The following is a 57,671-nucleotide window of genomic DNA, read 5'->3' on the forward strand; positions in this document are numbered from 1 at the left end:
CGGTTACATTCCGAACCCGGAAGTTAAGCTTCTCAGCGCCGATGGTACTGCACTCGGGAGGGTGTGGGAGAGTAGGTCATCGCCGCACAATTCTTATGCAAAGAGGGCCACCCTTCGGGGTGGCCCTCTTTTTGTTTGTCAGCTGCGATGCTTGTCAGAGGTGCTCGACGTTGGGGCCGCGGCAGCGATTCCGGGTGTCGAAGACGAACGGGCTCATCTGCTCGACGAGGTCGTAATCGAAGTGGTCGTGATCGGTGAGGATGGCCACGGCGTCGGCGGAGGCCAGTTCCTCGCGCGTGGCTTCGACGATTTCGACGCCCGGCGGGAGCTGGTAGTCGTCGATGTGCGGGTCGGCGGCGCGGACCTGGGCGCCCAGCTTGCAGAGCGATCGGGCTATGTGCATGGCGGGCGATTCGCGGCAATCTCCGACGTTCTTCTTGTAGGCGAGACCGAGGAGGAGGAGCCGGCTGCCCTTGATGGGCTTGGCGCGCTCGTTCAGCGCCACGGCGAGCCGGCGTACGACCTGGTCGGGCATGCTGTTGTTGATGTCGTTGGCCAGTTCGACGAACCGGAAGTTGTGTCCGAGGCCCCGTTTTACGGCCCATGACAGGTAGGAGGGGTCGATGGGCAGACAGTGTCCGCCGACGCCGGGGCCAGGTGTGAAGCGCATATAACCGAAGGGCTTGGTGGCGGCGGCGTCTATGGCTTCCCAGACGTCGATGCCAAGCTGGTGGGCGAAGATCGACAGCTCGTTGACGAGGGCGATGTTGACGTGCCTGAAGGTGTTCTCCAGCAGCTTGCACAGCTCCGCCGCTTGAGGCGTGGACACTGGGATGACCCGTTGCACGAGTCGCTGGTAGAAGTCCTGTACCCGTTTCAGCGAGAGCTCGTCGATGCCCGAGACGACCTTGGGTGTGTTCTCCAGCTGCCAACGGCCGTTGCCCGGATCGATGCGTTCGGGGCTGTAGCCCAGGTGGAAGTCCTGGGGGGCGCGTAGCCCAGAGCCTTCCTCCAGCAGTGGCAGGAGGTATTCCTGAGTGGTGCCGGGATAGGTGGTGGACTCCAGGATCACGGTGGCGCCCGGCTGTATCAGAGGTGCTATGCAACGGCCGGCCGACGCGATGTGGCGCAGGTCGGGAGCCCCATCGCAGAGCGGCGTCGGCACGGTGATCAGGCAGATGTCGAACGCCTCGGCGTCCGCGTAGTCGTCGCTGGCCAGGTAGCGGCCGGAACGCAGGGCCTCGGCCAGCTGCTCGTCACCGATGTCCTCGACGTAGGACTCGGCGGCGTTCAGGCGCTTCACCCGCCACGGGTCCACGTCGATGCCGACGACGTCGAATCCCGCCTCAACCGCTCGCATTGCCAGGGGCAGGCCAACGTACCCCTGGCCGATGACCACTAGCTTCTCTCCCATATTTGGACTCCCGTCACTTGGAGATGGAATGCGGCCGACTATTTGACGCCGCGGATCACGTAAAGCCCTCTATGCCGTTCGACAGAAGCTCCGCAGCCGCCGATCGGTCGTCCAGCGGTGCAGGCGCCGGCGTGCCCGGGGTCGCGCAGGTTCAGGTATCGGTGAATGACCATGGGCACCAGACGGGCCAGGCAGGGCCCCACGACGGGGGCGGCCGCGAGTGCCGTGGCGAGCGGGAGAAGCTTGCGCTCGACATCGGGCGCGTGCTGGATGACGCCGAAGCGGAAGAGGAAACCGAACAACGTCACGATTGCCCCGGTTTCGCAGGGACTTCGGTGGAACGCACAGCCCCACTGCAGGATTCGAGCACGCTTCCGCCGCGCAACGCGGAACTCCAGGGAATGTCCGGATCGATGCCGTGAGGCGCTTGTTTCGGAAGAGTCATGCAGCTGACCGTTCGATAGGCGAAATAGGATGACCGCGCCCGACAGCGGCCACATCCTCACAGTTGCTTCATGTTACGTTGCGTGATCGCCTGGCCACGCGAATGTGTGGCGGCGTGTCCCCATGGCCGAGAGGGAAAACGGCTGCCAAGCGGTGGCAAGGACATCGCGGCTTTCCAGGCGTTCGCGCTGTCCGCGAGTTCAGGCGTCGCCAGGCTTGCGCGCATGAGCGAAGTCGAGCTCTTGCCGCGTTCGGAAACGTCCCTCGCGCCTGGCGGCGGATCGCCGGTCAAGGACAGGCGCGCCACTCCATGGCTGCGATGGGCGCCGGCAGCCGTCCTGGTCGTGTGCGTGGGAGGGGTGTGCGGCCGCTATGGCGTCGCGCTCTCGGACCTGGCGCGGTTCGCCCTTTACGTGGTGGTGGGGCTGGCGCTGCCCGGCCTGCTGTGGATCCGCGCGCTCTACCACCGTGGGCGCACCTTTTCCGAGGAACTCGCCATGGGCGTGGCGCTCGGCTACGCACTGGAGGTGCTCACCTATATCCCCGCCCGGGCGATCGGCGTGCCCCTGCTGGTCATGGCCTGGCCGATCAGCACGTACGCGCTGTTCCTCGCGGTGCCGGGGCTGCGCGGCCACTGGAGAGGCAGGCCACGCACCGCCCGCCCGCCGCGCTGGTGGCCGTGGTCCCTCACGCTGACCGTGATCTGCCTGGTCCTCTGGACAGCCGCCGGGTTCTTCGACGCCCATGCCCTCACCTGGCCGGCGATGGCGTCGTCCCATGTCGACATGCCCTATCACCTGGCCCTGGTCGGGGAGGTGAAGCACCACGTGCCGCCCACTGTGCCAGGCGTCGCCGGCGAACCCCTGGCGTACCACTGGTTCCTCCACGCGCATGTGGCGGCGGCGAGCTGGGTGACGGGGGTGGAGCCGCTGGTGCTGCTCTTCCGCCTCGCCGTCCTGCCCATGCTGGCCGTGCTCGCCGTGCTGCTGGGGGTGGTCGGCCGCCGGGTCACAGGGTCGTGGGCCGGTGGGCTGGCCGCCGTGGCGAGCACGCTGTTCGTCGCGGCGCCCAGCCTGTACACGGGCAGCGTCGCCGGCGTGTTCAGCTGGGCGTCCATGCCGTCGTGGTCGAGCCCGAGCCAGGTCTTCTGCGCTCTGCTGTTCGCCCCGGTCGTGCTTCTGGTCATCGACCTTCTTCAGGGATCGGGACCGGCGCGGGGGCGCTGGGTGCTCCTGGTGGTCATGATGTCGGCGGTGATGGGGGCGAAGGCGACGTATCTGCCCGTGCTGGCCGCGGGGATGGTGGCGGTCGTGGCGGTGGAGGCGGTCCGGTGGCGCAGGCTGCCACGGCGTGCGCTCGCCGTACTGGGGCTGACCGTGGCGTGCCTGGCCGTCTCGCATGTGCTGCTGTACGGCCGTGCGGGGCAGGGGCTCGTGCTCGACCCGTTGTCGATCACGCGCGTGACCTGGCGGAACCTGACCGGCGTGGGAGCGTCGGCGGAGGTGCCCTGGGGCGCGGCGCTCGGAGTCGGCGGGCTCTGCGTGCTCTGCGGGGCGATCACGTGGTGCGGCGTGCTGGGGCTGGTCGTGCGGTCGCGGGAGTTGCTGCGGACCCCCATTGTGCTCGTCCTCGGCATGAGTCTGGCCGGGTTCGCGGCGTTTCTGCTGCTTGGGCACCCGGGTCTCTCCCAGGGGTACTTCCTGCAGGCCGCCTGTCCCTATCTCGCGATGGCGGCGGTGGCGGGAGCGGCTCGCGCCGTACGGGAGGCGGGTCTGACAGTCCGGGCCATCGCCGTCGCGGGCGGCGCCGGCGTGCTGATCGCGATGGCCATCCGGGTGCTGTTCGACGTCAGGAACCCGCTGCGGCCGGGCCAGAATGGGCTGGCCCTCTACCTGCCGTACCTCGCACTCGTCGGCGTGGTCGTGCTGGTCGCACTCCGCCGGCGCGGGCGCCGTACGCTCGCGTTGACGATCTGCCTGGTCACAGGGGCAGGGACGCCTGCCGCGTGGCTCGCACGTACGCCACCGGATCCGTACGGCGAAGCCGTGACGCAGGACGTTCCTCCAGGTCTCCTCGCAGCGAGCCGGTGGCTGCGCGGCCACTCGGCCCCCGACGACATCGTGGCCACCAACACGCACTGCCGTCTGGGCCACGAGAACCCGTGCGACAGCCGTGCCTACTGGACGGCGGCACTGACGGAACGGCGCGTGCTGGTCGAAGGATGGGCCTACGCGGCACGCAACACCAACGGCTGGCGCCCTGGCGAGGCGGTGACCAGCCGCCCGTTCTGGGATCGAGAGCGCATCCGGGCGAACGACGCGGTCTTCGAGCAGCCCTCGGCGGACGTGGTCCAGCGGCTGCGCGACCGCTACGGAGTGCGATGGCTGCTCGTGGACGAACGCCGGCTGGCGCCCGGCTCCGCCCTCGGGATCTTCGCGGGCCCGCGGTACCGCTCCGGCGACTTCGGCGTCTATCAGGTCGGCGGGCCGGTTCAGCGGTGACGCCAGGTCGTGGCATGCCCAAACTGTGGCAAGGAGATTGCCCCGTACCGATGTCCGGGCAAGTTTGGACGTGGCCGGTCGCCAGACTTGCGCGCATGATGAGGACCCTGCCTTCGTCCTGGCTGGCCGCAACAGCCGTCGGCGCCCTCCTGATGAGCACGCTCGGCGCAGCGGTCCCAGACACGCGCGTGCGCCAGGAGCCCCCCGTCGAACTCGGACAGGCTGACGACTGCGCGGCGATGGCCGGGGAAGAGATCACCAACAGGGATCTCACCACGATCATCGGCGATCTCGCCGTGAGCCCGGGCACCGAGTTGATCGGCTTCCCGCCCGGGGAGGTGCAGGGAGAGATCTACCTAGGCGACAGCGAGGCCACCGAGATGAAGGAGGACGCGGTCGCCGCCTACCGGGAGGCGGAAGAACGTCCCGCCAACAGCGTCATCCCGCCTGAGCTCGGTGGCCGTACCCTGTTGCCCGGCGTCTACGAGAGCACGGACGGCACCTTCCGCATCAACGGCACCCTCACGCTCGACGCCCGCGGCGAGCCGGACGCCGTCTTCATCTTCCAGGCCGAATCCCTGCTGACCACGGCGAGGGTGAGCAACATCGACCTGGTGAACGGCGCCCAGGCGAAGAACGTCTTCTGGCAGGTGGGCGACGACGCGAGCCTTGGCAAGTACTCCACCTTCCGCGGCAACCTCCTGGTGTGGAACTCGATCAGGGTGTCGTACGGCACGGCGGTCTACGGCCGCACCATGGCGCTCAACGATGAACTCCGATTCGAAGGCACCGACATCTTGCCCGCCACCCGGGTCACCTTGCCGGACAACCCGCCTACCTCGACGTCCCTGACCTCTTCCCCCAATCCGTCACGCAACGGGGAGCCCGTCACGTTCACCGCGACGGTCAGCGGAAACGTGCAGGGGCACCGCCCCACGGGGACGGTGCTCTTCATGGAGGGCACCACCATCATCGGCGAGGCCTACGCCGACACGACTGGTGTCGCGCGGTTCACTACATCCGAACTCACCAGGGGCGTGCACGAAATCCACGCGGTTTATGTGAACGGCGGGACCGCGGTCTTCGAGGCCTGGGTCTTCTTCGCGCCGAGCGAGTCGCCGGTCATAACGCAACAAGTGCTTGATCGGCGGTAAGTAATCTTATATGCGGACAGGTCGGACGCCTTTGTCGAAGGATGGCCGCTGTTTGCCGGCAACGTAGTCCATATCAGGCGTCGCCCATTTGGTGTCGGGGTATTTCGGGCACGTTAGAAAGGGGGCCATCGTGATTTCTCGCCGCAGTATGTCGGCCATCGCATTGATTCTGGCCTGTGAGACATGGGGCGTGGTGGACGCGGGAGCCGCGCGGGCCGGCTCGGTCGCCGGGACGGTGCCGGCGGCCGTTTCCGGCCTGCAGATGAAACAGGGGCACCTCGCGGCTCCCTGGCGGTGTCACGGGAGACGCTGCCGCGTGTGCCGGCATGGTTCATGCGTGCGGGTGTTCCGCGGACCGCGAGGACTGCGGGGGCCGATAGGGCCGATAGGGCCGATGGGACCGCGCGGACCCAGGGGCCCGGAAGGCGACACCGGTCCGCGGGGATTCGATGGGGAGCGAGGTCCCGCAGGTCCACAGGGCCCCGCAGGCGCGAAAGGCCTCCCAGGACGGGCAGGACCGGCGGGACCGGCAGGACCGGCAGGACCACAAGGCGCGGCAGGACCGGAAGGGCCCAGAGGGCCGCAGGGCCTGCCGGGGTCGAGCAGCGCGGTCGACTCGACGCTCGTCTCCCTGACGTTCCCGCCGTTCGACACGAACTTCACCGCGTACGTCTCGGATGGCATCGTCTGGATCCTGGACCCGCGCACGCCCCTGCCGGGGGCATGGCACAGTCTCGCGTCGGTGCCGGGGTATCCCGAGGGCGTGGTCGGCGTCTCGCTGACCGAGCTCGCCCAGCCCCTCAGCAGCCTGCTGATCACAGTGACGACCTCGGTCGGCGGTCTCGCTCAGACGAAGTGCATTCTGACCGCTCCACCACCGCCACCGGGGCCGGCCTGGGGGACCACGTACTGCGATGGGTTCACCGCCGTCCCCCCTCCGAAGAACTAGCGGTGACCCCATCGGCGATCATCAGGGCGAGACGAAAATGAGGTCGACCCAGTAGTTGCTGGCGTTGTGGGTGCTGGTGGGGAAGGAATTCGTCGCGCCGTAGGTGTAGACGCCGTTGCCGCCTTGGAAGCCGTCTTCAAGGGCGGTGAGGGGACCACGGGTGCGTTCCGACGTGAAGTAGGGCCGGGTGTAGGACCAGAATCCGGCTGTCGTGTGGTACGAGGCGATGTAGGTGGTGTTGGCGTTGATGGCGACCGGCGTGGAGAAGTAGGCCTGCTGCCAGCCGGTTGCGGTTTCGCCGGTGAAGGTCACGCTGGCCAGGAGCTGCCCGCCGGTGGTCCAGAGACTTCCGACATGGGTGCCGGTGTTGTCCGGGCCCTTGTGGAATTCGATGCCCTGGACGAGCCCGCTCGACTTGGATCTGAATTTCACGCCGAGGGTGACGGCCCTGTCGTCCGACGACTGGCCGGACGGGGTCGCGGAGTCGCTCCACAGGCTGTCCCCAGGCGTGAACATCACGTCGACCCAGTAGTTGCTCGCGTTGAACGTGCTCGTGGGGAAGGAATTCGTCGCGCCGTAGGTGTAGACGCCGTTACCGCCTTGCGAGCCGCTCTGAAGCGCGGTGAGCGGAGGGTTGGTGAACGCGGTCGTGAAGTACGGCCGGTTGTAGGACCACAATCCCGTCGGGGTGTGGTACGAGGCGATGTAGGTGGTGTTGGCGTTGATGGCGACCGGCGTGGAGAAGTAGGCCTGCTGCCAGCCGGTTGCGGTTTCGCCAGTGAAGGTCACGCTGGCCAGGAGCTGCCCGCCGGCGGTCCACAGGCTCCCGGTGTGGGTGCCGGTGTTCTGCGGGCCCTTGTAGAAGCGGATGCCGTGGAGGAGCCCGCTCTCATCCGACCTGAACTTGACGCCGAGGGTGACGGCGCGGTTGTCCGTCGACTGGTTGGCAGGTGTCGTGGAATCGCTCCAGAGCGAGGTCGTCACGTTCTGGACGACGACGTTCGACGTGCTCGGCGCGAAATTGATCGCCTCTTCGCCGTTGAAGGTGATGCCGCCCAGGAAGACGGCGGTGATGTGGTGCTGTCCCGCGGTGAAGTCCGGGACAGTCACCGCGGCGGGAGTCTCGCCGTCGAAACGGTCCTGGCCGATGACGGTCGAGCCGTCCTTGAAGACCACGTCGCCCTGAGGAGTCACCGGTTCGGAGCCGCCGTCGACCGTCGCGGAGAAGGTGACGGTGTCGTCGGTGGTGGAGGGGTTGCGCGACGAGGACAGGGCCGTGGTGGTGGGCGGGCGATCCGGCAGGCTGACCCGCGTGGCCGGGATGCCGCCCGTGCCCTGGAGCGTGACCGCGTTGTTGAGCGAGAAGACCCGGCCGAACACCGCCGCCCCGGAGTCGACCGAGGCCGAGCCCGACGCGAGCGCGTTCCCGCGGAAGGTGCAGAACGTGCCCAGGCTCACCGTGCCGCTGATCTGCCAGAATACGTTCTTCTCCTGGGCGCCGCCGACCAGGTTGATGTTGCTGACGTTGGCCGCCGCGAGGGAGGACGCCCGGAAAACGAAGACCGCGTCCGGGTCGGCCTCGGCGTCGAGCGTCAGTGTCCCGCTGATGCTGAAGGTCCCGTTGGTGGACGTGTACACGCCGGGGGTCCTGGTCGTGCCGCCGAGCGCGGGGGGGATGGTGCTGTCGACCGGACGGCCGGCGAGGTCGTTGTAGGCGATCAGCGCGTCGGCCTTGGCGGCGATCGCCGTGGAGTCGTTCGTGTGGATGGTGCCGCTCACCGTGCCGGGCGGGAACCCCGACACCGTGGTGCCCGGGCTCACGCCCAGATCACCGGTGATCGCGGTCTGACCCGAGTTCGTCACCGCCGATCCCGCCAGCACCGCGAAGGGCTCGGCGTCGCCGAGATTCACCGGACCCGTGGCGGCGCGCGTGGCGAGTGGTGTCACGACGACTGTTCCGGTCGCCAGGACGGTCGCGAGCAGCACTGCGAGGAGGGAGCGGAACCGGCGACGGTGAGGTGACTTCCCGTCGGGCGTGGTCTTGCGGATGGTGCCGGCGGACTGGCTGGTTGCCCCATGGATGGGCCGAGGATTGTGCATAGGACTCAACTTCTTGGTGGTACTCACGGAACGTCCGGCGCTGACTCTTCGAGCGGCCTATATATAAAGACCGATATCGCCATTCGTCCTTTTTGAGTGCTTGACGATGACATGCGGACCCCTATTAGGGTGCAGTTAAATGACTTTACTTCGACAGTTCCCCGCAGGCCAGTAGCGAAAGTAGAATTTCGCCTGGTGGATAGTTCTCCGGCCGCATCTCATGCTATTTCGCGCTATTTCCGCTTTCTTGGTGTCGGCCGTTTCGCGGCCTGCATGCTCAGCAAGCCGCTGGTAATGGCTCGGCAAGGAGTGGCCGCCGGTGCGCGCCGGACGCGGCTCGTGCCACCGGGAGCGGCGTTAGATGGGGTTCGGCTGTCTGGGCAGCCTCGACCGCCGCACGCAGGAAAGGCCCGACGATGCATCCTGTTGACGGAAATTCGCCGCCCCCCTCCACGGAGGGCCTCGGCGCGGGGCCAGGTGAGGCGGCGGACCGCGTCCTGATCAATGATCTCGTCCGGCACGCACGCTCGACGCAGGGCGCCGTACAGGCTGCCGTGGAGCGCGTACTCAAGAGCGGATGGTACGTGCTGGGGGAGGAGGGGGAGTCCTTCGAACGGGACTTCGCCGACTACTGCGGCACGGCCCACTGCGTGGGTGTCGCGAACGGGACCGACGCCATCGAGCTCGGGCTTCGCGCGCTCGGCGTCGGCGCGGGCAGCCGGGTCGCCACGGTGGCGAACGCGGGCTTCTACACGACCACCGCCCTGCTGGCCCTGGGTGCCCGGCCCGTGTTCGTGGACGTCCACAGGGACACGAAGCTGATGGATCTGGCCCAGCTCGAGCGGGTCGTGGCCGGCGAGCGCCTGGACGCGATCGTGGTCACCCACCTGTTCGGCCTCCTGCACGACATGGCGGCTGTCCTGGCGATCGCGGCCCGGGCCGGCGTGCCGGTGCTCGAGGACTGCGCGCAGGCCCACGGCGCCGTCCGGGGCGGGCGGCGGGCGGGTGGCTTCGGCGTGGCCGCGGCGTTCAGCTTCTACCCGACGAAGAACCTCGGCGCGCTGGGCGACGGCGGCGCCGTGGTCACCGGCGACGCGGGCGTGGCCACCCGGTTGAGGCGGCTGCGGCAGTACGGATGGGAGTCGAAGTACCGCGTCGGCCGGGGCGGGGGCCGCAACAGCCGCCTGGACGAGCTGCAAGCGGCCGTGCTGCGCGCCAAGTTGCCCTTCCTGGGCGGCTGGAACCGGCGGCGCCGGGACATCGCGACCCGCTACTCGCAGGAGATCGCCCACCCGCGGGTCCAGTGCCCGCCCGTCCACGGCGAGGAGTTCGTCGCCCATCTCTATACGGTCGTCTGCGACGATCGTGCGGAGCTCCGTGCCCGGCTCGCCGGCGCGGGTGTGGCGACCGACGTGCACTATCCCGTTCCCGACCACCGCCAGCTCCTGCTCTCCGGTCACGGGCTCCGCCCGGGTCTCCCGGTGACGGACGAGCTGGCGGACTCGATCGTGACGCTCCCCTGCTATCCCGAACTCTCCGACGCCGAGGTCACGCGCGTGATCTCGAGTATCAACACGTGGTGAGGCCATGCTCTCGGTGATCGTGCCCGTGTACCGCAACGCGGAGTTCGTCCCGCAGTTGATCGCGGAGTTCACCGGCATCAGCGCGACCGTCGCGGAACGTCACGGCATGCCGGTGGAGTTCGTCTTCGTGGTGGACGCAAGCCCCGACAACAGCTTCGACCTGCTCAGGGCGGCCCTGCCGCAGGCGCCGTTCCGATCGCAGCTGCTGCTGCACGCCAGGAACTTCGGCTCCTTCGCCGCCATCCGCACGGGTCTGCGAGCCGCCAAGGGTGACTACTTCGCGGTCATGGCGGCGGACCTCCAGGAGCCGCCCGACCTGGTGATCACGTTTCTCGACAGGCTCGTGAACGACGTCGCCGACATCGTGGTGGGTGTGCGCGAGAGCCGGGACGACCCGGGGATGTCGCGGCTGTCCGCCAATCTCTTCTGGCGCTTCTACCGGCGTTTCGTCCTGCCGGAGATCCCCGCGGGCGGGGTCGACGTCTTCGGCTGCAACCAGCGCATCCGCGATGAGCTGCTCGGCCTGGAGGAGGCCAACACTTCGCTGGTGGGGCTCGTGTACTGGCTCGGCTTCCGGCGCAGCGAAGTGCCGTACCGGCGGCGGGAACGGGCGCACGGGAAGAGCTCGTGGACGTTCACCAAGAAGATCAATTATCTCCTGGACAGTGTCTTCGCCTTCACTGACCTGCCCATCCGCATCCTCACGGTCATCGGCCTCCTGGGCTTCCTGATCGCCGGGTGCCTGGCGATCTTCGTCATCGCCATGCGGCTGGCAGGCCAGATCGAGGCGGCGGGCTACGCGGCCACGATCGTGGTCATCACGTTCTTCGGCGCGCTCAACACGCTGGGCGTGGGCTTCATCGGGTCCTACGCCTGGCGAAGCTATGAGAACACGAAGCGACGGCCGCTGGCTCTCGTGCGCACCGCGCGCTCTTTCGATGGATCGCCCGGCAGCGGCGTCGGCGACGACGCCGGCCTCCTCTTTACCGGCGGGCGGTCATGAACGACGCCTACATCCATCCGCGTGCCCTGTGCGAGAGCGCCACGGTCGGCGCGGGCACGCGGGTCTGGGCGTTCGCGCACGTCCTGCCGGGCGCACGGATCGGTCGCGAGTGCAACATCTGCGACGGGGTGTTCGTCGAGAACGACGTCGTGCTGGGCGACCGGGTGACCGTCAAGTGCGGTGTCCAGCTCTGGGACGGGATCACGGTCGAGGACGACGTCTTCATCGGCCCCAATGCCACGTTCACCAACGACCGGTTCCCGCGCAGCAAGGTCTATCCGGCGTCGTTCGACCGTACCGTCGTCAGGGCCGGCGCCTCCATCGGCGCCAACAGCACCATCCTGCCCGGAGTCGAGATCGGCACCGGTGCGATGGTGGGCGCGGGGGCGGTGGTGACGCGGTCAGTGCCGCCGAACGCGATCGTGGTCGGCAACCCCGCCAGGATCACGGGCTACGTCGCGGACAAGGAGGATCCCGGCGTTCCGCCGCGCGTCGATGGCGCCCGATCGCCCGGCAGTGTGGGGCTGGGTGTGGGGAGCGCGAGCATGCACGAGCTCCGCGTGGCGAAGGACCTGCGCGGCGAGTTGTCGGTCGGGGAGTTCGAGCGCGAGCTGCCGTTCACGCCCGCGCGCTACTTCCTCGTCTTCAACGTGCCGAGCAGGGAGGTGCGGGGCGAGCACGCGCACAAGCGGTGCGAGCAGTTCCTCATCTGCGTGCACGGCTCGTGTGGCGTCCTCCTCGACGACGGACGCAACCGGCGCGAGATCACCCTCGACCGCCCCAGCCGCGGCGTTCACATGCCGGCCATGATCTGGGGTACCCAGTATCGCTACTCGCCGGACGCCGTGCTCCTGGTGTTCGCCTCGCACCATTACGACCCCGACGACTACATCCGCTCGTACGACGAGTTCCTGAAGATCGTTTCCAGCACGCCGGTGCCGGTGTGACGAGGGTCGGGCGAACTCTCTAAAGTCGGCAACATATGGCAAGCCCTTCGGCAAAAGGGAAGGTGCCGTACGGCCCCGGCAATTCGCGCGGCCCATACATTCGAGTGGACAGAGTTCCAGTCCACCATGCGTTCTTCGCGGAAGGGTTCAAGAAGCGATGAAGGCACTCGTTCTGGCGGGCGGCAAGGGCACGAGGCTACGCCCGCTCACCCACACCTCGGCGAAGCAGCTGGTCCCCATAGCCAACAAGCCCGTGCTCTATTACGGGCTCGAGGCGATCAGGAACGCCGGCATCACCGAGGTCGGGATCATCGTCGGTGACACCGCCCGGGAGGTGCGGGAGGCGGTGGGGGACGGTTCCAGGTTCGGCCTGGAGGTGACCTACCTCCCGCAGGAGGAACCACTGGGGCTGGCGCACTGCGTGCTGATCGCCAGGGAATTCCTCGCCGACGAGCCGTTCGTCATGTACCTCGGGGACAACTTCCTGGTGAACGGCATCGCGGACCTGGTGGACGCCTACCGAAGGGCCGACTACGACGCCCAGATCCTGCTCACCAAGGTCGCCGAGCCGCAGCTCTACGGAGTCGCGGAACTCGGCCCCGACGGGGAGATCATCGGGTTGGAGGAGAAGCCGGAGCACCCGCGCAGCGATCTCGCCATCGTCGGCGTCTACACGTTCTCTCCCGCGATCCACGACGCGGTCCGCGCCATCAGCCCGTCGGCGCGTGGCGAGCTGGAGATCACCGACGCGATCCGCTGGCTCGTCGACAACGGCCATCGCGTGCACTCGCACCTGGTCAGCGGCTACTGGAAGGACACCGGACGGCTGCAGGACATGCTGGAGTGCAATCGCATCGTCCTGGAGACCGTCGAGCGTGACATCAAGGGGACCGTGGACGGGCTCTCCGAGATAACCGGGCGCGTCGTCATCGAGCCCGGCGCCGTGGTCGAGAACTCGGTGGTCCGCGGTCCCGCGGTCCTCGGCGCCAACACCAAGATCATCGGGTCGTACATCGGCCCCTACACCTCCGTCGGGGAGGGCTGCGTGCTGGAAGGGGCCGAAGTGGAATACAGCATCATCCTGGGGGAGTCCTCCATCCGCGGAGTCTCCGGCCTCACCAACTCCCTCATCGGCCGCAACGTCGAGGTCACCCGGGCCACGGGCCTGCCCAACATGAACCAGCTCATGGTCGGCGACCACAGCAAGATCCAGGTGCGCGCATGAGGATCCTGGTCACGGGCGGCGCCGGATTCATCGGCTCCCACTACGTACGATCGCTGCTGTCCGGCCGCCACGCCGGCTACGAGGGCGCCCACGTGACGGTGCTGGACAAGCTCACCTACGCCGGCAACCCGGCGAACCTCGACCCGGTGGCCGGGCACCCGCGCTACGCCTTCGTCCACGGGGACATCACCGACGCGCGGCTGCTCGCCGGCCTGGTGCCGGGCCATGACGTCATTGTGAACTTCGCCGCCGAGACACATGTCGACCGGTCGATCACGGGTCCCGGCGACTTCGTCCTCACCAACGTGTACGGCACCCAGCGGCTGCTGCAGGCCGCGCTCGAGGCGGACGTGCGGACGGTGATCCAGGTCTCCACCGACGAGGTGTACGGATCGATCGACGCGGGCTCGTGGACCGAGCTGGAGCCATTGCTCCCCAACTCGCCCTACTCCGCGGCCAAGGCGAGCTCCGACCTGCTGTGCCGCGCCTACCACCAGACCTACGGGCTGGACGTCCGCGTGACGCGCTGCACGAACAACTACGGCCCGTACCAGTACCCCGAGAAGGTCATCCCGCTCTTCGTCACCAACCTGATCGACGGGTTGCCCGTGCCCTTGTACGGCGACGGCGGCAACGTACGCGAATGGCTGCACGTCGACGACCACTGCCGCGGCATTCAGCTCGTGCTGGACAAGGGCTCGGCCGGCGAGACGTACAACATCGGCGGCGGCGTCGAGCTCACCAACAAGGAGCTCACCCAGCTGCTGCTGGACGCGTTCGGCGCCGGCTGGGAGATGGTCACCCACGTGGAGGACAGGCTCGGGCACGACCGGCGCTACTCGGTCGACAGCGGCAAGCTGCGTGCCCTCGGTTACGAGCCTCTGGTCGGCTTCGACGCCGGGCTGGCCGAGGTGGTGCGCTGGTACCGGGAGAACGAGTCGTGGTGGCGGCCGTTGCAGCAGGCGGCCGGCTGAGCCGTACCCACCGCTCACTCTCGCGATCGCGGCCCGGCATGTGCGCATGCCGGGCCGCTTCGTGTGTCGAGCTCGGCGGGAACGCGGGGTCCGCCGCGTTCCCGCCGAGCCTCGGTCAGGGTGAGAACACCAGGTCCACCCAGTAGTTGCTCGCGTTGAATGTGCTGGTCGGGAAGGTGCTCGTCGCGCCGTAGGTATAGACGCCGTTGCCGCCCGACGCGGCGTCCGACGGCGCGACGAGGGGGTCCCTGACGTACTGCGTGGTGAAGAAGGGCCTGTTGACGGAGAAGAATCCCGTCGGGGTGTGGTACGAGGCGATGTAGGTGGTGTTGGCGCTGATGGCGACGGGCGTCGAGAAGGCCACCTGCTGCCAGCCGGATGCGGTCTCGTTGGTGAAGGTGGCGCTGGCGAGGAGTTGACCGCCCGTGGTCCACAGGCTTCCTGTGTGGGTGCCGGTGTTCTGCGGGCCCTTGTAGAAGCGGACGCCCCGCACCAGGCCGCTCTTGGTCGCCTGGAACTTCACGCCGAGGGTGACCGCCCTGTTGTCCGAGGACTGGGTGGCCGGCACCGTTGAGAGGTCCCAGAGGCTGTTCGACGGCACGAAGACCACGTCGACCCAGTAGTTTCTGGCGCTGAAGGTGCTGCTTGGGAACGTGTTCGCGGCCCCGTAGGTGTAGACGCCGTTGCCACCGACCGTTCCGCTCGCGGGAGCGGTGAGCGGGCCGTTCGCGTAGCTGTTCGCGAAGTAGTTGGACGTGGCGGCGAACCGGCCGACTGTCGTGTGATACGAGGCGACGTACGTGGTGCCGGCGGCGATGACGACGGGTTCGGAGAACGTCACCTGTTGCCAGCCGGACGCGGTCTCGTTGGTGAAGGTGGCGCTGGCGAGGAGCTGGCCGTTGGTGCCCCACAGGCTTCCGATGTGGGTGCCGGTGTTCTGCGTGCCCTTGTAGAAGCGGATGCCCTGCACGATGCCGCTGGTGGACGCCCTGAACTTGACGCCGAGCGTGACGGCCTGGGTGTCGCCGGAGATGAACGAGGGGATTGTCGAGTCGTCCCAGAGGCTGTTCGACGGCGCGAAGTCCACGTCCACCCAGTAGTTGCTCTGGCCGACACTGCTGGTCGGGAATGTGCTCGTCCCGCTGTAGGTGTAGACGCCGTTGCCGCCGACCGTTCCGCTGGCGGGAGCGGTGAGCGGGCCGCTCGTGCGCGGCGTGGTGAAGTAGCTCCGGTTCACCGAGAAGTGCCCGTTCGGGGCGTGGTAGGAGGCCACGTACGTGGTGCCGGGAGTGAGGGGGACGGGCGTGGAGAAGTTGACCTGCTGCCAGCCCGACGCCGTCTCGTTGCTGAACGTCGCGGTGGCCAGCAGCTGGCCCGTGGCGGTCCACAGGTTGCCGACGTGCGTTCCCGTGTTGCCCGATCCCTTGTAGAACCTGATCCCGCGGATATATCCCGGGCTGGTGGTCCGGAACTTCACGCCGAGTTCGACGGCGTTCGGATCGTTCTGCGAGGTGACGGCCGGCACGGTTGTGGACGGCCACAGGGTGCACGGCGGGCAGTTCAGGGCGACTGTGACCGTCCGCTGCGTGGGCGTCCCCTGGAGGTTGCCGATGTCGTCGACGGCTCTCACCATGATCGTCACTGGGCCCGTGCTGGCCGGCGTCCAGTCGAACTGCCAGTTGGTCCGGCCCACCGCCTGGCGCCACTGGTTGCCGCCGTCCACGGAGACCTCGACCGCGGCCACGACGCCGCCTCCCGTGTCGGTCGCGGTGCCCTGGATCTGGGCGACCGTCCCCGTCGAGACGACGCCGTTGCTCGCCGGATTGGTGATCGTCGAAGTGGGCGGCGCCGTGTCGGTGGACGGCGTCGTGGGCACCAGACCCGACTGGATGCTGGCGGGCTGCATGCCCATGTCGGCCAGGAGGTTGACCGTCGCCTGCTGCATGCGGATGTCGGTGGGCGTGCCCGGATTGTCGTGGACGGCGTCGAGACCCCATGACCACTGGATGGTCCCGGCCCCGAACACATAGGTGCCAGCGGAGTTCCGGCGGAGCGTCAGGCTGTGAGTGGCGGTTCCTGATCCGTACGTGCCGCCGAAGTCGAGCAGGTAACGCGTCGGTTCCGTCAAGGTCGTCCTGGAGAGCCTCACCAGGCCGGCTGGGGTGAACTGGTCGTCGGGGGCCTCGTCCCATTCGTAGCCGAGCGTGCCCGCCGGGAAGACGGCCTCCTGCCCAGGCTGGAGGTTGGCCACCGACGTGTTGCGCCACAGTCGCATGGCGGCGAACTCCGCGGGCACAGTGATGGAGTGTCTCACCCGGCCGTTGATGCGGAACAACGTCCCGGTGAGCCCGTTCTCCGGCCTGCCGCCGTCCGATGGTGGGGAGAAACGCGGGTCACGCCAGGTCCCCGTCCACTGCGGGGAGGGGTCGATCTTGGCGTTCGCCAGCGTCTCCTTGTAGCAGGTGAGCGTGCGGAAGGGGGTGCTGGTGCCGTCGATGCTCGGCTCCCAGCGGGTCTTCCAGAAGACTTCGTTCCCGGAGAAGAAGGCGAGGTGGGTCCCGCCGTTGCTGGCGGCCTGGACGTTGTCCCGCATGTCGTTGGACCAGTACTCGTCGTGGCCCGACGACATGAAGGCCTCGTGATCCAGCAGTTCTGGACCCCTGGAGGCCGTATCCACGTTGGTGGTGTAGCTGACGTCGTAGCCGTTGGCCTCGATCCAGCGCACCATGGGGTACTCGTCGTTGAAGAACCTGTGGAGGGTGTCGAAGGGGCGGTTGTAGCTCACCTTGTACGCCCGGTTCGCCGGCGAACCGATATAGAGGCTGTTGCCGCCGAACATGTTGTACGCGTGCCAGGTGGAGTCGGAGGTCTGGAGCAGGAGCTCGGAGTCCCTGGCATCGTCACGTACAACGAAGAGCATTTGGCTCTCGTGGGGGACGCCGTCCTCTCTGAGCAGGTTGGCGATGTAGACGCCTGAGACGGCAGTGCCCGGCACCGTCCACGACGCCGACACGGCCCAGTTACCGCAGTCGACCAGACCGGTCGTCGTGTCCTCCAGGCACGGGGGCTGTGTCTGGGGAAGCGGCACGGAGGGTTGGACGGTCGCCATGAGCCGGGCGCCCATGCCGCTGTAGTAGCCGAGCCGGAAAATCTCGATACGGTAGTCCGTGGCACCGGTGTTCACCTTGAACCCGATGGTCTCGCCCTTGTTCACGCTGATCCGCGTGGGGTAGCCGGGGATGCCGTTCTGAGTGACCAGGTCCCATTGGCTCGGCGGGTTGCCGGGCAGGCTGTTCTCGATGCAGATGACGGAGTCCGGCGGGCACTCGGCCCGCTTTTTCGCACTTTTCGCAGCCTGCGCGGTCGCGGCTCTGATCCGCTTGCGGAACGCGGCGGTGTCGTCCCGTGGTTTCCTGCCCGGCAGGTTCGGGAAAGCCGTCTCGGAGAGCTGGTTGTACGGCTGCTCTGCGGCGGTTGGATGGTCCGCGGGCGTCGTCGCCGTCGCCGTCGCCGGCGGCGGCGCGGGCGGCGCCGGCGACGAGTCGGGGCCCAGCAAGCTGATCAACGACACCGCGCCGCCGCCGAAACCGACGAGCGCCGTCCGCAGCAGCCGCCGCATCCAGCGACTGGCACTCTCCTGGTTGTGTCGCACGAACCCTCCGGTCCCCATCCGCGGCCGTTGCCAGATAGATGGGCAAGAGTCTGACAACGCGGCCCGCCGGGGAACATTGTGGGTAGCCGCACGATCCAATGTTTTTGCCGTCACTTCTTGCGGCCTAAACCTGCGAACCCGAAACGGCCGGACCGCGCGGATTCGTGTTGGCCCGGGCATTCTTCCCGCATAAAGGAGTGGCAAGAGCTACGCCTGGCCGGATGCCCCGGTGTCACCGAAGCGACCCGCTGGGCCTGCTTACTCGCTCACGATCTTGTTAGAGAATGGCAAGGACTCTGCACAGCGCCGGGTGCGCGGACGCACGTTGATCGCCGGCACGGCCAGACTTCGTCCATGGCCACATCGCAACGAGGTTATGCGCCCGGATCACCGAGAAACACTCCACCGATCCTGCCCGTCGAGGCGAGGCGGCATTCTGTTCGCTCCGGGTGGCCGCGACGCGCGTTCGCCTGGCTGCCGGGAGTGCTCACGCTCGGTTTCAGCACAGCCGTGGTGTATCGATATGGCGTCTCCGTCCCGGAGTTGGCTTCCTATGGCGCCTATCTTGTGCTTTGTCTTGTGCTTCCGGGCGTGCTGCTGATCCGTGCTCTATATGGTGGCACGCGTACTTTGGCGGAAGAGATGGCGCTCGGCCTGGCGCTCGGATTCGCCGTGGAATTGGCGGTCTACATTCCGGCCAGGGCGGTCGGCTTCCCATTGCTCGTCCTTGCGTGGCCGGTCGCCACGCTCGTCGCCTTCCTCCTCGTCCCCAGGCTCCGTGCGCACTGGAAGCCCGGGACCCGGCCGGCCACACCCGTCTGGTGGTCATGGGCGCTCGCGCTGATCGTCTGTTATCTGGTGGCCAAGAGCGCTTACAGCCACTTCGGCACCGGACCGCTCACCTGGCCGGCATTGGCCAAGTATTCCGATGACGCGACATTTCACCTCGGTCTGATCGGTGAGCTGAAACATCACATGCCGCCCACGAGCGTCATAGTTGCCGGCGAGCCGCTTCTCTATCACTGGTTCGTTTACGCCCACTGGGCCGCCGCCAGCTGGATCAGCGGGGTGGAACCGCTGGTGCTGCTGCTCCGCCTGGGTGTGCTGCCCATGCTGGCCGCGTTCGTCGTCCTGGTCGCGATGCTCGCGCGGCGGGTGATGAAGTCGTGGAAGGGCCCCGTGCTCGCTGTGGTGGCCACCCTCTGTGTGGGTCCGCCTCGCTTGTACCTCGGTTCGGTCGCGACGTTCACCTGGGGTGGCATTCACGATGCCGCCTGGGAAAGTCCCACGTTCACCTTCGGTGCTCTGCTCTTCGTGCCGGTTGTCCTGATTGCGATCGACCTGCTCGGGCGACGGAGGAACGACCTCGCGCTATGGCTCCTCTTGGGGGTCTTCCTCATGGCGGTGATGGGCGCCAAGGCCACATACCTGCCCATGCTCGCCGTGGGACTGGTGGCGGTCGCGGCGTGGAGGCGGCGCCGGTCGCTGGCGCCGGCGCTCGCCGCGCTCGTGATGGTCGGGGCGTGCCTGCTCTTCGCCCAGTTCGTGCTCTACGGCGGGGGACGGCAGGGGCTGCTCATCTCGCCCTTCTCCTTCATGGGGACCATTTGGCAGGACCTGACCGGCTCATCAGTGGAAGTCCAGCCCCCGATGACGTCCTTGCTCGGCATCGCGGCGGTGTATCTGGTGGCGTGGGCCGTCACCTGGAGCCCGGTGCTCGGTCTGTTGAGCCGGCCAAAGCTGCTGGTTCGTTCCGACGTGGTGCTCATGCTCGGCGTAGCCGCCGCGGGTCTCGGCTCCATGGTCATGTTCGATCACCCGGGCAGGAGCCAGGTCTTCTTCCTGTGGGGGTCCTATCCCTGCCTTGCGATCATCGCGGTGTTCGGGGCTCTCGTCATTCTGCGGCGGGCACGCGTGCCGCTCCGCATGACCCTGTGCGCGACAGGGGCGGGCTTGGGCATCGCCTACGCGATTCCCGTCCTGTGCGGCGTCCGAGCGCCGCTCGACCCTGGCCGCTCGGATACGGTCCTCTATCTGCCGTACGTCGCGCTGGCGGCCATCGTCTGCCTCGCAGCCACTGTCCTGGTGGTCGCGAGATCGGGGTTGCGCGGGTGGGCTCTCATGATCTCGGCGATGGCTGTCATCGGACTGCTCGCCGCCCATCACGTACGTGTCCTCTCCGTCCTGTCACGTGATGGCGCGCTGTCGCGGGACCCGGCACCTCCGGTATCGGCGCTCCCGCAGGGCGTGCTCGAAGCCGCGCGATGGGTGCGCGGGCATTCGGCCACGGACGATCTGGTCGCTACGAACGTGCACTGCCGCTGGGGCTTCGAGACCCCATGTGACAGTCGCCAGTTCTGGCTGTCCGCGCTGGCCGAACGGCGCATGCTCGTGGAAGGGTGGGCGTTCACGGCGAAGAATGCGGACAACTGGAAGCCGGGGCAGCTGAAGGAGCACCAGCCTTTCTGGGATCAGGAACGGCTCAAGGCGAATGACGCGGTCTTCTTGTCGCCGTCGCCGGCCACGGTCCAGCGGCTGCGGGATCAGTACGGCGTGCGGTGGCTCCTCGTGGACGAACGCCGCCTGCCGCCGGGTTCCCGGCTGGAGGAGTTCGCCGAACTGCAGTACCGCGCCGGTGATTACGCCGCTTACCGGCTCCCCGCGCCGGACGGAGGCGACACACCCCGACCGTTCCACGTCGAAGGCTCACATGCCACTTACTCTGGGTAATGGCCTATTCCTCTGAGTGATCTCGCTATGTCGCTCATCCGTAGTACGGGGACATCGTGTGCGGCATAGCCGGAATCGTGGCCGATGTCGCGGCCCGACCCGATGCGCGTTGAACGACGTGCGGCGTGAGGAGGCGTCCGGGGCCGCGCCGGCGCGCAGGGAGCCACGCGACCCTGCCCATGATGCGACCGATCAAGAAGATCAACGAAAGGTCCTGCAATGCCGCGAAGAAAAGAGTCACTTCTGGCACGGGAACTGCGCAGCGAGACCCCCAGCCGGGCCTGCGCGCCGCCGGGATCGGCGTCCATCATCACGGCTTCTCGCGGCGGTCGCTGAACGGAGCCGTATTGATCAAGAACCTGTGGGCCGCGGAACACGTCGCGCTCCACCGTCGCCTGCTGGAACAACGATGCGCCAGATAGCGGCCACGAAGTCGGTCGCGGGCGTGGTCTTCCGCACGCTCGTGACGCGTGCGGTCCAGCTGTGTTGCAGCCTGGTCACCGGTCTGCTGATCGCGCGCATCCTCCAGCCAGAGGGAAGAGGCATCTTCGCGGTGATCACCACGGTGGCCGGCGCCGCCATCGTCGTGGGACATCTCTCGCTGGAGAAGTCCCAGATCGCCTTGTGGTCCGACCGGTCCCGGCATCGATCTCTGACGACCAACGGCGCGGTCCTGGGACTGGCCGCCGGCTCCGTCTCCGCGCTGGGAGCCATCCTGCTGGTGCCGGTGGTCGGCTGGCCGGGCGAGCGCTGGCTGTGGGCGCTGGCTCTTTTCGCCGTACCGTTCGGCGCCGCCGCCATCAACCTCAACGGCATCCTCATGCTGCAATCCCAGATGGACCGGCTCAATCGGAATTATCTCTGCTGCGCGCTCGTGCTGTGTCTGCCTGTCGCGGCTCTCGCCGCCGTCGGTCACGTGACCCTCACGAATGTGGTCATCTGCTGGGCGGCGTCGACCGCGCTGCCGTTCGTTCTCGCCGTGCGCATATTGCGGCCGATCTCGCTTCGCTGTGCAGGCGATCTCGTACGGCGCCAGCTCAGCCTCTCCAGTAGATACCATGTCGGCTGGGTGGCCATGTATCTCATGGTCACCACCGTCGATGTCGTGCTGCTCAACGCCATGGACTCCCCAGCGACAGTCGGCATCTACACCGTCGCCGTCACCGTCATCGCGCTCGCTCGCATCCCCGGCGAAACGATCAACCAGGTGGTTCTTCCCGAGCAGGCAGCCAGTGAGGTGAACGACGCCAAGCACATCACCGCCAGGGCACTCCGGCTCAATCTCCTGGTCTCGGCTGCCCTCGTCGTCGGCCTTGTCTGCGTCTCCCCATGGCTGGTGCCTCTGGTGTACGGCGAGTCGTTCGCCGGCAGTGTCGCGCCGTTGATGGCGCTCGCACCCGGAATGATCGCGCTGATGATGGTCCGGCCACTGGAGCAGCATCTCGTACGGCTCGACCGGCCAACGACGATGACCGTCGTCTCGATCACCGCCCTGATCGCCAACGTCCTGCTCAACCTGGTGATGATTCCGCAATGGGGCGCGGTGGGCGCCGCCCTCGCATCGACCGCCACCTACATCCTCATGGCCGCACTGCAATCGTCCCGCTTCATCAAGTCGACCGGGCTGCCGGCGAGAGAGCTGATCCCAGGATCGGCTGACCTGCGGTTGTTGCTCCGGCCGTTGACCGCCAAGTTGCGCGGTGGCATGAAAATACCTTAACCAAAATCGCGGGCGAATCAGACCATGGATTATCTGGCCGGGTCATCGTGGCTGGCTATTCGCGCCGCATGCCTGGAATATGCATGATCTCTCTTGATGCGGAGCTCGCGTAGGGCACGAGTGCCGAAGACTTGCCGGCACTGTCCCGGACACTTGACGAAGAGCCGCCGATTGCTTTCGGCATTTCCATGCGGTCCATTGTTTACCCACGTAACCAGGTGGCATATCTCGACACGCTCTCCGATTTCGGGATAATCGCCTACCGTGGCGTCGAGCAGAACTGGTAGGGAAATCGGCTCGGCGCTCTACATTTCTTGGACCGCGCGATGGGGGTCACCCCTCCGACCTACGCTCCACGCACGCTGCTCGCGGGTGACGGCCTGGTGAACCTGCCCGCGTCGCAGTTCCTCATCGGCAGCAACGAGCCTCGGAGACTCATCCCACACTCGTCCAGGATCAGGCAGGCCCGTCGCGGTCTGGACCGGGCCGTCCGCCGGGGGAGATCTACCACCTGTGGTTCCATCCGTTCAACCTGGGCGGGGATCCCCGGATGTTCGACGCCTTCGAGCAGATCCTGCGTGCCATTTCCCTGCGTCGTGAAACAGGAGAGCTGACCGTCATGACCATGGAGCAGGCCGCCGATCACATCCTGGCCGGTGCCGACGTCTCGGGAGCGCACCGGTGAGCGGCATCATGATCCTGGCGACGCGAAGCCAGACGTTCGGCGAGGCGATGCAGGGAGGACCGGTCATCTGCTGGATCGGCTGAGGGGAATCCTTGCAGGTGCGGCAGGATCCTCGGCCTCGGAGGCAAGGGCCTGGGACCGCTCCCCAGGGATCCGGCTCCACGCCACCGCGGACAGCACACTGGTGACGAGGACGATAGGGATGCGTTGGCGGAAGATCAGCCCGATGTTGGCCATGGTCGTGGCGTAGGCGATCGTGCCGGGCACGATGAAGAGCAGGAGGACCAGAAGTGTCCTGCGGCTACGGTGCCAGAGCCGGGAGACACCGCGTGCCGCGTAGAAGAGCAGAAAGTACCAGATGACCATGTCGATCTTGCTCAGCTGCAGCGCGAGGCTGCCCTGCGTCCACAGGAACGGCGACAGGACCGTATAGACCAGTTTCGTCCCGAGCGCGCTCCAGGAGGAACCGCCGTCGTCGAAAGTGACTCCAGACCCTCCGTCGGCGTTGGCTCGGCGGACGACCTCCGACTGGCCGTTGTCCAGTTGCTGCTGCATCTGGTCGAGGGGCGTGTCGTCGAGGACGCCGCTGCTGAACAGCATGGCCACGGCCAGCAGCGCGCTGAGGGTGAACAGCTTGCGCGTGGACACGTTCGACCGGGAGATCATCACTCCGAAGAGCAACGGTATGGCACACATGAAGACCATGTAGGGACGCACGTACCACAGGCACCACAAGAACGGTGCCGCCAGCAGAAGCCTGCTCATCCTGAAACCCTTGGCGAGGGACGCGGCGATGCCGACGCAGGAAACCACGAGGAAGGCGTTGAACCCGTCCTTGTACATGTCCGAGGTGTGCACGAGGAACGCGGGCATGAAGGCAGTCAGAAGCATGAGCCGAAACGCCGCACGCTCGTCGGCTCCCATCAGCCTGGCGAACCTGTAGATGACGACGCAGAGGGCGCAAGCGAGGAGTGCCACGACGGCTGTGCAGGCCAACGGCGCGGGCCCGCCACACAGATAAATGATCAGGGCGAAGACATTGCAGGGCACGGCGACGGAACGAAGCGAAGCAATTTCGTCGGACGTGACGAACGAGACACCCTCGAACCGCCAGTGGTTCGCGATCTGCATGGCCTTGGCCTCGTAGGCCAGGTTGTCACCGCCGTACTCGATGAGGCCCGCACGAAGCACCAGGGTATGGACGATGAGCCGCACCGCGAAGGCGGCGAGCAGAGCCGGCAGCACCCGCCTCGCCGTCACCACGTCCAGGTTCGCTTTGACCAGCAGAACGAGCGTCACAGCTGCGGCGGCGACGATGACATATTCCATGAGGGCGGCCTTCTGGTACAAGTAACACGGCAACGACGACGCTAGCGCCGAGGGCTGTTCCATAGCGATTTCCGCAGACCGGCATGGCCCGCTGATTACCCCGCCTTGTGAACTCTTTTTGATAAGTGCCGACTGCCCGACGATCACGTCCAGGTAGGGAGCGGGAAAACATTTCACCACTCGCCGCGACGGCGTGAGCGGAACTGACCGATTCGCTGGGTAACTTCGCGGAAGTGGGCCGCGCCCGTCGTCAAGGCGCCGCATGAAGCGGGACAGTCGAATTGGCCACGCTGCTCGGGAAGCGCGCAACCCGGCCCACGGCGTGCTCGCCGATGACGCCGTACGCGGCAGGAGCCGGTTCGAGCCGGCGGCGGTGCCCGCGACCCTGTTGCCTTTCTCCCGAACCGATCGAGAGATTCAACGAAAGGTCCCGCAGTGCAGGCAGAAAAGGAATCCGGTCTTCAGCGTATCGCGCTCCTGATCGGCCAGATGGGTTTCGGCGGCACCGAGACGCAGGTGTCACTCCTGGCGAGGGAACTGCACAGCAGGGGCTTTGTCGTTGACATGCTCATCCTGTTCGAGGGCGGCGTTCACGAGCCGACCCTGCGCGCAGCCGGGATAGGCATTCACCATCTCGGCTTCTCGCGGCGGCCGACAGGTCCGGCTGCGGTGCTCAAGAATCTACGGGCCTTCGCCCGCATGGTTTCGCTGTTGCGCAGGCTCCGTCCTGACGTGCTGCACGCATTCCTGATGGCGAGCAACCTGCTCGGGGCGCCTGCCGCGCTGCTGGCCAGGGTTCCAGTCATGATCGCCGGTTTTCGTGTGATGAGTGACATCGGACGTGTCGGACGTTCGCCACATTGGCGGCTTATGCTCGGAGGCGCGTTGACGCCGATCACCGATCAGGTGGTCGGCAATGCGGTCGCCGTGGCCGACGACGCCAGGACCGCATTTGGTATTCCGTCGCACAAGATCAGCGTCATTTATAATGGAATGTCGGAATCGGCGTTCGATTCCGTCGAACCGGAGGTCATCGACACCGACCTGCCCGTGGTGGTGTGCCTGGCCCGCATGCGCCCGGAGAAGGGGCACGGTTTCCTGCTCGACGCCGCCGCCCTGCTCTCCGAGCAAGGTACGCCTTGCACGCTGGTGCTCGTCGGCGATGGCCCAGAAGAGGGCAGGCTCAAGGAACACGCGAGCAGCCTGGACATCGACGTGCGGTTTTTGGGACCCATCAAGGACCCCAGAGCGTGGCTGGCCCGCGCCGACATCGTCGTCCTCCCGTCGACCTCGGAAGCGCTGAGCAATGCCGTCATGGAGGCGATGGCCCAGGGCCGGCCCATCGTCGCCACGGCCGTCGGCGGGACGCCGGAGCTCCTCGAAGACCGGGGCGTGCTCGTGGCTCCAGGGGATCACGTGGCTCTTGGCCAGGGCATCGCCAGTCTCCTGCGCGATCCGGAGCTCGCCGCTCACTTCGGCGCCGTGGCGCGTGCTTGGGCCGTCAAGCACCTCGATGTGACTTCCATGGTGGACGCCCATGTCAAGCTCTACCGTCGCCTCCTGGAACGACGATGCGCCTGATTGCGGCTTCGGGACGGTCTTCGGCACGCTCGTGAGGCGCGCGCAATGCAGATGAGCCCCTGCACGAATGCGGCGACAGCGATTCCAGGCACGTCCATGGGCCACTGATTACCTCATTCTTGCGGATTCATTCCGGCAAGCACGGCCACAGGTCGTGGGAAAGGTAAGCCGCGACTCTCGACGATCATGTCCAGGTAGGGAGCGATAAAACATTTCACAACCCACCGTGACGGCGTGCGTGGAATTGGCTGATTCCCTAGTTAGCTTCGCGTACGTGAACCATGTCCATCACCGAGGAGCCACATGAAGCCGGACAGTCGGATTCGCGTCATGGAGATCATCGCCAGGATGAATGTCGGTGGTGTCGCTACCGAGGTGCTGGGGCTCTCCGAACGGCTGAACAAGGCAGAATTCGTCCACCGCCTCTACACCGGCCACGTTGATGAGGACGAGGGCGACCACCTCGCGCTGAAATGTTCCGGCGTGCAGGTTCAGCGTGTTCCCGGGCTCGGCCGTTCCGTCAGGCCTCTCGACGACGCCCGTGCTCTCACCCGGCTGGTCTCCGCGATGCGCTCCTTTCGTCCGCACATCGTGCACACGCGTACGGCCAAAGCAGGCGCGTTGGGGCGGGTGGCCGCGAAGCTGGCGGGTGTCGGAGCCGCTCGAGTTCACGTCTTTCACGGCCACCTGCTCAATGGCTATTTCACCGGTGCGAAACGCGAGATCTATGTGCGCTCCGAGCGCCTCCTGGCGACCATGGCGCACTGCCTGGTGACCGAGGGGTCCGCGGTCCGCGACGACCTTCTCCGTGCCAGGATCGGGCGCCCTGAGCAGTATGTCGTGATCCATCCCGGCGTCCGGCTGGGCTCAGTGCCGGACCGCGTGGCCGCCCGCCAGACCCTTGGCCTCCCGCTGAACACACCCGTGGTGACGTTCGTCGGCCGGCTCACCCAGGTCAAGCGGCCCGACCGGTTCGTCGCCACGGCCAACAGGATCCTGGCGCGAGTGCCGGAGTGCCGCTTCGTCATCTGCGGCGGCGGCGACCTGCTCGCGCAGGTCGAGCAGGACATCGCGCCGGTACGGCACGCCTTCCATCTGCTCGGCTGGCGCAAGGACGTGGAGACCGTCTACGCCGCGTCCGACGTGCTCCTGCTGACCTCCGACAACGAAGGCATGCCGCTCACGCTGATCGAGGCGCAGATGGCCGGCATTCCTGTGGTCTCCACCCGCGTAGGCAGCGTCGCCGAGGTCGTCCAGAACGGGCGCACTGGACTGCTCTCCTCGACCGACCCCGCAGAGCTGGCGGACCACACCGTACAACTCCTCTCAGACCCCCTGCTCGCGCGCCGGATGGGTGAGGCTGCGCGCCACTGGTCAACCGCCTCGTTCGACGTGGACCGCTTGGTCGCGGACACCGAGGCCCTATATCGATCACTGGGCGAGCCGCGCCGGGATCGTCGTGTCACCACAGGAGGGATCAACAGGTGAATGTACTCGTAACCGGTGGGGCCGGCTTCATCGGCGCGAACCTGTGCCGGGCGCTCGCCGCGCGGCAAGAGATCGAGAATGTCACGGTCCTGGACGACCTCAGCAGCGGAGATCTCGCCAACCTCGACGGCGTCGCAGTGAGATTCGTCCGTGGCAGCATCCTGGACGCCGATCTGCTGGCCGACCTCGTCGCGGACACCACGACGGTTGTGCACCTCGCGGCGCGCCCTTCAGTCCCCAGGTCGCTGGCCGACCCGCTGGCCACGCACGACATCAATGCCACGGGCACCCTGCGCGTCCTGGAGGCGTGCCGGGCAGCGAAGCCTCATGTGATCCTCGCGTCCTCGTCATCCGTCTACGGCGACTGCGCGGAGCCGCTCAAGCACGAAGATCTGCCGACCAGGCCGCTCAGCCCGTACGGCGTGAGCAAGGTGGCCACGGAGGGTTACGCGCTCGCGTACGCCGCCAGCTTCGGCCTGCCTGTCCTGCCGTTCCGCTTCTTCAACGTGTACGGCCCGCTCCAGCCCGCCGACCACGCCTACGCGGCCGTCATCCCGGCGTTCGTGTCCAAGGCATTGGAAGGCGGCTCGGTGCCGATCTACGGTGACGGGCTCCAGGTGCGCGACTTCACCTACGTGGGCACGGTCACGGAGGTCGTCTGCGACGCCGTCGCCCGCCGCGTGACCAGCGGGAAACCGGTCAATCTCGCGTTCGGCAGCCGCATGTCCCTGCTGGAGCTGAAGGACAGCCTCGCCTCGGTGCTCGGCAAGCCCATCGAGGCCGAATTCCGCCCGCCGCGGGCCGGCGACATCCGCGAGTCCCAGGCATCCCCTCACCTGCTCAAGGAACTGTTCCCCGGCGTGCATCCGACGTCGATCGAGGACGGGCTGCGCCAGACGGTGGCCTGGTTCCAGACGGCAACGATCGCGCCTGCCGGCGTACCCGCCTGAGTCCGCCGCCATCTCCGGCCACAGAACGCGTTAGCGAGGGAAACCCTGTGAGTAAAGCATCGCAGTCCACATATCTCATCACGGGCGGCAGCGGATTCGTCGGATCCCACCTGACCGACGCCTTGATCGCCCGCGGCGACTCCGTCGTCGTTCTCGACAACCTCTCGACCGGAAGGCTCGCCAACCTCCGGCCGCATCCGAACATGCGCTTCGTTCAGGGCTCCATCCTGGACGAGCTGATCGTCGACGAGCTCGTCCACCAATGTGACGTCGTCGTCCACCTCGCTGCGGCCGTCGGCGTCAAGTTGATCGTCGAACAGCCGCTCAGATCACTGACGACCAACATCCGCGGTTCGGAGATCGTCATCGAGGCGGCGCACCGCTACCGCAAGAAGATCCTGGTCGCCAGCACGAGCGAGGTTTACGGCAAGAACTCCTCTGGTGCGCTGCGAGAGGACGCCGACCGGATCCTCGGCAGCACCACCGTCGTCCGCTGGGCGTACAGCACCGCCAAGTCCGTGGACGAAATCCTGGCCAACGCCTACCACAAGGAGCGTGGCCTGCCGGCGATCGTCGTGAGGCTCTTCAACACCGTGGGGCCGCGGCAGAGCCCGGCCTACGGCATGGTGATTCCCCGCCTGGTACGGCAAGCCCTGGCCGGCGCACCGCTCACCGTCTTCGGTGACGGCACTCAGACCCGCTGCTTCGCGCATGTCGCGGACGTGGTCGATGGCCTGGTCCGGCTGCTCGACAACGAGGCGGCGGTCGGGGAGACCTTCAACATCGGCGTGGCCAACGAGGTGAGCATCCTCGAGCTGGCCAAGCTGGTCGTCGAGCACACCGGCTCCACGTCGGCGATCGAGCTGATCCCTTATCACGAGGCCTACCAGCAGGGCTTCGAGGACATGACCCGCAGGGTCCCGGACACCACCAAGCTCTGCGAGCTCACCGGCTGGGCTCCACGACACACTCTCGACGAGATCCTCACCGATATCGTCCAGGAGGCCCGCGCGGAGTTCGCGGCGGCCATGCGGTGAGCGGAACGGTGACGTGGGCCGCCGGCGCAGCCGCCTGCCTGCTGAGCGCCTCGGCGGCGATCCCGTTGCAGCGACTCGCGTTGAGATGGGGCCTCACCGACCGGCCCGGCGGGCACAAGTCGCACGCCCGGCCCATCCCGTACCTGGGTGGCGTCGCGATCCTGCTGGCCACGGTCCTGACCACGGTCGCCGCCACGGGCCTCGCCGACTGGCGGCTCATCGCCATACTGCTGGGCGGCACGGCGGTGGCCGCGCTCGGGCTCATCGACGACGTCGGGTCGCTGCCGGCCGTCACCAGACTGGTTGTGGAGACGGTGGTGACCACCGCCGTCGTGCTCTCCGGAATCAGGCTCACCGTGACAGGGGGATGGCCAGACATCCCGATCACGGTGATCTGGATCGTCCTGATCACCAACTCCTTCAACCTTCTGGACAACATGGACGCTTCGCTAGGAGCGGTCACCACCGTCACCGCCGCCTTTCTGGCTGCCATGGCGTTGCTGCAGGGCCGGTCGGACTTGGGAATCTTCCTGGCGGTGCTCGCCGGTGCCGCGTTCGGTTTCCTCCTGCACAACTGGCCTCCCGCGAAAATGTTCATGGGGGATTCGGGATCCCTGTTCATCGGCTTCGCGCTCACCTGCTCCGCGGTCGTCCTGATCGCCGGGCCTGGCCCCGACGGGGTGGCGGGAGGGCTGCTCCTGTCCACCTTCGTGGCGACGGTCGACACCGGGGTCGTCGTCCTGTCCCGGATGCGGGCAGGTCGGCCGCCGCTGATGGGCGGCACCGATCACGTGTCGCACCGGCTACGCAAACTGGGCCTGAGCGCGCGGCTGGTGGCGGTCGTGCTGGGCCTCATCGCCGCGCTGACCTGTGGGCTGTGCATAGCGATGATGCTGGGCCGGGTGCCGCCGCTCACCGCGGCGCTCGTCGCGGTAGGGGCCGCGGCGGCCTGCGTCTGCCTGCTGCAGGGCGTGAATGTCTATCCGCCACACCGCTCACTCGAGCGGCCTCCACGAATCCGCGAAAGGCGGCGATGACCAGTTGGACCTGCTCTACTTCATAAGACTGGCACGCAAGAACTGGGTGCTCATCCTGCTGTCGCTGATCATCTCGTTGGGCGCGGCGGTGGTCGTGACCGCCAACATGCCGCCCAAGTACGTGGCGACGATCACCATGCTGTTCTCCAGCTACGACAAGCGGGGCGGTTTCTCGCCCGCCTACCAGGTGGGCACTCTGTCGGAGGGCGTGCAGTCGTACGCCGACCTGCTGACGAGCCGGCGCATGGTCAGCCAGCTCACGACGGCCGAGGACGTTCCGCGCTTGCAGCAGAACATCACCGCGGAGGTCGTGCCGGGAACGGTGCTGCTGCGCGCGATGGTCAGTGATCAGACTCCTGCGCGCGCCGCCTCGCTGGCCAACGCCCTGGGAGCCAAGTTCGCGCTCCTCGTCGACCAGATCGAGCGGCCGACGCCCACCAGCCGGCCGACGGTCAAGGTCACCATCGTGGACCAGGCAGAGGTTCCCAAGGAGCCCGTCAGCCCCATGCCCGTGGTGAACCTCCTGGTCGCCATGATGATCGCGCTGGTCGTCGCGTTCAGCTCACTCATTCTGCGCGACCGGCTGGACACCACCATCAAGAGCCCCCACGAGCTGCAGGAGAAGTCCAACAGCTCCACGCTGGGCATCATCGGCTACGAGCGCACGGCACGCCGCCACCCGCTGATCGTACGGACGCAGGGCCGGTCCAGCAGGGCCGAGGCGTTCCGCTCGCTCCGCACCAACCTGCAGTTCATCGGGATCGACAGGCAGCCCAAGTCGCTCGTGATCACCAGCTGCCTGCCGAACGAGGGCAAGTCCTCGACCTGTTCCAACCTCGCGATCACCCTCGCGCAGGCGGGCTGGCGGGTCCTGCTCGTGGACGCCGACCTGCGCCGTCCGCGCCTTCCCGACTACTTCGGGATCGAGGGCGCGGTCGGCCTGACGGACGTGCTCATCGGCAAGGCGCGGCTGGACGAGGTGATCCAGACGTGGGGCGAGCCGCGGCTCTTCCTGCTGCCCAGCGGCCAGATCCCACCGAACCCGAGCGAGCTGCTCGGCTCGCGCATCATGCGCCAGCTGCTCGACCAGCTCACCGACAAGTTCGACATCGTGATCATCGACGCGCCGCCGTTGCTGCCCGTCACCGACGCGGCGACCCTCGCGGCGGTCTGCGACGGAGTGATGCTCGTCGCCAAGTACGGCGGGACGCGGCAGGAGCATCTCGAGCGCGCCATAGAGCAACTGTCGTCCGTCAGCGCCAGGATCTTGGGCACCGTGCTCAACTTCGTACCGGCCAAGGCGAGCAAGTACGGCGGCTACGGATACGGCTACGGGTACTACGAGTCGGAGACAGCCAAGGAAGAGGCCAAGGAGACCGTCAAGACGGTGACGGTCTGAGCAGCTCCAGCGGGACGGAGAGCGCCTTCGCGATGCTCCGTCCCGCCGCCTTGTAGGCCCAGTTCCAGCGGCCCATGGGGTCGGGGATGTCCGGCCGGTCCACCTTGACCAGGCCGCGCAGCGCCTGCGCCTGCTCGACCAGAGCGCGGGCCCGCCGTACGGCGTCGCGGTGACGCGTGATCTCCTCGCGCTCCGCCGCCGCGGCGAGCGCGCCGAACTCGACGATCGTGAAGACGCGGGGCGCGGCCTGCAGATGCCTCGTCACCGACTCCGCCCGGTGCTCCCTGGCGGCGGTCAGCACCAGATCGGCGCCGGCCAGCAACTCCGCGGTCAGCGGCTGGGATACGAACCCGGCCGGGTCACCGCCGAGGCGGGTCAGAACCTGCTGAGCCCTTTCCGCCATCTCCATGCCGGGCTGGGCGTGGGTGCCCGCGCTCGTCACCATGAACGGCGGGCCGAGAACGGACCGGGTCAGCCGCTCGGCCAGCGGAGAGCGGCACATGTTGCCCGTGCACACGAAGAGGATGTGGAAGCGGGCCTCCCCTGACGTCATGGGCGTGACGATAGGAGGAACGGGCCCGGTGGCCTGTCACGGCGCACCGGGCTTTACCTCTTCTATCGCTCGGTGTCACGATCCGCCGGGGCACAGGCCCCGCCGTACAGACCGAGCCTGGTCTGCTGCGGACGGACCAGTGGCTGCACGGGGATCACCGGCAGCGCGGCCGAGGCAGGTTCCAGCATGACGAACTCCAGCGTCCGGGTCCGTCTGGGGGCGAAGTTGAGCACAGTGGAGTAGACGGGGTGGGAACGCTCGACTTCCTTGATGATCGGTGCGGGCTTCCCGTCGATGCGCACGGACTGGAGCTCGGCGCCGACAGCGGCGTAGAACGACACCCATGCCTGGTTGGATCCGACAGCGGGGCGACGTTTCCAGGCGTCGAGCCGGTCGGTGACGTACGAGGGCAGCTGCACGCGCGGCACGTCGTTGGCGAGCTGGATCCGCGCCCTCGTGAGACGCTGCCCGTCGCCGCGGCAGGAGCCCAGCTCGTAGTGGAGCGAGCGGTTCAGGTAGTAGTCGAGCTTGGTGCCGGCGGAGTTGTTGATCACGAGCCCGGCGAACGGCCCCGGCTTCTCCGGCAGCACGCCGCCGAGCGGGGTGGTCGCCAGGCGTTGCTGCTCGGCGTCCCTGCGGCTCCAGACCTGCACTCTTCGTTCGTTCACCAGCTTCGACAAGGTCGGCAACAGCGCCGTGGGATCCAGGCGGGCTCTGGTCATCGACTCGCTCACCGCTCTGGCGACCGTGATGAGAAACGCCTTGCGCTCGCGTGGGTCGGTGAAGCGGGAGTAGGCCTGTCTCTCGGTGAGAGAGACCACGTTCTCCGCGGTCACCGTCTCACCGGTCGGGAGCTTGACGGGCCCGATCAGCTTGAGCAGGTAGGACAGGCCGACCGGATCGGTGGCGATCGCGCCGTCCAACTGCCGGCCGGTCTGCCGTCGCCACAGCGCCGTCCAGGTCTCGGCCGCGTAAGGGAAGTGCGGGGAGAGATTGGAGACGGACAGCGCGGAGAGCGCGCCGGGCCCGTAACGTGAGCTGAAGGCGGGGCCATGGTCGGCGACCTGGGCCGCGCCGGACTCCAGACCGTTGTTGGCGGAGAGCCGCTCGATGCCGATGCGGCCGTGGCCGGCCTTGAGAATGCCGAACGCGCCGACCAGCCCTCCGGTTCCGCGTGCTTCGGCATTGGTCTGAAAGGCCAGGAAGTAGCGGCGCGGGCCATGGTGGCCCAGCATCGGGGGGAGCAGGGCTGCGGCGTCTTCGGCGGCGCCGAGCCAGCCGCTCAGCTGGTCGATTTCCTCCAGAGCGGTGGCGCGGGCCTGGTCGATCGTGGCCACACCGGTGCCGCCGGGAGTGGCGGCCAGGCGGGAACGCGTCCGATCGATCCGGTCGGAGGCGGCCTGCAGGGCCGGCGCGGCTGATTCCAGTTTGGCCAGCAGGGTTCCCACGCTCTCCATGGAGAGCCCTCTGGTCTGGATCAGCCCGGCGCCGGCCTGCTGGAGGTCCGTCAGGGCACTCGTCAGCTCGGCTGCGGTCTCGGCGAGCCCACGGACGGTCGTCGCGCCCTCTCCCACCACGGGAGTGTGGGTGAGCAACGACCAGTCCAGGCCACTCGTGAGCCGACGTGCCTCTTCGGCACGCCGTCTCGCGTCCGCGAGCGCCACGGCCGCTCCCGCCGGGTCGCTCGCGCGAAGCCGGACCAGTGCGTCCCTGGTCGCCTGCAGGTGATCCCGCACGCTCAGACCAAGATGCGCCGACCAACCCGCGGCCAGCGCGAGGCCTGCCGAGGAGCAGAGCAGACCCGTGACGACGCGCCGGCGCTTCTTACTTGGCACTGGCAGTTCGGCGGCGCCGTACGGCGATGATCGTGCCCGCGGCACCTATGATCAGCAGGCCCGCGCCCGCCGCTGCCAGAGTCGACACGGGCGCGCCGGTGAACGGCAGTTCCCTGGCCGCGGGGCTGCGGTAGTGGTGCTCGAAATCCTCCGGGACGCGATCGTCGACCTCGACGTTCACGAACGACTGGTTGCGCTGGAACGACGTGTCCGTGTCGCGGTCGAAGTCGTCCTCGTCCTCGAACTTGCGGTCGTCGAACTCCACCTCCTGCTCTGAGACGGTGGGTGTGGGCGGATAAATCGTGGTGGTGACGGTCGGTCTGGGCGTGATCGTGGTGATGGTCGGTGTGGGCGTGATGGGGTCTCTCGCGACTCTGACCTGTTCGATCGGCGCCGCGCTCGCGAACGCCAGTCCGGCGCTCCCCAACGCGAGTCCGCTCCCGAGCACTGCCGCGAGCAATACAGGTCTTGCGATCTTCTCTGCCATTTCGGTCTCCCGTAACGGTTCCTCGGCCAAGCGAATGGTTCGCCCGGAATGCTGGCGACATGTTCGCTACGGAACCGTTATATGCGGCCAGCCGGTGGATACTCCTCGCCTCGTACGTTTCTTGCCAAATGGTCACTGAAGGTTCTCCGTACTTTGACGATCGGACCGGATCTTGCTCGTTGACATCTTCAAATGGAGGCTCTGAGCAGCGGGAACGTTGATTTGAGACGGTAGCGCGCGACATGGGGCGGTGCGTGGGCGACGCGCACTGCCGGGTGCCGACAATCGACTCGACCGTGCATCCGTCCGGCCCTTCATCCTACGAATGCCGTGATATCCCGCCTCTCCTGGAAAAGAGTGCAGATTTCGACCAAATGGGTATATGTCGCGCCTCGGATCGGGTGTCGGCGAGCGCCGTCACGGCGTGCCGCCGCCATGGCGGGACCCCGTGTCGCCGAGCCGCTCCGCTCGGTTCGGGGTCAGGGTGCGGCGCGCGGCAGCCCGTGACCGAGTCCCCCAGAGGAGCCTTTTTCTTCCACTCGAGCTCCACCCGGCAGCTCGAGGTGGCTTTTTCCGGCCCGCGCCGCTGTGACGCCGAGCACTTTTCCAGGCCGTGGGCGCACCGCCTTGGCCGGGAAATCGATGGCGATCCTGCCGTTCACCAGGAGATTCACGGTAAGCGAGCCGCCTGCCGCCCGGAATTCGAGCCGACCCGCTGTCGTACCCGCCGAATAAAGTCGTGAGCATGGCAAGTGTCTCGACGCCGCATCACCGAGCACGACGGCGGTCCTGGAGAGGTCCGGCTCGGCGGCTACGCTCCGCATCCGACGTCAGTAACCGGAGAGTCCAGTGGGCAGACAGCGGTGGGATTACCGTGGAAAGCTGTGTCCGTGAAGGCACCCACAGTGAGCACACGCAGGCCCGGGGGGCCGGATATCCAGCTGCAAGCGGGCTGCAAGCCGTACAAAATGGAATTAGGGCTGGGCGTGTCGCGTGGCGAATGCGGAATCGTCGGTTACCGTCCAATGCGTAGGGACGTGCCGATTACGGTGAGTTCCTGAAGAAAGGACAAGCCGATGGGGGCAGTGCGCAAGGTGGTGAGCTACCTTGGCCTGAGCGGGGTCGATCACTACGACGAGGGCTATGACGACGACGAGCACTACGAGGACGAGTACGTCCCCGCGACCGAGCGGGCCGCCAGGCGGTGGCGCGCGAACGTCGACTCGTCGCGCATCGTGATGGTCCAGCCGCTCAAGTACAACGACGCGCCGTTGATCGGTCAGCACTTCCGTGAAGGGCAGACGGTGATCATGGACGTCTCGGGCATGCCGATGCCTGAGGCGACGAGGATGGTCGACTTCGCCGCCGGGCTGGCCTATGGGTGCGAGGGGCGGATCGAGCGCATCGCCGACCGCGTCTTCCTGCTCGCGCCCGCTCACGTGGAGATCGAGACCACCTGAGCGAGGCGCCGGCCTCAGGCCGGCGTGCTATGCGGCGCGCGGGCTGCGCCGGATCGGTCGCGCCCGGCCGGTCAGCTATGCGGCGCGCGGGCCGCGACGGATCAGCCGGGTCAGCTCGGCTGCGTCCTCCGCGGCCTGTTTTGCGCGCGTGTCCGCCTCCCGCGCGTAGGCGTGCAGGGCCCACACCGCGCCCTCGGCCAGCTCTCCCAGCTCGTTGACCTGCGCGGCCGCGTATCGCGCGTCGGCCTCGACGAGCTTGCGGCGCTGCCAGAGCTGCCAGCCGGCGAGGCCGATCATGGCCACCCCGGCGGCGGCGAGCAGGCTGCTGGCGAACACCGCGCCGACGAGGCAGGCGACCCCCGCCACGAGCAGCACCATGGCGGCCCACGGACGAGGGCGGGGCACGAAGCCGTCCGCGATGATCGCGCTCTCGGCGGCGGCCAGCGACGACGGCTCGGGACCTTCGGGGCGCAGCTCGATGCGATGCCCGAGCAGTGCCACGGTGAGCGTGGCGGGCGGCGCGAGGCGGCTGTCGGCCTCGAGCTCCTCGGCCATGCCCCGCAGGATCGGCGCCGCGACGTGCAGGGCGATGGCGGCGAGGTGCGGGTCGGCGGCCGGGCGAAGGTCCTCGAGCAGGTACGTGTTGAGCAAGGCCATCGGCCCGGCAGGGCCGCCCGAGCCGATCAGGGAGCGCAGGACGGCGAGCGGCTCGTCCTCGGCCCAGGTCGCGGCCGGGCTGCCGGAGCTGTTGTCGAGGGGCACGGAGGAGTCGCGCTCGGACTGCCGCGTCGAGGTGATCTCCGCGCACCGCCCGCGCAGCCTGGCCAGCCGGGCGGCCGCCACCGCGGGCCTGGCCAGCTCGGGGATCTCCGCCATCTCGGGGAAGTCGACCAGCGAGGGCGGGACGACGACCGACGGCTCGTCCGGCACCAGTGCCTGCACCCACTGCTCGGGATCGGTGTGCTCCTGCACGGCCAGGGCGTCGAGCTTGCGCAGCACGAAGATCTTGCCGGCGGGGCCGTACGCGCCTCTGGCGGCGGCCAGCCAGAGCGAGCGCTGGCCGTGGGAGACCGGCCGGTCGAGTGACAGGTCGCCGAAGGCGGTGCCGAGCCAGGAGGCGTGGATGCGGCTGCCCTGCCCGGCCACCGCGAGTGCCAGGCAGAGGAAGAGCGCGGTCTGCTGCTGGTCGCGGCCCGCGGCCTTGCTCAGGGGCTCCAGCGGGTCCTCGCCCGAGAGGATCGCGACCAGCGCTTCGACGGCCGGAGGCAGCCAATAACCGGGTATGTCGCGAAAACTCGGTGCGGCGGGAGGCGTGGCGCCCTTCGCGGCGAGGTGCGCCAGCAGCGCCTCGGCGTAGCGGTGCAACTCCGCAGCTGCTGGGGGGCTCGCAGACAGGTCCGTGCTCAAGGCAGAGAACTCCCCCATTTCAGCCTCTGTTCATGACCGCGCAAAAGCCTAGCCCTTCGGGCGCGCCAACCAGGCGAAGGCGCGCCCATGACAGATTTGCGGACTTTGAGCTGTTACATGCGCTCGGGGACGGGGACGCCCAGAAGGTCGAGTCCGGTCTCCAGCACGCGCAGGGTGAGCGCGCAGAGGGCCAGGCGCTGCTGCCTGGTCTCCGGATCGACACCCTCCTTGATCACTGGGCACTCGTCGTAGAACGTGCTGAACAGGCTGGCGGTCTGGAAGAGGAAGCTGCACAGCCGGTGCGGCTCGGACTCGGCGGTGACCTGGGAGATCAGCTCACCGAAGCCCAGCACGTGCAGGCCCAGCGCGCGCTCGGCGGGCTCGGCCAGCACGATGGGGGCTTCCGCGTCAGCCGCGTCCACTCCCGCCTTGCGGAAGATGGAGCGGATCCTGGCGGTCGCGTACTGCATGTAGGGGCCGGTGTTGCCGGTGAAGGCGAGCATGCGGTCGAAGTCGAGCACGTACTCGCTGTCGTGGCTAACCGACAAATCGGCATATTTCACCGCGCCCATGCCGACGGTGTGCGCGATCTCCTTGATGGTGGCCTCGTCGTAGCCCCGGTCCGCGATGGCGGCCGTGGCCCGGTCGATGGCCTCCTGGAGCAGGTCCATCAGCTTGACGGACTCGCCGGAGCGGGTCTTGAACCTGCGCCCGTCCTTGCCCAGCATCATGCCGATCTGGATGTGCTCGGCCGAGACCGAGTCGGGCAGCCAGCCCGCCAGCCGCGCCCCGGCGAACACCATCCGGAAGTGCAGCGCCTGCTCGTTGCCCACGACGTAGAGGATGCGCTCGGCCTTCAGGTCGTGGACGCGGTAGCGGATCGCCGCCATGTCGGTGGTGGCGTACCCGTAGCCGCCGTCGCTCTTCCTGATGATGAGCGGCAGCGGCTTGTCGTCGGAGCCGGTGAAGCCGGGCGGGAACACGCAGAGCGCGCCCTCACTGATCACCGCCGTCCCGGACGCCTCCAGATCGTCGCACGTCTTCTGCAGCATGGGGTTGTACATGCTCTCGCCGGCGAGGTCGGCGTCGGTGAGCGTCACGCCCAGCAGCCGGTAGACCTTGTTGAAATAGCGGACGGTGGCGTCCATGAAGACGTGCCAGAGCCGCATCGTCTCGGGGTCGCCCGACTGCAGCGTGGTCACCCGCACCCGGGCACGCTGCCTGAACGCGTCATCGCCGTCGAACTTGGCCCGCGCCGCCTGGTAGAACTCCGTGCCCTGACCGGCCTCCAGCTGCGCGACCGCGGCCTCCTCACCGACGTCGAGCAGGTGCTCGATGAGCATGCCGAACGGCGTGCCCCAGTCGCCCAGGTGATTCTGCCTGATCACGGTGTTGCCGAGGTGCTCGTGCAGCCGGGCCAGCGAGTCGCCCACGATCGTGGTGCGCAGGTGGCCGACGTGCATCTCCTTGGCCGCGTTGGGCGCGGAGTAGTCGATCACCACGGTCTGCGACGGCGTGATCGTGCCGACGCCGAGCCGCGGGTCGGCCAGCATCCGCGTGGCCTCGGACTCGATCCACGACTTGTCCAGCGTGATGTTGAGGAAGCCGGGGCCGCTGACCTCGACCGTGCCGGGAAAGTCGGACAGCTCCGCCTTGATCGCCTCGGCGACCTCCCGCGGCGCCCGTCGCACTCGCTTGGCCAGACTCATCGCGACGTTCGCCTGGAAGTCGGCGAACTGGGACGGCCGGATCAGCGGGTCTGCGTCGGCGTGCTCGGAGCCGAACGCGCGGGCCAGCGCCTGCTGGACGCGCTCGGTGAGCATTATCTGCGGGTCGGTCATGTTCTAAGGGTACCGGCGACCTTGACAGCGACGCTTATCATTACCGCCGCCACGACCGAGATGCCGATGGCGGTCAGGTCGTTGCTGACGTCGCCGGGTTCGAGCGCGAAGAAGTGGCGGACGAAGGGGATCGTCAGCCCGATCGCGAACGCCGCCGCCATGGCTCCGACCAGGGCGATCCGCCACCAGTTGAGCGGCCTGGCGATCAGCACGAGCACCCACCAGGTGGTGAGGAAGAGCGTGATCACGGCCGACGTCTGGTCCTGGACGAGGGTGGACGTGCCGCTGTGCGCGGCCCAGAACGACAGCAGCACCGCCGCCGCGCACAACACCCCGGCAGGTACGGCGAAGCGCAGCACCCTGCGGACGAAGCCGGGCTGCGAGCGTTCGAGCGTCGGCGCGAGCGCGAGGAAGAGCGCGGGCACGCCGATGGTCAGGGCGTTCGTCAGAGTGGAGTGGCGGGGCGCGAACGGGAACATCACCCCGGCCACCCCCACGCACAGCGACAGCACGATCGCGTAGAAGGTCTTGGTGAGGAACAGGTTGGCGACCCGTTCGATGTTGGCCAGCACCCGCCGGCCCTCGCCCACGACGTGCGGCAGCGTGGCGAACTTGTCGTCGAGCAGCACCACCTGCGCCACGGCCTTGGTGGCCGGGCTGCCCGCGCCCATCGCGATGCCCAGGTCGGCGTCCTTCAGCGCGAGCACGTCGTTGACGCCGTCGCCGGTCATGGCCACGGTGTGCCCCCGGGCCTGGAGCGCCGCGACGAACTGGCGCTTCTGCTGGGGGCTGACGCGGCCGAAGACAGTGTGGGAGTCGAGCAGCTCGCCCAGCTTGTCCTGGTCGTCGTGGGGGAGGGTTCGCGCGTCCACGGAACGGTGGGCGTCCGGGATCTCCAGGTCGGTGGCGATGGCGGAGACGGCGACCGGGTTGTCGCCGGAGATGACCTTGACGGTGACGCCCTGCCTGGCGAAGTAGCGGAGGGTCTCCCGGGCGTCGGGCCTGACGCGCTGCTTGAACGTGACGAGCGCCACCGGCTCCACGCCCGCCACCACCTCGAGTGACTCGGTGCGGCACAGTGCGAGCACCCGGGTGCCGGTGGCGGCCAGCTCGGCGGCCCTGTCGTAGCCGTCCCCGCCGTCGAGCAGCACGTCGGGAGCCCCGAGCACCCACGCGCCCCGCTCGCCGAAGTCGGCCCCGCTCCACTTGCGCGCCGAGGAGAACGGCACCGTGGCATCGGCCCGCCACCCGTCCCCGGGGGCCGGGTAGCGGGCACGGACGGCCGCGGCGGTGGCGTTCGGCCGGCTGTCGAGGTGCACCAGGGCGGCCAGCGCGTCCTCGACCGGCTGGCCGTCGCGCAGGGGCAGCACCTGGTCGAGGTCCATGCCGCCGGCGGTGAGCGTGCCCGTCTTGTCCAGGCACAGCACGTCCACCCTGGCCAGCCCCTCGATCGCGGGCAGCTCCTGGACCAGGCACTTTCGCTGGCCGAGCCGTATGACGCCGACGGCGAACGCGATCGAGGTCATCAGCACCAGCCCCTCGGGGATCATGGTGACGATGCCCGCGACCGCGCCGGTGATCGCGGTGCCGAAGTCGGCGGAGTGCTTGAGCTGGCTGTAGATCAGCAGCGCGCCGATCGGGATGACCAGCCAGGTGATGTACTTGATGAAGTTCGCCACGCCCGCACGCAGCTCGGAATGGGCGAGGTGAAACCTGCTCGCCTCTTCCGCCAGCTTCACGGCGTACGCGTCGGTGCCGACCTTCGTGGCCACGAACGCGCCCGCGCCCGCCACCGCGAAGCTGCCCGACAGCACCCGGTCGCCCGGCCGCTTGTGTACGGGGTCGGCCTCGCCGGTCAGCAGCGACTCGTCCACCTCCAGCCCGTCGGACTCGACCACCTCGCCGTCGACCAGCAGGCGGTCACCGGGGCCGAGCAGGACCAGGTCGCCCAGCACCACCTGGCGCGGCTGGACCTGCCGCTCCCGGCCGTCGCGGCGCACCCTGACCGGAGCCTCGTTGATCACCGCGAGCTTGTCGAGCGTGCGCTTGGCCCGTAACTCCTGAACGATCCCGATCAGCACGTTGGCCACGATGACCAGCCCGAACAGACTGTCCTGCCACTCGCCGAAGATCAGGACCAACGCCCAGAGCACGCCGATGACCAGGTTGAACAGCGTGAAGACGTTCGCCCTGACGATCGCGCTCAGTGACCGGCTCGACCTGCGCGGAACATGGTTGGCCTTCGCCACCGCCGCCTGTGCCGAAGTGAGCCCGTGCACGACTGACTCCACATAGCCCCCTGTTTCTGTGGATCGGTGCCACCTTACGGTGTCACCAGAGCCTGTGGGAGCGATGTGTGGCGGCCAGCTTGTCGCCGATGCGGGAGACGGTTCCGGCCGCGGACAGGTCGGCCGCGAGCTTGCATGCAGCGCTGATCCCATCGGCCCTGGACGAGCCGTGCGCGATGACGACGGTGCCGTTCAGTCCGAGCAGCACGGCGCCCCCGTACGCCTCGGGGTCGAGGCGGCGGCGCAACTCGCGGATGCGCGAGCGCTGCATCGCGGCGCCCAGCCTGGCCACCCTGCTCTCGCTGACGGCCTCCCTGAGCTCGGAGAACGCGTAGCGGACCGCGCCCTCCATGGTCTTCAGCGCCACGTTCCCGGTGAACCCGTCGGCGGTGATCACGTCTGCCTTGCCGGCCAGCAGGTCGTGGCCCTCGATGTTGCCGGTGAAGTTGATGCCGGGGGAGGCCAGGAGGAGTTCGTGGGCGCGTCTGACGAGCTTGTTGCCCTTCTCGGCCTCGCTGCCGATCGTGAGCAGGCCGACTCGGGGCGCCTCGATGCCGTACGCCTGCTCGGCATAGGCCGTCCCCAGATGAGCGAACTGCACCAGCATTTCCGGCTTGGCGTCGGCGTTCGCGCCCGCGTCGACGAGCAGGGTGGGCGTGGGGAGGGTGGGGATGGCGACCGCTATGGCCGGTCTGAGCACGCCCTGCTGGCCTTTGAGGCGGAGCCTGCCGGTGGCCACGATGCCCGCCGTCGATCCCGCGGACACGACCGCTGCGGCGTCGCCGCGGCGTACGAGGTGGCAGGCGACGGCGAGGCTGGAACGGGGACGGCGCAGGCTGGCCAGCGCGCCCTCGTCCATGGCCAGGGCCTCCTCGGCCCGTACGATCGGGACTTCCTTGGTGGCGTCGTGGTCGGCGAGCGCCTCGTAGAGCACGCGGGGGGAGCCGACGAGCACGACGGACAGACCGCGCTCCCGCACGGCATGCACCGCTCCCGCCACGATCTCGTGCGGTGCGTGGTCGCCGCCCATGGCATCGAGCGCGATGGGCCTGCTGTCGGACAATGATCACCTCGTACGGCATCGAGCCCGCCGCCACGGCTGGACCGGAACGCGGGCTCGGGGTATGTCCGCATCGTAGGCAAGGCAGTAGCCAGGTTAACCGGCGGGTATCAGTGGAGGTTCCAGTCGCTCATCCCGCGCGACACGATCACCTTGGAGAACTTCGACGACCCGGTGATCCGGATCAACGGCCCGTCCGCCTGCGACCCGCCCGTCACGTTGCGCTTGCCGAACATCGAGCTGCCCTCGTCGATCACGTGGGCGTTGTCGGGAACGCGCACGATCATCTTGCTGAACCACGCGTTCGTCTCGATGGTGATCTCGCGTCCGGGCAGCACCGCGTCCGACAGGTCGATGATGAGGGCGCCGAACCGGGCGGACAGCCGGGTGTTGCGGGAGGCCACCCACCGTCCCTTACGGACGATCTTGCTGAACTTCGAGTCGATGACCTGCTGCTCGATGGCGGCGGGCACGTTGGACGCGGACACCTCGGGCAGGTCACGGGTGAGGGGGACGAGCTCGCTCATCGTCTTCGCCGTGTAGGCGACGTCCAGGCGATCGGCGTGCTCGACGCTGGTGAGTCTTCCTGTCGCGAGGGCCTCGGCCAGGACCGCGGCCACGCGGTCACGATCGGCGTCTGAGGCCCGCAGGTCCGGATCGTGGGTCACAACAAATCAGTGTATGACGAATCGCGATATGTCGCGAGTGCCCACAAACCTGAAGGAAAACTTGGAGCTCAGTGGAACCGCTGACGCCGCTGATAGCGTCCGGGTATTAAGAACCGTAGACGCGCGACCGGGTCGTGAGGTTTACACGCGAGCGGACAAAAAAGATGGGAAACGCCTAGTGATCTTGAACCAAGCAGGCACGCGACGCTTCAAGGCGTACACGTCCAAGCACCTTGACGAACTCCTGAAGCGCGCGGGGCTCGACGACGAGGAGCGGCTGAAGGTCCGTGCCGTCGCCACGGTGCTGCCGTTCCGGACCAACGCCTACGTCGTCGATGAACTCATAGATTGGTCGGCCGCGCCCGACGACCCCATTTACCGGCTCGTCTTCCCGCAGGAGGACATGCTGCCCGCCGCCGACGTCGCCCGGCTGGCCGACCTGCTCAAGGCCGAGGCGCCGAACGCCGAGATCCAGGCGGAGGCGAATCGAGTACGCGCGCAGCTCAACCCGCATCCCGCGGGCCAGAAGGAGCTCAACGTCCCGAAGATGGGCGACGAGCCCGTGCCTGGCATGCAGCACAAATATCCGGAGACCGCGCTGATCTTCCCCAAGCAGGGGCAGACCTGCCACGCGTACTGCACCTACTGTTTCCGATGGGCGCAGTTCGTGGGTGACGCGGACCTGAAGTTCGCCTCCGACGACATCGGCCAGATGGTGGCCTACATTCGCCGGCATCCCGAGATCACCAGCGTCCTGATCACCGGCGGCGACGCGATGATCATGGGCGAGCCCGTCATCAGACGATATATCGAGCCATTGCTGGATCTGGAGCAGGTGGAGTCGATCAGGATCGGCACCAAGGCGCTGGCCTACTGGCCGCAGCGCTTCACCACCGACCCCGACGCCGACGCCACGCTCGGTCTGTTCGAGGAGGTGGTGAACGCGGGCAAGAACCTCGCGTTCATGGCCCACTTCTCGCACCCGCGCGAGCTGGAGTCGCCGCTCGTCGAGTCGGCGGTCAAGCGCATCCTCGGCAGCGGCGCCACGATCAGGACCCAGGCGCCGCTGATCAGATCCATCAACGACGACCCCGCCGTGTGGTCGCAGATGTGGCGGCGGCAGCTGCGCATGGGGATGATCCCCTATTACATGTTCGTCGAGCGTGACACCGGGCCGCAGGACTACTTCGCGGTGCCGCTGGCGCGCGCCTACGAGATCTTCAGGGACGCGTACTCGAGCGTCTCCGGGCTCTGCCGCACGGTCCGCGGGCCGTCGATGTCGGCCACGCCGGGCAAGGTGTGCGTCGACGGCGTGACCGAGATCGCGGGGGAGCAGGTGTTCATGCTCCACTTCATCCAGGCGCGCGACCCCTCGCTGGTCGGGCGGCCGTTCTTCGCGCGCTACGACCCGTCGGCGGTGTGGCTGACGGACCTGCGCCCGGCCTTCGCCGACCGTTTTCCGTTCGAGCCGGCGGACGCCCTCCTGCCCGCCTGACCGGTCGGGCAACCGCCGCGACCAAGAAATCCGTGCCCCCGGCCCGTGACATTTGTTTTCCCCTCCTCTCGTGTTCACGGGCCGCCGGGGACTGAAATTCCCACGTGTACGCGGTCCGGGCCCGTGCGCCCGCGGCGCCGAACCCGAGCGCGTGCAATATCGCAAACAAGACCCTCCTATTTCCCGTTCTGTCCCCCCGCTCAACGGTCTCCCTCCACTCGGTAACCGACCTGCAAACCGCGGTTACATGGGCATTCATGCGCCTGCGGCCGATCACGGCCGGTGGTAGAACTGCTCGCGTAGCTCAGCCGTGACGGCACGCTCGATGTGGTGCCCATAGCGCGCCCGCCATGGCATTCGGGGGTTATCGATTCGCATTTCCACCTCATTCGAGAGCGATCGATCAGGAGCCGGGAAGGCAATCATGAATCGACTAGTCAGGACGGCGGCCGCCGTCACAGCATTCGGCTTGGCGGCGGCTTTGGCCGTGCCGGCACAAGCGGAAGTTCGATACGACACCGCCAGGTACAAGGGCCAGGGCGGGGGCACCACGGCGGGGATCCCGGTCAGCGGCCTGCTGGGCGGCGTCGTCGGCGGGAAGCTGGTGAGCGGCCTGCTGGGCGGCGTCACCCAGGCCAAGCCCGGCGCTCGCCCCGCGGGCCGGGTGTCAGAGGTCAGGCCCGGCGCTCGTCCCGCGGGACGGATGTCGGAGGTCAGGCCCGGCGCTCGCCCTGCGGGCCGGATGTCGGAGGCCGAGCTGGACGCCGCCCACGCGAACCGGCGCAAGCGCGCCACCACGCCGAACGCGGCTGAGGACGTCACCCGCCAGAACGGCCCGCTGCCCGAGCTGTCGCCGATCGCGAACGGGCTCACGCTCGGCGGAGGGGGCCTGACCGAGTCTCTGCCCGTGCCCGTCGTGCCTGACGCGGCACGCCTGGCGCAGCCCGCGGCGCCCTCGGTGGCCAACGGCACCACCCTGCTGCCGGCCACCGGCTCCAGCGTGGCGGACCTCAGCCGTGCCGCTGCCAAGACCATGAACAGCACCACCAAGGGCGTCGACTCCCTGTCGGCCGGAAGTGTCGTGACCGGCCTCAGCCAGGCCGCCGGGCGCGCGCTGCCGCACGCCGGGAGCGGCCGGCTGTCGCCGGTGATCGGGCAGGTCGCGCCCTCCGAGATCGCGCCGGTCGTCGAGGCGCTGCCCGGCGCCACGCGGGCCGCCTCCATGGACGGGCTCACGCCCCTCGTCGAGGACGCCTCCGGCTTCGTCTCCACCAACGCAACCAAGGCCGGCGGCACGTACAGCGACGTGCTGACCGCCCTTGGCTGGACCACCGACGCGCTGACGAGCTCGGTGCGGGACTCCTGGGTTCGCAACTAGACGCGGATGCAGGCGCCCGAGCGGCGGCTCGCTGAGGGCCGGCGTGACGGTTCGCGGGTGTCCTAGGTGCCGACACCCGGGGACCGGCCATGCCGGCGACGACGCGGCCCCGTCCGCGCGCCCCAGTTGTTCCCTGATGACGTCATTTCCCTTTCCCGGGGCCCAGCGCCGACGTCCGGCGCGGTGGTCCGCGTGCCGATTGTGCGGCGCGGCGGTCTGCGTGCCGAAGTGCGGCGCGGTGATCTGGGTGTCGCAGTACGGCATCGTGATCAGCGTGCCGAGGTGTGGCGCGCCGGTCCATGCGCCGAGGTTCGGGCGCGGTGACTGTGCGCGTCCGTCGGCACGGCGATTTCCACGCATCCGTCGGCACGGCGGTCTGCACGCGTCAATTGGCGCGCGCCGGCCTGCGTGCGTCCCTGTGACGCGGCAGGCTTGACGCGGCAGGCCGCATGCCGTCGCCGTGGCGTGGCGGTCCGCGTGCCGCCGTTCCGGCGCGGCAGGCCGTAAGCCGTTGCTGGAGCGTGGCGGTCCGCGTGCCGTTCGTTCTGGTGCTGGAGGCCCGGTGCCGCCGTTCTGGTGCGGCAGGTCGGCGGGGCCGATGGGGAGACGTCGTCGCACTGACGCGGCAGGCCGAAGGGCGATCACAGGTGCCAAGACGCCCGAGGCACTGACGCGCGCCGGGTTGTGAGACCCCGCGAAAGCAGGCGGTCTCATGACGGGTCTGGGCGGACGCGCCCACGCCCTGGTTTGCGCACTGCGCCGCCACTGCAGGGCAGCGGTGCTGCGCGAGCCCCGCCGCCGGCCCCACAGCTTGTCGGGGTCGGCGGCCTTTTGCTTTGTCGCGGTTACGCCGCCGCCTTCTTGACCCCCCGCTCCCTCAGGACGGCTATGGCAGGCGGACGCCGGTGCGGCGGGCTATCTGGGCCTGCAGCCTGGCCATCTGCCAGTGCAGCTCCAGCAGCTGCTCCGCGAGCTGCATCCGGGGAATCTCGGACACGTCCTCGGTGGCCAGGTGGTCGATCGCGGTCGAAAGCTCCACCATCGCGCGCTCCCACTCCATCAGCGACCCTCGGATCGAATTGACGTTCGAATTCTATCGGAACGGCAGGCTCGCTGTCAGTCATTTGCCACAGTGGTCGCGCGTGTTTCGCACAAGAGATCGAACTCTGGGGCGGTGGCGGGGCGCGGAGCGGTGGTGCTCAGGACGCGGCGGCGGCGCCACCCCGAAGGGTGGCGCTGGTGAAGCCCGGCCGAGGCGCGGGAGGGAGTCAGCCCTTGTTGTAGGCGGCGATGACTTCCTTCGGGTCGCCGTCCATCTTGATCTTGCCCTTGTGCAGCCAGATGACGCGGTTGCAGGTCTCCTCGATGACCTTGAGGTCGTGGGCGACGAGGAAGACGGTGCCGGCCGACTCGCGGATCTCGCGGATGCGCTGCTCGCTCTTCTTGCGGAACTCGCGGTCTCCGGTGGCCAGGGCCTCGTCGATGAGGAGGACGTCGTGGGTCTTGGCCGAGGAGATGGCGAAGCGGAGGCGGGCGCCCATGCCGGAGGAGTAGGTGGACATCGGCAGCTGGACGAACTCGTCGATGCCGGAGAAGTCGACGATCTCCTGGTATTTCTCACGGACCTCGGCAGGCGTCATGCCCATGGCGTAGCAGCCGAGGATGATGTTGCGCTCGCCGGTCAGCTCGCGCATGAGCGCCGCGTTGACGCCGAGCAGCGAGGGCTGGCCGTCGGTGTAGACGGCGCCGGCGTGCGGCGGGAGGAGGCCCGCGATGGCCCGCAGCAGCGTGGACTTGCCCGAGCCGTTGCGGCCCACGATGCCGATGGCGTCGCCGTGGTAGGCCACGAACGTGACGCCCTTGACCGCGTGGACCTCTTTCATCTGCGGCCGGCCCTGGCGCTTGAGTATGCGCGTGAGCGCGTTGACCGCGTTGCCCTTTTCCGCGTCCGAGGCCGCACCGTAGACGCGGTAGACGATGTGGAGGTCGTCGACGATGACGGTCGGAGTGCCCGTGGGGACGTCGAGCGGCGACTTGCCCTGGGGCTCCGGATTGGGATGCACCCTCACATCCTTGCCGGGGACGGCGGGCTTCTCGCCCTTCACCTGTGACAGCTCCTTGGTCAGTTCAGCCACGCCCGTACCTCTCCTCGGCCCGCCAGAAGTACCAGAAGCCGAAGCCAAGCGCGAACACCGCCCAGAATACGCAAGACACCAGCACCATGGTCGGGGGGTGGTGACCGAACGGCTTGTTGTGGGTCGTGATGAGGATCTCGCGCATCCATTCGATGTAGGAGGCGGTGGGGTTGAGATACATCACGTCGGCGACCCACTGGGGCAGCTTGGCGGAGGTCACCACCTTGTCCTGGATGGAGAAGAAGACGCCGGAGGCGTAGAGCCAGAAGCGGGTGATGAACGGCAGCAACTGGTTGAGATCGCGCATCGAGGCGCCGAGCCGGGCGACGACCAGGCCGGCCCCGACGTTGAACATCGTCTGGAGCAGCAGCACCACCGGGATCATGAGCCAGTACCAGGTGGGCCATTCACCGGTGGCCGCCACGATGACGAGGAGCACGCCCATGGAGATGGCGAGCTGCTGCAGCTCCTGGATCGTGTACGCGAACGGCAGGGACGCCCTGGGGAAGTGCAGGGCCCGGATCATCGACAGGTTGCCCGAGATCGACTTGGCGCCCGCGGTGACGGTCCGCTGCGTGTAGGTGAAGACGAACATCCCGGTCAGGAGGAAGGCCGGGTAGTTTTGGATGCCGTTCTTGCCGCCGAGGATGACGCCGAACATCACGTAGTAGATCGCCGCGTTCAGCAGGGGGGTCAGCACCTGCCACAGCTGGCCGAGGGCCGAGCTGGAGTATTTCGAGACGTTGCGCGAGGTCGCGTACGTGAGGATGAAGTGTCGCCGCTCCCACAGCTGGCGCACATAGACAGGGAACCTCGGCCGCGCGATGGCACGGCGAAGCCCGTATCTCTTGGCGAGCTTGGCCAGCGGCTCCTGCCCGCTTAGGCCGCCCGCCTGGGCGTCCGCGACAGCGGATTCCGGCTGGCTCATGGCAAGGACTCTATTGGATCCCGGTCGGTGGGGTGCCTGTCGCGCGGGTTGGCGACAGTCAGTTGGACGGAGCCTTGGGACGCCGGGTTCCCAAGGCGCCGTCAAGACCTGCTCAACCGTAGCCCAGCGAGCCGGGGTGTGGTGGCAAGGGCGCGACCACTCCCGTGTAGGGGGTAATTTTCATCGTCTGTTCACGTCCGGGCCGTGCCGGTTGCATCTTGTTTGTACGATTTAATGCTGCTTGCGCTGAATGTCTGTGACGCTGGATTGGCACACGTGTGACCGAACTGCAACGCGCCAGAGACTCCCTGGTGGCAAGTAGTAAGGGATAGTCGCGATCGACTGGCAGGGCGTCGGCTGGTTTGACCATGTCAGCCAAACCCGGGGGGATACCAGGACCCCCCGTCAGGCTGCTCACGATCACCGCAGCTCAGCGCTTACGCCCATCTGTAGAGGGAGGAATTCTTTCACCATGCGTGTTACTAAGGGCGCACAGATCGTCGCCGGTACCGCGCTGCTCGCCCTCGCGGTTGCCGCGTGTGGCGGCGGTGGCTCTGACAGTGGCGGCACTGCCGCGGGCGGCGGCGAGACGCCGGTCCGCATGGAAGTCGGTGAGCCCCAGGAGCTTCTGGTTCCGCCGAACACGTCGGAGACCGAGGGCTCCGAGGTCCTCGCCGCAGTGTTCTCGCCGCTCGTGGGCTACGACGCCAACAAGCAGCCAGTCGAGGAAGCAGCCGAGTCGATCACCACGTCGGACAGCAAGGTCTGGACGATCAAGCTCAAGTCCGGCTACACGTGGCACGACGGCACGCCGGTGACCGCCGCGGACTACGCCCGCGCGTGGAACTTCGCCGCCAACCAGGACAACGCCATGAGCGCGTCCTACTTCTTCGGTCGCATCGACGGCTACGCCGACGTGCACCCGGGTGAGGGCAAGACGCCGACGGCCAAGGAGATGAAGGGTCTCAAGGTCGTCGACGACCTCACGCTCGAGGTCACGCTCTCGGCGCCGTTCTCGCAGTTCAAGACCATGCTCGGCTACACCGCGTTCTACCCGATGCCGAAGGCGGCCTTCGGCCCCGACGGCAAGGTGACCCAGGCCTACGGCGAGCAGCCGATCGGCCAGGGCGCGTTCAAGCTGGACAAGCCCTACAAGAAGGGCACCGACCAGACCATCGACATGACGGTCTACGACAAGTTCCCGGGTGCGAAGCCGAAGAACTGGAAGAAGCTCCAGTTCAAGATCTACACCAGCGCCGAGACCGCGTACAACGACCTCCAGGCCGAGAACCTCGACGTCGACGACTCGCTGCCCGCCTCGGCGATCGCCAGCGCCAAGGCCGCGCTGGGCGACCGCTACTTCGACGAGCCCGACGCCGCCATCGGCTACATCGGCGTGCCGCTGAAGTACAACCCGGACTTCAAGAACGCGGACGTCCGCAAGGCCATCTCGATGGCCATCGACAGGAAGACCATCACCGAGACGGTCTTCTCCGGCACCCGCGCGCCCGCCGACGACTTCATCAACCCGGCCATCCCCGGCTACCGCCAGGGCGCGTGCACCTCGTGCACGTACAACCCGGCCGAGGCCAAGAAGCTGTACGACGCGGCCAAGGGCCCCAAGACCATCGAGCTGGGCTACAACGCCGACGGCGGCCACAAGGAGTGGATCGAGGCGGTCGCCAACAACCTCCGCGCCAACCTGGGCATCGAGGTCACGCCGAAGCCGTTCGAGAAGTTCCAGGGCATCCTGGACGCTCTGGACGCCAAGGAGTACAAGGGCCTGTTCCGTATGGGCTGGTCCATCGACTACCCGTCGGCCGAGAACTACCTGACCCCGATCTTCGGCACCGGTTCCATCGGCACCGGTTCGAACTACGGTGGCTACTCCAACAAGGAGTTCGACGAGCTGGTGGCCAAGGGTGACCAGGCGTCCGACCCCGCCGAGGGCCTGAAGTTCTACCAGCAGGCCGACGACATCCTGATCAAGGACCTCCCGTACATCCCGGTTTACTTCTACCGGAGCAACTTCGGGCACTCCACCAAGGTCAAGAATGTCAAGCTCAACCTGCTCAACCAGGTTGAATGGGCTGACATAGAGAAGGCCTGACGTCATTCGCGAGGTGGGCGGCGAAAGCCGCCCACCCGTCGGAGGGCTGAGCTTGGAGGCAGCCACCCGAGCCGGGTGAATCACGGGCTCCGGTGGCTGCCTCCAAGCCATGTACCGGAGGGCTTCAATGGGCCGTTATGTCATCAGGCGTCTGATCCAGGCGATACCCGTCCTGCTCGGCGCCACCCTACTCATATTCATGATCGTCTTCGCGCTGCCCGGGGATCCCGTCGCGGCGCTCTTCGGAGACAAGCGCCCGGACCCCGCGGTGGCCGAGGTCCTGCGCGAGCAGTATCACCTCAACGATCCGCTGCTGCTGCAGTACTGGTATTACATCAGCGGCGTGCTCTTCCGCGGTGACTTCGGCGTGAATTTCGCCGACATCCCCGTGTCCCAGATCATGGCCGGCAAGTTCCAGGTCACCCTGAACCTCGCCCTGACCGCCCTCGTCATGGAGGCGATCATCGGCGTCGGGCTGGGGCTGTGGGCGGCGCTGCGCCGTGGCAAGGCCACCGACACCGCCATCCTCGCCTCCACGCTGCTGCTGATCTCGGTGCCCACGCTGGTGACCGGGTTCGTGCTCCAGCTCATCCTGGGCGTGAAGCTCAAGCAGTGGACGGGGGCGGACATCTTCCCCGTGGCGGGCACGTTCGCGGGCTTCCGCAGCTACCTGCTGCCCGGCTTCGTGCTCGCGGGCACCTCCATCGCGTATCTGACCAGGCTCACCAGGACCAGCCTGGTGGAGACGCTGAGAGCGGACTACATCCGCACGGCCACGGCCAAGGGCCTGTCGAGACGCCGCGTCATCGGCAGACACGGGTTGCGTAACGCGCTGATCCCGCTGGTCACCTATCTCGGTGCCGACCTCGGTAACCTGATGGGCGGCGCGGTCATCACAGAAACGATCTTCAATCTCCAAGGGATCGGGAATCAGCTCTTCAATTCGGTCTACTTGCGAGAACAACCGGTCGTGGTGGGCATCGTCACCGTCCTGGTGCTGATCTACATCCTGGCCAACCTGGTCGTCGACTTGTTGTACGCCGTGCTCGACCCGAGGATCCGCTATGAGTAACCCAACCCCACCAGTGGGGCCCGGACTCCCGGAGACGCAGACTCTGGTCAGCGACACGGGGGCCGCCCCGGCGAGCCCGCGACACGGCAAGAAGGCCAAGGAGGGCAAGCCGGCCAGCCTGTGGACCGACGCCTGGTACGACCTCAGACGCCGGCCGATGTTCATCGTGTCGGTGATCATCATCCTGATCCTGCTGGTCATGTCGTTCTGGCCGTCGCTGTTCACCTCGATCGACCCGTACAACGCCAGGACCTGCGACCTGGCCACGGCGAGGCAGGCGCCCAGCGCCGGCCACCTGTTCGGGCGGGACAGCCTGGGCTGCGACGTCTACGCCAGGACGATCTACGGCGCGCGCAACTCCATCATCATCGGCGTGTTCACCACGATCATCACCGCGCTGATCGGCGGCCTGCTCGGCATCGTGGCCGGCTACCGCAGCGGCGTGGTCGACACGGTGTCGTCGCGGGTCACCGAGATCTTCTTCGCCATCCCCCCGATTCTCGGCGCGCTGCTCATCGCCGCCACCTTCCGCGGCCGGGCCAACAGCATCGTGCTGGTCATCCTCGCGCTGGCGGTGCTCGGCTGGCCGATGACGTTCCGCATCATGCGGGCGGCCGTGATCACCGCGAAGAGCCAGGACTTCGTGGTCGCGGCCAAGGCGCTGGGAGCGGGAGCGGGGCGGATCATGTTCCGCCACCTGCTGCCCAACTCGCTGGCCCCGGTCATCGTCGTGGCCACGATCAACCTGGGTGGCTTCATCGCGGCCGAGGCCGCGCTGTCGTTCCTGGGTGTCGGCGTGCAGTCGCCGGACATCTCCTGGGGCCTCATGATCGCCGACGCGCGGAACAGGTTCCTGGAGGCGCCGTTGCCGCTGGTGTTCCCGGCCGTGTTCCTCAGCATCACGGTGCTCGCCTTCATCATGATGGGCGACGCCGTACGCGACGCTCTCGATCCGAAGCTCAGGTAGAAGGGGGGATCCAGTGAAGAAGACGTCTGCAGACGTGTTGCCTAGTGGGCCCGCCGAGCGAGTGCTGGGCGACGAGCCACTGCTCGCGGTCGACAACCTGCATGTGGAGTTCCGCACACGCCAGGGGGTCGTCCGCGCGGTGAACGGCGTGAGCTACACGGTCGCCCCCGGTGAGACGCTCGCCGTGCTGGGCGAGTCGGGTTCGGGCAAGTCCGTGACCGCTCAGGCGATCATGGGCATCCTGGACGTGCCGCCGGCGGTCATCCCCAAGGGGGAGATCCGCTTCAGGGGCACGGACCTGCTCAGGCTGTCGGAGGAGGCGCGCACGCAGGTGCGCGGCCAGCGCATCGCGATGATCTTCCAGGACGCGCTCTCCGCGCTCAACCCGGTGTTCACCGTGGGCTGGCAGATCAGCGAGATGTTCCGGGTGCACCGGGGCATGTCCAAGGGCGACGCCATGAAGAAGGCCGTCGAGCTGATGGACCGGGTGCGCATCCCGGCCGCCAAGCAGCGCGTGAACGACTATCCGCACCAGTTCTCCGGGGGCATGCGGCAGCGCATCATGATCGCGATGTCGATCGCGCTGGACCCCGAGGTGCTGATCGCGGACGAGCCGACCACGGCGCTCGACGTGACCGTCCAGGCGCAGATCATGGAGCTGCTGGCCGAGTTGCAGCGCGAGAGCCAGATGGGCCTGATCCTGATCACGCACGACCTCGGCGTCGTGGCCGACGTGGCCGACAAGATCGCCGTCATGTACGCGGGGCGCATCGTGGAGAACGCCCCCGTGCGCGACATCTACAGGGCGCCCGCCCACCCGTACACGAAGGGCCTGCTCGAGTCGATCCCCCGGGTCGACCTCAAGGGCCAGGACCTGTACGCGATCAAGGGCCTGCCGCCCAACCTGCTCGACCTGCCGACCGGTTGCGCGTTCCATCCCCGGTGCCCGTACCGGCAGGACAACTGCGTGACCGACAGCCCCCCGCTCCACGAGATCAGCGGCACCCGAGGCAGCGCGTGCCACTACTGGAGGGAGGTCCTCGATGGCGATCGGTGAGCGCATCCTCGAGGTGCGGGAACTGGTCAAGCACTTCCCGCTGACCCAGGGCATCATCTTCAAGCGGCAGATCGGCGCGATCAAGGCCGTCGACGGGGTGTCGTTCGACCTGCACAAGGGCGAGACGCTGGGCGTCGTCGGCGAGTCGGGCTGCGGCAAGTCCACCCTCGCCAAGGTGCTGATGGCGCTGGAGCGGCCCACCTCCGGCTCGGTGCTGATCAACGGCCGCGACATCGGCAAGGCCAAGGGCGGCGAGCTCAAGCGGATGCGCCGCAACATCCAGATGGTGATGCAGGACCCGTACACCTCGCTGAACCCCCGGATGACCGTCGGCGACATCATCGGCGAGCCGTACGAGATCCACACCGAGGTGGCGCCCCGGGGCGACCGCCGCAAGAAGGTGCAGGAGCTGCTGGAGGTGGTCGGCCTCAACCCCGACCACATCAACCGTTACCCGCACCAGTTCTCCGGAGGGCAGCGGCAGCGCATCGGCATCGCCCGAGGGCTGGCGCTCCAGCCGGAGATCATCGTCTGTGACGAGCCGGTGTCCGCCCTGGACGTGTCCATCCAGGCGCAGGTGATCAACCTGCTCGAGCGGCTGCAGAACGAGTTCAACCTGGCGTACATCTTCATCGCCCACGACCTGTCGGTGGTGCGCCACATCTCCGACCGGGTGGGCGTGATGTACCTGGGCAAGTTCGTGGAGCTCGGCAAGGACACCGAGATCTACGACAAGCCGGCGCATCCGTACACGCAGGCGCTGCTGTCGGCGGTGCCCGTGCCGGACCCGGAGGGGCGGGAGCAGCGGGAGCGGATCATCCTGCAGGGCGACCCGCCGTCCCCGGCCAACCCGCCGTCGGGGTGCCGCTTCCGCACCCGGTGCTGGAAGGCGCAGGAGATCTGCGCCGAGGAGGAGCCCCTGCTGCAGGTGCGGCCGGGGACCGGGCACGAGAGCGCCTGCCACTTCGCGGAGACGCACGACGTGGTGCACGCGGGCTGACCCACTGCGCGCCGAAGGCCCTCCGAGGAGCTCTCCTCGGAGGGCCTTCGCGTCACGTGGTGGCGATCAGGGCGGAGCCGTGGCCGAAGAGGCCCTGGTTGGCGGCGAGGCCGACGCGGGCGCCGGCGACCTGGCGCGCGCCCGCCACGCCCCGCAGCTGCAGGGTGAGCTCGCAGAGCTGGGCGATCGCCTGGGCGGGGATCGCCTCGCCGAAGGAGGCCAGGCCGCCCGAGGGGTTGACCGGGATCCGGCCGCCCGGCCCCGTCTCGCCGTCGTGCAGGAGCTTGGCCGCCTCGCCTGGCGGGCACAGGCCGAGGTCCTCCATCCAGTCCAGCTCCAGCGCCGTGGAAAGGTCGTACACCTCCGCCAGGGAGACGTCCTGCGGCCCGATCCCCGCCTCCTCGTATGCCGCGTGCGCGATCGCGGCTCTGAAGGGCCTCTCAGGGGCGGGTACGGCGGCACAGGAGTCGGTGGCGAAGTTCGGCAGCTCCAGGACCGTGTTGGGGAAGGTGGGGGTGACGGTGGACACGGCGGCCACGCGTACCGAGCCGGGCAGGCCCCGCCGCCGCGCGTAGGAGTCGGAGGCCAGGACCACCGCCGCGCCCCCGTCCGAGGTGGCGCAGATGTCCATGAGGCGCAACGGGTCGGCGACCATGGGGGAGGCCAGCACCTCCTCGGCGGTGACGGGCTTGCGGTAGCGGGCCATGGGGTTGAGCGATCCGGCCAGCGAGTTCTTGACCTTGACGGCCGCGAAGTCGGCGGGGGTCGAGCCGTACAGGGCCATGCGCCTGCGGGCGTACAGGGCGAAATATGCGGGGTTCGTGGCGCCCAGCAGCCGGAAACGCTGCCAGTCCGGGTCGTCAGGGCGGTCACCGCCGACCGGTTTGAAGAAGCCCTTCGGGGCCGAGTCCGCCCCCACCACCAGCGCCACGTCGCACAGGCCCGCCAGGATGCGCGTACGGGCGATGTCGACGGCCTGGGCGCCCGAGGCGCAGGCCGCGTAGCAGGAGGCGACCCTGGCGCCCGACCAGCCCAGCGCCTGGGCGTACGAGGCGCCCGCGATGAAGCCCGGGTAGCCGTTCCTGATCGTGTCCGCCCCGACCACGAACTCCACGTCGGTCCACGCCACCCCGGCGTCGCTCAGGGCAGCGCGGGCCGCCGCCACTCCGTACTCCAGGAAGGGGCGGCCCCACTTCCCCCACGGATGCATCCCGACGCCCAACACCACGACACTCATGAGGCCCGCCCCCACATCCACACCAGCGGCCCGTCGGCCAGCGGCCCGGAGGTGAGCTCCAGCTCCATGCCCACCTCGAGCTGCGCCGCCGTGAGGCCCTTGACCTGCCCGAGCACCACGATCCCCACCTCGTCCAGCTCCACCGCGGCCAGCGTCACCGGCACGTACGGCTCCGCCGCGACGTAGGGCGCGGGGGGCGGGTAACAGGCGTTCGTGTACGACCACACCCTCCCGCGACGGGGGAGCCGGACCGACTCCATCGACGTCCCGTCGCAGCGCGGATTGGGGCAGAGGGCGCCGCGGGGCGGGAAGCAGACGGTTCCGCAGGTGGCGCACCTGGTGCCCAGCAGGAAGACGCCGTCCTCGTCGATGGCGAACCAGCCCTCGATCGCAAACGTCATAGCCCGGAGTATCGCACAAGCGCTTGCTAGGTTGGGAGGGTCTCTCCGAGGGTCACCTGCGGCGTTTGCGATGGCGTACGAGCACGTGTGCCGACATCGCCGCCACCAGTACCACCATGCCCGCCACCACCGGCCCTCTGGAAACGGGTGGTGGCCCGTTGCCGGAGTACGGTCCCGGGCCTGCGAGGCGTGGCGCGGGCACGTCCAGGCGGTCGGCCTCCCGCAGGGCGAGCAGCGCGTCGGCCACCCCGTGCCCGTAGGCGGGGCTGTGGCCGTCCGTGGGCCGCTTGCGGGTGCCGAGCTCGATGGCCGTCCGCACGTTGTAGGGCGACATGTCCGGATGCGCCGACTTGATCAGGGCCGCGATGCCCGCCACCATGGCCGCCGCCG

Annotated in this window: 44 protein-coding genes and 1 rRNA gene (1 of these 45 running past the window's edge); 26 read left to right on the forward strand and 19 right to left on the reverse strand. The window is 67.8% G+C overall.

The window, feature by feature from the left end; translation table 11 throughout:
• A 5S ribosomal RNA gene (rrf, locus tag ACIBVN_RS49175) occupies positions 1-88 on the forward strand; the annotation flags it as partial.
• A gap of 66 nt (positions 89-154) precedes the next feature.
• Here the strand turns inward: rrf and ACIBVN_RS49180 are convergent.
• Both ACIBVN_RS49180 and ACIBVN_RS49185 read right to left on the reverse strand, forming a co-directional pair.
• Positions 155-1,414, reverse strand: a complete 1,260-nt coding sequence (locus tag ACIBVN_RS49180) for a nucleotide sugar dehydrogenase (RefSeq protein ID WP_397147834.1) — start codon at positions 1,412-1,414, stop codon at positions 155-157.
• A 38-nt stretch (positions 1,415-1,452) separates the two neighbouring features.
• Positions 1,453-1,722 carry a hypothetical protein gene (locus tag ACIBVN_RS49185; RefSeq protein WP_397147836.1) on the reverse strand — a complete coding sequence of 90 codons (270 nt, stop codon included), beginning with the start codon at positions 1,720-1,722 and terminating at the stop codon, positions 1,453-1,455.
• A 360-nt stretch (positions 1,723-2,082) separates the two neighbouring features.
• Between ACIBVN_RS49185 and ACIBVN_RS49190 the strand changes: the two genes are divergently transcribed.
• The 3 genes from ACIBVN_RS49190 (at position 2,083) to ACIBVN_RS49200 (ending at position 6,462) form a co-directional block, all read left to right on the forward strand.
• Complete coding sequence (locus tag ACIBVN_RS49190; protein ID WP_397147838.1) at positions 2,083-4,359, forward strand: hypothetical protein; 2,277 nt, start codon at positions 2,083-2,085, stop codon at positions 4,357-4,359.
• A gap of 95 nt (positions 4,360-4,454) precedes the next feature.
• The gene (locus tag ACIBVN_RS49195; protein WP_397147840.1) at positions 4,455-5,513 is read left to right on the forward strand and encodes an ice-binding family protein; all 1,059 of its coding nucleotides are present in this window, start codon (positions 4,455-4,457) and stop codon (positions 5,511-5,513) included.
• Between the two features lie 742 nt (positions 5,514-6,255).
• Positions 6,256-6,462 (forward strand): hypothetical protein, encoded by a 207-nt coding sequence (locus tag ACIBVN_RS49200; RefSeq protein ID WP_397147842.1) that lies wholly within the window; start codon positions 6,256-6,258, stop codon positions 6,460-6,462.
• 21 nt (positions 6,463-6,483) lie between these two features.
• Here ACIBVN_RS49200 and ACIBVN_RS49205 read toward each other — a convergent pair whose 3' ends face one another.
• The gene (locus ACIBVN_RS49205; RefSeq protein WP_397147844.1) at positions 6,484-8,562 is read right to left on the reverse strand and encodes a DUF4082 domain-containing protein; all 2,079 of its coding nucleotides are present in this window, start codon (positions 8,560-8,562) and stop codon (positions 6,484-6,486) included.
• A 416-nt stretch (positions 8,563-8,978) separates the two neighbouring features.
• Here ACIBVN_RS49205 and ACIBVN_RS49210 point away from each other — a divergent pair, with 416 nt between their 5' ends.
• The 5 genes from ACIBVN_RS49210 to rfbB all read left to right on the forward strand — a co-directional run bounded on the left by ACIBVN_RS49210 (position 8,979) and on the right by rfbB (position 14,294).
• Positions 8,979-10,145 carry a DegT/DnrJ/EryC1/StrS family aminotransferase gene (locus ACIBVN_RS49210; RefSeq protein ID WP_397147846.1) on the forward strand — a complete coding sequence of 389 codons (1,167 nt, stop codon included), beginning with the start codon at positions 8,979-8,981 and terminating at the stop codon, positions 10,143-10,145.
• 4 nt (positions 10,146-10,149) lie between these two features.
• Positions 10,150-11,148: a glycosyltransferase family 2 protein gene (locus tag ACIBVN_RS49215; protein ID WP_397147848.1), complete on the forward strand. Its 999-nt coding sequence runs from the start codon at positions 10,150-10,152 to the stop codon at positions 11,146-11,148.
• Positions 11,145-12,095: a WxcM-like domain-containing protein gene (locus ACIBVN_RS49220; protein ID WP_397147850.1), complete on the forward strand. Its 951-nt coding sequence runs from the start codon at positions 11,145-11,147 to the stop codon at positions 12,093-12,095. Before ACIBVN_RS49215 ends, ACIBVN_RS49220 begins: the two co-directional genes overlap by 4 nt.
• A gap of 157 nt (positions 12,096-12,252) precedes the next feature.
• Positions 12,253-13,320: a glucose-1-phosphate thymidylyltransferase gene (locus ACIBVN_RS49225; RefSeq protein ID WP_397147852.1), complete on the forward strand. Its 1,068-nt coding sequence runs from the start codon at positions 12,253-12,255 to the stop codon at positions 13,318-13,320.
• Positions 13,317-14,294 carry a dTDP-glucose 4,6-dehydratase gene (gene rfbB, locus ACIBVN_RS49230; RefSeq protein ID WP_397147854.1) on the forward strand — a complete coding sequence of 326 codons (978 nt, stop codon included), beginning with the start codon at positions 13,317-13,319 and terminating at the stop codon, positions 14,292-14,294. The genes ACIBVN_RS49225 and rfbB overlap by 4 nt, the downstream gene beginning before the upstream one ends.
• Before the next feature lie 115 nt (positions 14,295-14,409).
• Here the strand turns inward: rfbB and ACIBVN_RS49235 are convergent, their stop codons facing one another.
• Positions 14,410-17,946 (reverse strand): DUF4082 domain-containing protein, encoded by a 3,537-nt coding sequence (locus ACIBVN_RS49235; RefSeq protein WP_397147856.1) that lies wholly within the window; start codon positions 17,944-17,946, stop codon positions 14,410-14,412.
• A 483-nt stretch (positions 17,947-18,429) separates the two neighbouring features.
• Here ACIBVN_RS49235 and ACIBVN_RS49240 point away from each other — a divergent pair, with 483 nt between their 5' ends.
• From ACIBVN_RS49240 to ACIBVN_RS49250, 3 genes are all read left to right on the forward strand, one after another.
• Positions 18,430-20,676 carry a hypothetical protein gene (locus ACIBVN_RS49240; RefSeq protein ID WP_397147858.1) on the forward strand — a complete coding sequence of 749 codons (2,247 nt, stop codon included), beginning with the start codon at positions 18,430-18,432 and terminating at the stop codon, positions 20,674-20,676.
• A gap of 118 nt (positions 20,677-20,794) precedes the next feature.
• On the forward strand, positions 20,795-22,396 hold the full coding sequence (locus ACIBVN_RS49245) for a lipopolysaccharide biosynthesis protein (RefSeq protein WP_397147941.1): 1,602 nt from the start codon (positions 20,795-20,797) through the stop codon (positions 22,394-22,396).
• A gap of 550 nt (positions 22,397-22,946) precedes the next feature.
• A complete protein-coding gene (locus tag ACIBVN_RS49250) occupies positions 22,947-23,081 on the forward strand; it encodes a hypothetical protein (RefSeq protein WP_397147860.1) in 135 nt (44 codons plus the stop codon).
• A 63-nt stretch (positions 23,082-23,144) separates the two neighbouring features.
• On the opposite strand, the gene ACIBVN_RS49255 is transcribed toward ACIBVN_RS49250, so the two are convergent.
• A complete protein-coding gene (locus tag ACIBVN_RS49255) occupies positions 23,145-24,557 on the reverse strand; it encodes a hypothetical protein (protein ID WP_397147862.1) in 1,413 nt (470 codons plus the stop codon).
• Positions 24,558-24,845: 288 nt separating this feature from the next.
• On the opposite strand from ACIBVN_RS49255, the gene ACIBVN_RS49260 reads away from it, so the two are divergent.
• The 6 genes from ACIBVN_RS49260 to ACIBVN_RS49285 all read left to right on the forward strand — a co-directional run bounded on the left by ACIBVN_RS49260 (position 24,846) and on the right by ACIBVN_RS49285 (position 31,902).
• Entirely contained in the window at positions 24,846-25,991 is a 1,146-nt protein-coding gene (locus ACIBVN_RS49260; RefSeq protein WP_397147864.1) for a glycosyltransferase, read from the forward strand.
• A 303-nt stretch (positions 25,992-26,294) separates the two neighbouring features.
• Positions 26,295-27,479: a glycosyltransferase gene (locus ACIBVN_RS49265; RefSeq protein WP_397147866.1), complete on the forward strand. Its 1,185-nt coding sequence runs from the start codon at positions 26,295-26,297 to the stop codon at positions 27,477-27,479.
• Positions 27,476-28,429 (forward strand): NAD-dependent epimerase/dehydratase family protein, encoded by a 954-nt coding sequence (locus tag ACIBVN_RS49270; protein WP_397147868.1) that lies wholly within the window; start codon positions 27,476-27,478, stop codon positions 28,427-28,429. The genes ACIBVN_RS49265 and ACIBVN_RS49270 overlap by 4 nt, the downstream gene beginning before the upstream one ends.
• A gap of 47 nt (positions 28,430-28,476) precedes the next feature.
• Positions 28,477-29,466: an NAD-dependent epimerase/dehydratase family protein gene (locus ACIBVN_RS49275; RefSeq protein ID WP_397147870.1), complete on the forward strand. Its 990-nt coding sequence runs from the start codon at positions 28,477-28,479 to the stop codon at positions 29,464-29,466.
• Positions 29,463-30,503: a glycosyltransferase family 4 protein gene (locus tag ACIBVN_RS49280; protein WP_397147872.1), complete on the forward strand. Its 1,041-nt coding sequence runs from the start codon at positions 29,463-29,465 to the stop codon at positions 30,501-30,503. The genes ACIBVN_RS49275 and ACIBVN_RS49280 overlap by 4 nt, the downstream gene beginning before the upstream one ends.
• 4 nt (positions 30,504-30,507) lie before the next feature.
• Positions 30,508-31,902: a polysaccharide biosynthesis tyrosine autokinase gene (locus ACIBVN_RS49285; protein WP_397147874.1), complete on the forward strand. Its 1,395-nt coding sequence runs from the start codon at positions 30,508-30,510 to the stop codon at positions 31,900-31,902.
• Here the strand turns inward: ACIBVN_RS49285 and ACIBVN_RS49290 are convergent.
• The 3 genes from ACIBVN_RS49290 to ACIBVN_RS49300 all read right to left on the reverse strand — a co-directional run bounded on the left by ACIBVN_RS49290 (position 31,883) and on the right by ACIBVN_RS49300 (position 34,777).
• The gene (locus ACIBVN_RS49290) at positions 31,883-32,455 is read right to left on the reverse strand and encodes a hypothetical protein (protein WP_397147876.1); all 573 of its coding nucleotides are present in this window, start codon (positions 32,453-32,455) and stop codon (positions 31,883-31,885) included. The genes ACIBVN_RS49285 and ACIBVN_RS49290 overlap by 20 nt on opposite strands.
• A gap of 62 nt (positions 32,456-32,517) precedes the next feature.
• Positions 32,518-34,191 carry a DUF4012 domain-containing protein gene (locus ACIBVN_RS49295; protein WP_397147878.1) on the reverse strand — a complete coding sequence of 558 codons (1,674 nt, stop codon included), beginning with the start codon at positions 34,189-34,191 and terminating at the stop codon, positions 32,518-32,520.
• An 88-nt stretch (positions 34,192-34,279) separates the two neighbouring features.
• The gene (locus ACIBVN_RS49300; RefSeq protein WP_397147880.1) at positions 34,280-34,777 is read right to left on the reverse strand and encodes a hypothetical protein; all 498 of its coding nucleotides are present in this window, start codon (positions 34,775-34,777) and stop codon (positions 34,280-34,282) included.
• Positions 34,778-35,853: 1,076 nt separating this feature from the next.
• On the opposite strand from ACIBVN_RS49300, the gene ACIBVN_RS49305 reads away from it, so the two are divergent.
• Positions 35,854-36,237 (forward strand): cell division protein SepF, encoded by a 384-nt coding sequence (locus ACIBVN_RS49305; RefSeq protein ID WP_349449048.1) that lies wholly within the window; start codon positions 35,854-35,856, stop codon positions 36,235-36,237.
• Between the two features lie 75 nt (positions 36,238-36,312).
• Here ACIBVN_RS49305 and ACIBVN_RS49310 read toward each other — a convergent pair whose 3' ends face one another.
• From ACIBVN_RS49310 to ACIBVN_RS49330, 5 genes are all read right to left on the reverse strand, one after another.
• On the reverse strand, positions 36,313-37,644 hold the full coding sequence (locus tag ACIBVN_RS49310; RefSeq protein ID WP_397147882.1) for a hypothetical protein: 1,332 nt from the start codon (positions 37,642-37,644) through the stop codon (positions 36,313-36,315).
• A 113-nt stretch (positions 37,645-37,757) separates the two neighbouring features.
• Positions 37,758-39,485, reverse strand: a complete 1,728-nt coding sequence (gene argS / locus ACIBVN_RS49315; RefSeq protein ID WP_397147884.1) for an arginine--tRNA ligase — start codon at positions 39,483-39,485, stop codon at positions 37,758-37,760.
• Entirely contained in the window at positions 39,482-41,764 is a 2,283-nt protein-coding gene (locus ACIBVN_RS49320; protein WP_397147886.1) for an HAD-IC family P-type ATPase, read from the reverse strand. The genes argS and ACIBVN_RS49320 overlap by 4 nt, the downstream gene beginning before the upstream one ends.
• Positions 41,765-41,816: 52 nt before the next feature.
• On the reverse strand, positions 41,817-42,836 hold the full coding sequence (gene plsX, locus ACIBVN_RS49325; RefSeq protein WP_397147888.1) for a phosphate acyltransferase PlsX: 1,020 nt from the start codon (positions 42,834-42,836) through the stop codon (positions 41,817-41,819).
• A 107-nt stretch (positions 42,837-42,943) separates the two neighbouring features.
• Positions 42,944-43,501 carry a DUF1707 domain-containing protein gene (locus tag ACIBVN_RS49330; RefSeq protein ID WP_397147890.1) on the reverse strand — a complete coding sequence of 186 codons (558 nt, stop codon included), beginning with the start codon at positions 43,499-43,501 and terminating at the stop codon, positions 42,944-42,946.
• A gap of 178 nt (positions 43,502-43,679) precedes the next feature.
• Between ACIBVN_RS49330 and ACIBVN_RS49335 the strand changes: the two genes are divergently transcribed.
• Both ACIBVN_RS49335 and ACIBVN_RS49340 read left to right on the forward strand, forming a co-directional pair.
• Complete coding sequence (locus ACIBVN_RS49335; protein ID WP_397147892.1) at positions 43,680-44,996, forward strand: KamA family radical SAM protein; 1,317 nt, start codon at positions 43,680-43,682, stop codon at positions 44,994-44,996.
• Between the two features lie 424 nt (positions 44,997-45,420).
• Complete coding sequence (locus ACIBVN_RS49340; protein ID WP_397147894.1) at positions 45,421-46,374, forward strand: hypothetical protein; 954 nt, start codon at positions 45,421-45,423, stop codon at positions 46,372-46,374.
• Positions 46,375-47,260: 886 nt separating this feature from the next.
• On the opposite strand, the gene ACIBVN_RS49345 is transcribed toward ACIBVN_RS49340, so the two are convergent.
• The 3 genes from ACIBVN_RS49345 to ACIBVN_RS49355 form a co-directional block, all read right to left on the reverse strand.
• Complete coding sequence (locus tag ACIBVN_RS49345) at positions 47,261-47,416, reverse strand: hypothetical protein (RefSeq protein WP_345001379.1); 156 nt, start codon at positions 47,414-47,416, stop codon at positions 47,261-47,263.
• 226 nt (positions 47,417-47,642) lie between these two features.
• Entirely contained in the window at positions 47,643-48,509 is an 867-nt protein-coding gene (locus ACIBVN_RS49350; RefSeq protein ID WP_397147896.1) for an ABC transporter ATP-binding protein, read from the reverse strand.
• Positions 48,502-49,437, reverse strand: coding sequence for an ABC transporter permease (locus tag ACIBVN_RS49355; protein WP_397147898.1), 936 nt, complete (start codon positions 49,435-49,437; stop codon positions 48,502-48,504). The genes ACIBVN_RS49350 and ACIBVN_RS49355 overlap by 8 nt, the downstream gene beginning before the upstream one ends.
• Positions 49,438-49,909: 472 nt before the next feature.
• Between ACIBVN_RS49355 and ACIBVN_RS49360 the strand changes: the two genes are divergently transcribed.
• The 5 genes from ACIBVN_RS49360 (at position 49,910) to ACIBVN_RS49380 (ending at position 55,643) form a co-directional block, all read left to right on the forward strand.
• A complete protein-coding gene (locus ACIBVN_RS49360; RefSeq protein WP_397147900.1) occupies positions 49,910-51,547 on the forward strand; it encodes an ABC transporter substrate-binding protein in 1,638 nt (545 codons plus the stop codon).
• A gap of 127 nt (positions 51,548-51,674) precedes the next feature.
• On the forward strand, positions 51,675-52,619 hold the full coding sequence (locus ACIBVN_RS49365; protein WP_397147902.1) for an ABC transporter permease: 945 nt from the start codon (positions 51,675-51,677) through the stop codon (positions 52,617-52,619).
• Positions 52,612-53,586 (forward strand): ABC transporter permease, encoded by a 975-nt coding sequence (locus ACIBVN_RS49370; protein WP_397147904.1) that lies wholly within the window; start codon positions 52,612-52,614, stop codon positions 53,584-53,586. The genes ACIBVN_RS49365 and ACIBVN_RS49370 overlap by 8 nt, the downstream gene beginning before the upstream one ends.
• Positions 53,587-53,599: 13 nt before the next feature.
• Positions 53,600-54,643 (forward strand): ABC transporter ATP-binding protein, encoded by a 1,044-nt coding sequence (locus ACIBVN_RS49375; RefSeq protein ID WP_397147906.1) that lies wholly within the window; start codon positions 53,600-53,602, stop codon positions 54,641-54,643.
• The gene (locus tag ACIBVN_RS49380) at positions 54,630-55,643 is read left to right on the forward strand and encodes an ABC transporter ATP-binding protein (protein ID WP_397147908.1); all 1,014 of its coding nucleotides are present in this window, start codon (positions 54,630-54,632) and stop codon (positions 55,641-55,643) included. Before ACIBVN_RS49375 ends, ACIBVN_RS49380 begins: the two co-directional genes overlap by 14 nt.
• A 52-nt stretch (positions 55,644-55,695) precedes the next feature.
• Here ACIBVN_RS49380 and ACIBVN_RS49385 read toward each other — a convergent pair whose 3' ends face one another.
• The 3 genes in view from ACIBVN_RS49385 to ACIBVN_RS49395 are tightly spaced (at most 52 nt apart) and all read right to left on the reverse strand, a layout consistent with a single transcriptional unit that may run on beyond the window.
• Positions 55,696-56,880: a lipid-transfer protein gene (locus ACIBVN_RS49385; RefSeq protein WP_397147910.1), complete on the reverse strand. Its 1,185-nt coding sequence runs from the start codon at positions 56,878-56,880 to the stop codon at positions 55,696-55,698.
• Positions 56,877-57,281: a Zn-ribbon domain-containing OB-fold protein gene (locus ACIBVN_RS49390; protein ID WP_397147912.1), complete on the reverse strand. Its 405-nt coding sequence runs from the start codon at positions 57,279-57,281 to the stop codon at positions 56,877-56,879. The genes ACIBVN_RS49385 and ACIBVN_RS49390 overlap by 4 nt, the downstream gene beginning before the upstream one ends.
• A gap of 52 nt (positions 57,282-57,333) precedes the next feature.
• A protein-coding gene (locus ACIBVN_RS49395) for a S8 family serine peptidase (protein ID WP_397147914.1) crosses the window boundary here: on the reverse strand, positions 57,334-57,671 show its 3' portion. 802 nt of this gene lie beyond the right edge of the window; only the last 338 of its 1,140 coding nucleotides appear in the window; the start codon falls outside the window, past its right edge; the stop codon is at positions 57,334-57,336.

The sequence above is a fragment of the Nonomuraea sp. NPDC049400 genome (assembly GCF_044466425.1).
In the GTDB taxonomy this organism is placed as follows: domain Bacteria; phylum Actinomycetota; class Actinomycetes; order Streptosporangiales; family Streptosporangiaceae; genus Nonomuraea.

What these genes read in the sequence shown, in the direction of transcription:
- ACIBVN_RS49180 (WP_397147834.1), bottom strand. Translation starts at nt 1,414, where the DNA reads ATGGGAGAGAAGCTAGTGGTCATCGGCCAGGGGTACGTTGGCCTGCCC.
- ACIBVN_RS49190 (WP_397147838.1), top strand. Translation starts at nt 2,083, where the DNA reads ATGAGCGAAGTCGAGCTCTTGCCGCGTTCGGAAACGTCCCTCGCGCCT.
- ACIBVN_RS49195 (WP_397147840.1), top strand. Translation starts at nt 4,455, where the DNA reads ATGATGAGGACCCTGCCTTCGTCCTGGCTGGCCGCAACAGCCGTCGGC.
- ACIBVN_RS49205 (WP_397147844.1), bottom strand. Translation starts at nt 8,562, where the DNA reads ATGCACAATCCTCGGCCCATCCATGGGGCAACCAGCCAGTCCGCCGGC.
- ACIBVN_RS49210 (WP_397147846.1), top strand. Translation starts at nt 8,979, where the DNA reads ATGCATCCTGTTGACGGAAATTCGCCGCCCCCCTCCACGGAGGGCCTC.
- ACIBVN_RS49215 (WP_397147848.1), top strand. Translation starts at nt 10,150, where the DNA reads ATGCTCTCGGTGATCGTGCCCGTGTACCGCAACGCGGAGTTCGTCCCG.
- ACIBVN_RS49220 (WP_397147850.1), top strand. Translation starts at nt 11,145, where the DNA reads ATGAACGACGCCTACATCCATCCGCGTGCCCTGTGCGAGAGCGCCACG.
- ACIBVN_RS49225 (WP_397147852.1), top strand. Translation starts at nt 12,253, where the DNA reads ATGAAGGCACTCGTTCTGGCGGGCGGCAAGGGCACGAGGCTACGCCCG.
- rfbB (WP_397147854.1), top strand. Translation starts at nt 13,317, where the DNA reads ATGAGGATCCTGGTCACGGGCGGCGCCGGATTCATCGGCTCCCACTAC.
- ACIBVN_RS49250 (WP_397147860.1), top strand. Translation starts at nt 22,947, where the DNA reads ATGTTCGACGCCTTCGAGCAGATCCTGCGTGCCATTTCCCTGCGTCGT.
- ACIBVN_RS49265 (WP_397147866.1), top strand. Translation starts at nt 26,295, where the DNA reads ATGAAGCCGGACAGTCGGATTCGCGTCATGGAGATCATCGCCAGGATG.
- ACIBVN_RS49290 (WP_397147876.1), bottom strand. Translation starts at nt 32,455, where the DNA reads ATGACGTCAGGGGAGGCCCGCTTCCACATCCTCTTCGTGTGCACGGGC.
- ACIBVN_RS49300 (WP_397147880.1), bottom strand. Translation starts at nt 34,777, where the DNA reads ATGGCAGAGAAGATCGCAAGACCTGTATTGCTCGCGGCAGTGCTCGGG.
- ACIBVN_RS49305 (WP_349449048.1), top strand. Translation starts at nt 35,854, where the DNA reads ATGGGGGCAGTGCGCAAGGTGGTGAGCTACCTTGGCCTGAGCGGGGTC.
- argS (WP_397147884.1), bottom strand. Translation starts at nt 39,485, where the DNA reads ATGACCGACCCGCAGATAATGCTCACCGAGCGCGTCCAGCAGGCGCTG.
- ACIBVN_RS49340 (WP_397147894.1), top strand. Translation starts at nt 45,421, where the DNA reads ATGAATCGACTAGTCAGGACGGCGGCCGCCGTCACAGCATTCGGCTTG.
- ACIBVN_RS49345 (WP_345001379.1), bottom strand. Translation starts at nt 47,416, where the DNA reads ATGGTGGAGCTTTCGACCGCGATCGACCACCTGGCCACCGAGGACGTG.
- ACIBVN_RS49355 (WP_397147898.1), bottom strand. Translation starts at nt 49,437, where the DNA reads ATGAGCCAGCCGGAATCCGCTGTCGCGGACGCCCAGGCGGGCGGCCTA.
- ACIBVN_RS49360 (WP_397147900.1), top strand. Translation starts at nt 49,910, where the DNA reads ATGCGTGTTACTAAGGGCGCACAGATCGTCGCCGGTACCGCGCTGCTC.
- ACIBVN_RS49365 (WP_397147902.1), top strand. Translation starts at nt 51,675, where the DNA reads ATGGGCCGTTATGTCATCAGGCGTCTGATCCAGGCGATACCCGTCCTG.
- ACIBVN_RS49370 (WP_397147904.1), top strand. Translation starts at nt 52,612, where the DNA reads ATGAGTAACCCAACCCCACCAGTGGGGCCCGGACTCCCGGAGACGCAG.
- ACIBVN_RS49380 (WP_397147908.1), top strand. Translation starts at nt 54,630, where the DNA reads ATGGCGATCGGTGAGCGCATCCTCGAGGTGCGGGAACTGGTCAAGCAC.
- ACIBVN_RS49385 (WP_397147910.1), bottom strand. Translation starts at nt 56,880, where the DNA reads ATGAGTGTCGTGGTGTTGGGCGTCGGGATGCATCCGTGGGGGAAGTGG.
- ACIBVN_RS49390 (WP_397147912.1), bottom strand. Translation starts at nt 57,281, where the DNA reads ATGACGTTTGCGATCGAGGGCTGGTTCGCCATCGACGAGGACGGCGTC.